A 54,348-nucleotide genomic window follows, 5' to 3' on the forward strand; every position below is an offset into this window, starting at 1 on the left:
CGAACGCCGCCGTGTAAGGCGCGATCACCAACGAGGCGCCGGTGAACGGCCGCACCGAGAACAGCGCGGGATCGACGAACGGATTCTGCGATCTGAGGCAATGCCAGGCGAACGCCGCAAGGCTGCTCACGGCTATGGCGAAGCCGATCACGATGCCGAGCGAGTTCCATCCCCAATCGTTCGCCTTCACGATCGCAAACGTCAGCGCGCCGATGCCGCAGGTCACGAGCAGGGCCGCCCAGAAGCTCGGGCGCGGCGCGTCGTGGCCTGGCACCTCGGGCAGGCGCAACCAGCCGACCACGATCGCGACCAGGCCGATCGGCACGTTGACGATGAAGATCCAGCGCCAGTCGAACGTCACCAGCACTCCGCCGACCAACGGTCCCAGCGCTGCCGCAAGGCCGCCGACCGCCGTCCAGGTACGCACCGCGCCGGCCCGCTGCTCCGCCGGAAAGGACGCCAGCAGCAGGCCGATCGACGTCGGCGTCATCAGCGCGGCACCTGCGGCCTGCGCGATCCGGGCAATGACCAGGAATTCGACGTTGCGCGCCAGCGCGCACGCCGCCGAAGCGGCGGTGAACAGCGCGACGCCGAGCAGGAAGCTCAGATTGCGGCTATGCCGTTCGGCGAGCCGCCCGAAGAAGACCAGCAGCGCGGCATAGGCGATCGCATAGCCGTTCAGGATCCAGGAGAGATCCTCTAGCGAGGCGTCGTGGTACTCCCGTGCGATGTTCGGCAGCCCGACATTGACGATGAAGAGGTCGAGATTGGCGAGGCAGATGCCGACCGAGACGATCGCGAGGACCATTCGCGGGGATGCCGTTGCCGCACGGCGCCGCGGCCGCTCGGCAGGGGCCACCGGCAGATCGATCGTCTCCGCATCCACTTCCGACATCACGCTCTCCGGATTATGTGCATATGCATCTATTGCAAGTAGGTGCATATGCATGTAATTGTCAAGCCTGCTTTGGAGGCAACAAGCGATGGCGGGGACCGAAACGACCAGGTGCAATCTCACGGCGTTCCGCAAGGCGACGCGGCGCGTGTCGCAGCTCTACGACGCGATTCTCGCGCCGTCGGGACTACGTGGCACGCAACGCGCAATTCTTGTCCGCATCGCCAGATCGGAATCGTTGGCGATGGGCGAGCTTGCCGCGGCAATGGTGCTCGACCGCACCGCCCTCACCCACAACCTCAAGCCGCTGCAGCGCGATGGCCTGGTCAGCGTCGTCACCGACAAGGACGACCGCCGCTCCCGCCGGGTGCGATTGACCAAACGCGGCGAGGCCGCGCTTGCGGAATCGCATGACGCCTGGCGACGGGCGCAGCAGCAGTTCGAGACCGCCTTTGGCGCGAAACAGGCGGCCGATCTGCGGCAAACGCTGGAGATGATCGCGGCACTCGACTTCGGCGAAGTGTCGCCGGCCGCGTAACGCACGTGCAAATGAAAGCGGCCCGGCGTTGTCGCCGGGCCGCTTAATGTCAGGCCATCGAGCTCGGTCGAGACCTCAGCTATAGATCTCGAACAGGCCGGCGCCGCCCTGGCCGCCGCCGATGCACATGGTCACGACGCCCCACTTGGCCTTGCGGCGGCGACCTTCCTGCAGCAGGTGGCCGGTGAGCCGGGCGCCGGTCATGCCGAAGGGATGGCCGATCGCGATCGAGCCGCCATTGACGTTGTACTTCTCGGGATCGATGCCGAGCTGGTCGCGCGAATACAGGCACTGGCTGGCGAAGGCTTCGTTGAGCTCCCAGAGATCGATGTCTTCGATCTTCAGGCCGTGACGCTTCAGCAGCTTCGGCACGGCGAACACCGGTCCGATGCCCATCTCGTCGGGCTCGCAGCCGGCCGAGGCCCAGGCCACGAAACGGCCCATCGGGTTGAGGCCGCGCTTCTCGGCATCCTTGGCTTCCATCAGCACCACGGCGGCGGCGCCGTCGGAGAGCTGGCTGGCATTGCCGGCGGTAACGTACTTGCCCGGGCCCTTGACCGGCTCGAGCTTGGCGAGACCTTCCAGCGTGGTTTCGGGACGGTTGCACTCGTCGCGATCAACGACGTAGTCGACGATCGACTCAGCCTTGGTCGCCTTGTCGACCACCTTCATCTGGGTCTTCATCGGGACGATTTCGTCCTTGAACTTGTTGGCCTGCTGGGCGGCGGCCATGCGGCGCTGCGACTCCAGCGAATACTCGTCCTGGTATTCGCGGCTGAGCTTGTAGCGCTCGGCGACGATGTCGGCGGTGTCGATCATCGCCATGAAGATGTCGGGCGCGGTCTTCAGCAGGTCGGGATCGATCGATTCCTTCGGCGTGCCGCCGCCGGGAATCGAGATGCTCTCGACGCCGCCGGCGACGATGCAATCGGAACCGTCGGAACGAATGCTGTTGGCGGCCATCGCGATGGTCTGCAGTCCCGACGAGCAGAAACGGTTCACCGAGACGCCGGCGGTCGACTTCGGCAGGCCGGCGAGCAGCGCCGCCTGGCGGCCGATGTTCGGCGCGCCGTGCGCGCAATTGCCGAGGTAACAATCCTCGACATACTCCTTGTCGACGCCGGCGCGTTCGACCGCGTGCTTGACGGCGTGCGCAGCCAGCGACATCGGCGCGGTGATGTTGAATCCGCCACGGCCGGACTTCGCCAGGCCAGTGCGCGCATAGGAAACGATTACGGCTTCACGCATTGTTTTCTCCCTCTGAGATCGCCGGATAGTGGCGCGTCTTGACGCCTTCGTACACCTAATTTCGACCGGTACAATAGCAATACCGGTGGCCGCCCAAGCACAAACGCCGCCTCCGGGACCGGAGACGGCGTTCTGTTCCGCAGATCGGAATATCTCGGCTTTCGATCAAATTCGTAGGGTGGGTTAGCCGAAGGCGTAACCCACCATTGCAGCGGCGAGAGACGTGGTGGGTTACGCTGCGCTAACCCACCCTACGACCTACGGCCTTGGTCTAGAACGTCAGCGCCTTGGCCTGCTTGACCTGCGGCAAGGCCTGCACCTTGGTGAGCAGATCCGCCGGCACCGTGCCGTCGACCTCGACCAGCGCGATCGCATCGCCGCCTTGCTTGACGCGGCCGAGATGGAAGGTCGCGATGTTGATCTTGGCATCGCCGAGCAGGCTCGCGAACGCGCCGATGAAGCCGGGCTTGTCCTCGTTGGTGACGTAGATCATCGACTTGCCGAACTCGGCGTCGACGCGGATGCCCTTGATGTCGACCAGCCGCGGCTTGCCGTCGGCATAGACGGTACCGGACACCGAACGCTGCTGCCGCTCGGTGGTGACGGTGACCGTGATCAGGCTCTCATAGTCGCTTTGGGCGGCGCGGACGATCTCGTCCACCACCATGCCGCGCTCTTTTGCCACCACGGGCGCCGAGACCACGTTGACCTCGCCCAGCATCGGACGCAGCAGGCCGGACAATACTGCCGAGGTGATCGCCTTGATCTTCATCTCGGCGACGTGGCCTTCATAGGTGATCTCGGTCTTGACGATGCCGCTCTCGGTGAGCTGGCCGGCGAACGAGCCGAGCTTTTCGGCGAGCTCGATGAACGGCTTCAGCTTCGGTGCCTCTTCGGCCGTGATCGAGGGGAAGTTGACCGCATTCGAGATCGCGCCCGAGAGCAAATAGTCCGACATCTGCTCGGCGACCTGCAGCGCGACGTTCTCCTGCGCCTCCGTGGTGGAGGCGCCGAGATGCGGGGTGCAGATCACGTTGGGATGGCCGAACAGCACGTTCGAGGTCGCCGGCTCCTCGACGAACACATCGAAGGCGGCGCCCGCGACGTGCTTGGAGTTCAGGGCATCGACCAGCGCCTGCTCGTCGACCAGGCCGCCGCGGGCGCAATTGATGATGCGCACGCCCTGCTTCATCTTGGCGATCGCCGCCGCGTCGATCAGGTTCTTGGTCTTCTCGGTCAGCGGGGTGTGCAGCGTGATGAAATCGGCGCGCTTGAACAGATCGTCGAGCTCGACCTTCTCGACGCCGATGTCCTTGGCACGCTCCGGCGACAGGAACGGATCGAACGCGATCACCTTCATGCGCAGGCCGAGCGCGCGGTCGGCGACGATCGAGCCGATATTGCCGCAGCCGACGACGCCGAGCGTCTTGGCGGTGATCTCGACGCCCATGAAGCGGTTCTTCTCCCACTTGCCGGCCTGGGTCGAGGCGTCGGCCTGCGGGATCTCGCGCGCCAGCGCCAGCATCAGGGTGATGGCGTGCTCGGCGGTCGTGATCGAATTGCCGAACGGCGTATTCATCACGATGATGCCCTTGGCGGTCGCGGCCGGGATCTCGACATTGTCGACGCCGATACCGGCGCGGCCGATCACCTTCAACCGGTTGGCCTTCTCGAGCAGCTTTGCGGTCGCCTTGGTCGCGGAGCGGATCGCAAGCCCGTCATAATTGCCGATGATCTCGGCGAGCTTTTCCTTGTCCTTGCCGAGATTGGGCTGGAAGTCGACCTCGACGCCGCGGTCTTTGAAGATCTGCACGGCGGCGGGAGACAGCGCGTCGGAAATGAGAACCTTGGGTTTTGACATGGGAACTGTTCCTGGGCCTTCCTCGAAGGAAGGATCGGCCATCAAGGACCGGAATGGGTGAAGTCTCGGAACGATCTCTTTCCCTCTCCCCGTTCTTACGGGGAGAGGGTTAGGGTGAGGGGCATGTATCCCCAGACATGGTGAGAGTTGAACTCGCGGTGAGTCCCCCTCACCCAGATCGCATCTCACGATGCGATCTGACCTCTCCCCGCACGCGGGGCGAGGTGAAGGAGAGCTACGCGGCCTTCGGCAGCGCGGCCTTGGTCTCGGCGAAGGCCCAGTCGATCCACTGCGTCAGCAGTTCGACGTCCTTGGCTTCAACAGTGGCACCGCACCAGATCCGCAAGCCGGCCGGCGCATCGCGGTAATAGGCGAAGTCGAAGCCGGCGTTCTCCTTCTCGACCAGCGCGACCAGCTTCTTGCAGAAGTCGGCCTGGACGTCAGCGGGAAGCGAGGTGATCGCGGGATCGGTGAACTTCAGGCACACCGAGGTGTTGGAACGGATCGACGCGTCCTTGGCCAGGAAATCGATCCACGGCGTCTTCGCCTTCCAGTCGGCGATCGCCCTGGTGTTGGCATCGGCACGCGCGATCAAGGCCTTCAGGCCGCCGATCGACTTCGCCCAATGCAGCGCGTCGAGATAATCCTCGACGCAGAGCATCGACGGCGTGTTGATGGTCTCGCCCTCGAAGATGCCCTGGTTGAGCTTGCCGCCCTTGGTCAGGCGGAAAATCTTCGGCAGCGGCCAGGCCGGCTTGTAGCTCTCGAGCCGTTCCACCGCGCGCGGGCTGAGGATCAGCATGCCGTGCGCCGCCTCGCCGCCGAGCGCCTTCTGCCAGGAGAAGGTGACGACATCGAGCTTGGCGAAGTCGAGCGGTTGCGCGAAGGCGGCCGAGGTGGCGTCGCAGATCGTCAGGCCTTCGCGGTCCGCGCGGATCCAGTCCGCGTTCGGCACGCGCACGCCCGAGGTGGTGCCGTTCCAGGTGAACACGACGTCGGAGTTCTGATCGACCTTGGAAAGATCGGGGATGTCACCGTAGGCCGCGTTGAGCTTGGTGACGTCCTTCAGCTTCAATTCCTTGACGATGTCGCTGACCCAGCCCTCGCCGAAGGATTCCCAGGCGAGCGTGGTAACGGGCCGGGCACCGAGCAGCGACCACAGCGCCATCTCGACCGCGCCGGTATCCGACGCCGGCACGATGCCGATCTTGTAATCGGCGGGCACCTCGAGCACTTCGCGCGTCAGTTCGATCGCGAGCTTGAGCTTGGCCTTGCCGACCTTCGCGCGATGCGAGCGGCCGAGGGCTGCGTCCTTGAGATTGTCGGGGTTCCAGCCGGGGCGCTTGGCACAGGGGCCGGAGGAAAAATGCGGCACGTGAGGCCGCGAAGCGGGCTTCGCTGCAGTCATAATCTACCCTTCCAGATAGCTGCCTCTCGGTGGGGAGAGGTTTCCCGCCGCCGGAGATAGTGGAAGGGCACCCAAACGTCAAGGAAGTTCGGACGTGTCGGGACGCTCGCCCGGATCACAGCCGATTGATGCGGCCTCCTCGATCGGCTGCATCGCCCCCTGATCGAGCAGATCGGCTGCCAGCGTTACCAGCTTAACCGCCTTGCGCCGGCTCGATATCTTCAAAATGCTCTTCTCGCCGGCCTGCACGATGTATTCGTTGCCGACCCGCACGATCGAATAGTCCGACATCTGAAATCCCCAAGCTGCCGCCGCGCCCCGTGGGAGACGCTGACATAGCCCAGTCGTTCCTCCCCGTAAAATCACGGAGATCGGCTTAGTTTATTGGTCCTTAACCCGATAGCGGAGCGAGAACCACCGCAGGCACGCAAGAGCTGAGCGTGCAACTCGATGCGCACATCTCAGAACCGAATCACCATGCCGAGATGACTGCGCGAAAATCCGAGCCGTTCATAGAAGCGCTGCGCATCGACGCGCGTGTGATGCGTCAGCAGCTCGACCAGCATGCAGCCTTTCGCGCGCGCTTCCGCCACCGCCCACTGCACCAGCTGCTCGCCGATGCCGCGGCCGCGACAATGGCTTGCGACGCGAACGTCCTCGAGCAATCCGCGCGAACTGCCCTGCGAGCTCAAGCCCGGCAGCACGGCGAGCTGCAGGCACCCGACGACGGTGCCGTCGCCGTCGACGGCGACGACGAGCTGCAGATTGGGATCGCGATCGACCCGCTCGAACGCCTGGTAGTAGCTTTGCGGCAGCGGATCCTCGATCCGCTCGCGCGGCCCGCCGAGCGGATCGTCCGCCAGCATGCCGATGATGACGGCAACATCGTCGCGGCGGGCGCGGCGAATGGTGACGGGTGAAGTCGTGGTCATCCGTTCGACCCGATGTCAGCGCGCCGGCGACAGGCCGAGCTCGCGCTCGACATCGGCGATCCAGCGGCAAATCGCGCCATAGCGCTCGAGCGCGAGGCCGCCTTCATGCGCGAGGCGCGTATAGGCGACGAGCGAGACGTCGGCGAGCGAGAACGCCTCGCCCACCAGGAAGCGCGCATCGGCAAGGCGCCGCTCCAGCTGATCGAGCGCGCCATGGCCGCGCTTCAACAGGTTCGGATCGATGTCCGAGACGGCCTTGCCGAGATACACGGTGTGAAAGCGGCAGACCGCCACATAGGGCTCGTGGCCGTTCTGCTCCCAGAACATCCAGGCATCCATCTGGGCCGCGCGATAGGGATCGGCCGGAATGAGCTCGCTGCCGCGCGCGAGGTAGCGGATGATGGCGTTGGATTGCGCCAGCGTCCTGCCGTCGTCGAGCTGCACGGTCGGCACCTGGCCCCAATCGTTCATCGCGAGGAATTCTGCGGTCCGGCTGCCGCCCTTCATGATGTCGATCTCGACCCATGTGTAGGGCAGCGACAGCCTGTCGCATACCCATTTCACCTTCAGGCAATTGCCCGAATTGGTGTCGCCGTAGATTTTCATCCGATCGCGCTCCCCGGCACGATGAAGGTTCATCGCGCTCGTGCGAGCGATATCGGATCAGCCGCGACTTGCGGAGTCAAGCCGAAGCGAAGGCAGGGCTAGAACTTGTAGCCGAGACCGACGCGCACCGTGTTGACGCTGGTGTCGACCACGGTGGTGTAGCGGGCGTATTCCCACTCGGCACGCATGAACAGCCCGGCCATCAGAGCGACATCGATGCCGAGGCCGCCGCTGTAACCGACCACCAGGTTGTTATGCCGGACGTCGGTCGCGCCGTTGACGAACGGCTGCGACCACGGGCCCAGCGCAGAGGTGGCGATGGAATCGTAGATGGTGACGGTGCGCGAGATGTTGGCATTACCGAACCCGACGCCGCCGAAGATGTAAGGCAGGAAGCAGCCGTAAGCATAGGCGGCGCGGCCGCGGAACGTGGCCATGTCGGTGATCTGGATCGACGCGGACGAATCGACGCGCACGTCGTGGAAGAAGCTGTCGGTCAGCGCCGCGCCGCTGATCAATTCCTTGCTCGCGGTCGAGGTGCCGCCATACGCGCCGTGCAAGTAGCTCACTTCGGCACCAACCACGACGTCGTCGAACTGCCAGTTGTAGCCGGCAAAGCCGCCGAACCCGGTCCCGTGTTGCGAGACCTTGCCGAGCCCGAGATTCCAATTCTGGACATCCATCTGCTGGATCACGTTGTGATCGAGCAGCGGCGTAAGCAGGTTGGTGTTGGAGCCACCGAAGTTCTCGGTCGACGTTCCGTAGCCGGCCTGGCCGCCGACATAGAAGCCGGCCCAGTTGGTGCTCGACCGCGTCAGCCCGTCGGTGAGACCGCCGCGCAGAACGGGAAGATCGGGAAGATCGGCGGCGTGCGCAGCCGTCACCGCCCCGAACATCATCGCCGCCAGCCACAACCTACGCATCGCAACGCTCCATCCACCACCGGACTACATGCTGATCATCGCCTGTTAACCTTAACCAATCGTTGTCGCGGGCCGCATTTCACACGCTGACGTCGTGAGCGCGCGACAAAGCAAAACGGCGCGGGATGATCCCGCGCCGTCTGCAATCGTTAACCGATGAAGGCTCTCGTTAACTCTTGGATCAACCCTTGCGGATCAGCGGCATTGCCGGCGGCGGGGGCGGCACGTCGCAGCAAGGCAGGTTGAAGCGGACGCCGAGCTTCACGTCCTGCGAGGTGATGTCGCGGAACTGGAAGGTCGAGACGCCTGTCGGGGTGCCGTCGAAGAAGTGGCCCTGGCCCTGACCGGCGGTGCCCATGTCGAGATAGCGATACGCCAGTTCGACCGTGAAGTTCTGGTTCACCCGGTAGGCGACACCGGCGTGCACGGCCCAGGCGAGGTTGGTCTTGGTCGCACCGTCGGCGATGTAGGAGCTGGAACCGACGCCGCCCGGGAAGGTGGCGTTGTCGGAGAAAGCCGACGTATGGATGCTCGCGGCACCGACACCGGCACCGATGAACGGGGTCAGGCACCACCAGGTTCCGAGATCGGCGTAGACGTTGACGAGGCCGACCCAGCTCGAATAGCCGCCGTGATAGGTGTCGCCGAGCGACGACGGCGGCGTTCCGGGGAAGGTGAAGAAGTCGGTGCCGTTGAAGCTGACCTTGGAGCGATACTCACCGGTGATGTCAGCACGGAACCAGCTGTTGAACTGGTAGCCGACGCCGACGCCGTAGATCATGCCGCCGTCGAAGCCGGTGCCATACTGATTGAAGGCGGTGCCTGCCGGCAGCGTGTCATAGAGATTGGTGTGCAGCTTGCCGGTGCTGTTGGCCATGCCGACGTCGCCGCGCAGATACCAGCCGCCGAAGTCCTGGACCGGCGGAGGGGCATACGCCATCGGAGGCGGCGCCGCGATGGGCATGTCGGCGGCAAACGCCACCGTGGACAACAGGGATGCCGCGCCCGCGGCAATCAGAGACTTAACGCTACGCATTGGCTTCGTCCTTTTGCCAAGTGAGGCGTCAAGAAAAGCCCCACGTCTGAAACTCACGTGCTGGACGATGGCAGCAAATACTTAAGCGGCACTTAACCCTAATTTTTAAGGTTGATTTTTTCTCACTGATTTTCGTGGCTGTTGCTTATGGGTTGATAAAAAGCGTGCGCGTGCGCCGCAAAACATGGCGAACGCGCCACAAGTGCTAACGATGTCTTGATGTGCAGGCGCCGTTCGCCGCGCACGCGCCGCTCGTGTTAGCGAATGCTTAATGCAACCGCCCCGCCCTCGCCGCGACAGAGGCTCAGCGAACGGCCTTCGGCATCTTGGGCAGGAACACCGCAAGCAGCCCGATCGCCGGCAGGAAGGCGCAGAGCTGGTAGACGAAGGCGATCGAGGTGTGGTCGGCAAGCTTGCCGAGCACGGCGGCGCCGAGGCCCCCGATGCCGAAGGCGACGCCGAAGAACACGCCGGAGATCATGCCGAAGCGATGCGGCATCAGCTCCTGCGCGAACACGATGATCGCCGATGTCGCCGACGAGATGATCAGGCCGATCACCACCGTCAGCACGGCGCTCGCGAACAGGCCGGCATAGGGCAGCGCCAGCGTGAACGGCAGCGCGCCGAGGATCGAGAACCAGATCACGTATTTGCGGCCGAAGCGATCGCCGAGCGGACCGCCGATGAACGCGCCGGCGGCGTTGGCGGCGAGGAAGATGAAGAGATAGAACTGCGCGCCCTGCGTCGACACGCCGAACCGGTCGATCAGATAGAAGATGTAGTAGCTCGACAGGCTCGAGACGTAGAGCTGCTTGGAGAACATCAGCGCGACGAGCACGACGAGCGCGATCATCACCCGCCGCTGGTCGGGATGATCGGGATGCCGCTCGATCACGGCAGCCTTCTTCGCCGCGACCTGCGGCTTGTACCAGACGCCGATGCGCCACAGGATCACGATGGCGAGGAACGCGATCGAGGAGAACCACGCGATCGAAGGCTGGCCGAACGGCACCACGATCAAGGCCGCGAGCACCGGCCCCATCGAAGTGCCGAAGCTGCCGCCGAGCTGGAACACCGATTGCGCGAAGCCGTAGCGTCCGCCCGAGGCCAGCCGCGCGATGCGCGACGATTCCGGGTGGAACACTGCGGAGCCGAGGCCGATCAGCGCGGCCGCGACGAGGATCATGCCGTAGCTGTGCGCCACGCTGAGCAGCAGCAGGCCGACGAAGGTCGAGCCCATGCCGATCGAGAGCGAGAACGGCTGCGCCTTCTTGTCGGTGAAATGCCCGACCAGCGGCTGCAGCAGCGATGCGGTGAACTGGAATGCCAGCGTGATCATGCCGATCTGCGCGAAGTCGAGCGCGTAGTTCTCCTTCAGGATCGGATAGACCGAGGCGATCAGCGACTGCATCGTGTCGTTGAGGAAGTGCGAGAAGCTGATGCCGGCGAGCACGACATAGGCCGGCCCGGCGGCGGCCGCCTTCGCGGCCAGCGCAGGCGTCAGCTCAGGCACCAGCACCGGCTCGCCCAGTGCCTCTTCGCTCACGACAGGCTTGTTCAATGCAGCATTCCCGGCAGCGGATTCGCAAAAATACCTCCGTGTCGTACGACGCGGAGGTGGTTGCGACCAGTTGCGTTAGCCGATGGCTGCGATGCGCGTGTTGGCCAGCGATGCTGAGACAGGTCTATCACCGTCATCCTGAGGTGGCCGCTTCTTCAGCGGCCCTGAAGGATGCGCGGCCACCAGCCAGGCCGATTCATCCTTCGAGGCTCGCGAAGTGCTCGCACCTCAGGATGACGGGATTGGCGCACAAGCTTTGGGAATCAACGCCCCTTACGCCGCCGCTTGCCCCAGTGCATGGACGATGGTGTCGACGACGTCCTCGACCAGGATGCGGTCGTCGCCCTCGCCCATGACGCGGATCACCGGCTCGGTGCCGGAGGGACGGATCAGCAAGCGGCCATGGCCGTTGAGGCGCTTCTCGCCGTCGGTGATCGCCGACTTCACCTCGGCATCGTCGAGCGGCTTGCCGCTGCGATAGCGGACATTCTTGAGGATCTGCGGCAGCGGTTCAAAGCGCCGGCAGACCTCCGAGACCGGGCGACGCAACTTCTGCACCACCGCCAGCACCTGCAGCGCGGCGACGAAACCGTCGCCGGTGGTGGCATAGTCGGACAGGATGATGTGGCCGGACTGCTCGCCGCCGAGATTGTAGCCGCCGCTCAGCATCTGCTCGAGCACGTAGCGGTCGCCGACCGGGGTGCGGATCAGCTGCACGCCATGGCCCTGCAGGAAGCGCTCCAGCCCGAGATTGGACATCACGGTGGCGACGATGCCGGGCTTCGAAAGCCGGCCGTCTTCCTTCCAGCTCTGCGCGATCACCGCGAGCAGCTGGTCGCCGTCGACGATGTGGCCGCGCTCGTCGACCAGGATGACGCGATCGGCGTCGCCATCGAGCGCGATGCCGATGTCGGCGCGCATCTCGCGCACCTTCTTCGACAGCGCCTCCGGCGAGGTCGAGCCGCATTCCTTGTTGATGTTGAAGCCGTCGGGTTCGACGCCCATCGCCACCACGTCGGCGCCGAGCTCCCAGAGCGCTTCCGGCACCACCTTGTAGGCGGCGCCGTTGGCGCAATCGATCACGACGCGCAGGCCGTCGAGCGAGAGCTCGCGCGGCAGCGTGCGCTTGGCGAATTCGATGTAGCGGTCGTGGACGCCGTCGATGCGGCGGGCGCGGCCGAGGCTCGCGCTCTGCGCCAGGCGGCGGTCGAGCGATTCGTCGAGCAGCTGCTCGATCTGCTTCTCGACGTCGTCGGACAGCTTGAAGCCCTGCGGGCCGAACAGCTTGATGCCGTTGTCCTCGAACAGATTGTGCGAGGCCGAGATCATGACGCCGAGATCGGCGCGCATCGACTTGGTCAGCATCGCGACCGCCGGCGTCGGCATCGGGCCGAGCAGCAGCACGTCCATGCCAACGGAGGTGAAGCCCGCGACCATGGCGTATTCGATCATGTAGCCGGAGAGCCGCGTGTCCTTGCCGATCACGACGCGATGGCGATGGTCGCCGCGCTGAAACACCAGGCCGGCAGCCTGACCCACCTTGAGCGCGAGCTCCGGCGTGATCAGCCCGTTGGCGCGGCCCCGAATCCCGTCGGTCCCGAAATATTTGCGGCTCATGTCACCCCCACACGGACCTCTCGACCACCCGACGAGAGAGTCCCGAACGCCCACCAGTCTAGCGTGCATCGGCCTTATAGACTGTCAGGCGCTAAAAGGACTTCAAAAAATATGATGAATCATTACCGCCATCGAACCCTTGGGTTCGAGCTTAAGGCACTGAAAAGTATATAATTATTGTCTCAAGCGCAAGCCGGACGAGGCCCGATGCCAGCTAATCCTGGCCGTTGCGCTTGACGTGCCGGTCGCCCTTGGTGGGCGCCGGCTGGGTCACGTTGACGGGGTCGGAGCCAGGAAAGGTTTCCTCCAACCCCTCCTCCAGCGCCTCATCGAGCCGGCGCTTTTCCGCACTGTCGTCTGCCTTCGGCTTGGAGCCTGATTGCGTCATCGTGCGCTCCTTTTCGTCCTCGATTTGGCACGCCGTCTAACCATGCTAGATGACGGCAAGATCGAACTCCTACAAGGCTTGCGACAACAAGAAGGGCCGGGAACCTCCATGAAGCACATTACCTGCATCGAAGATTTGCGCCAGCTGCACAAGCGCCGCGTGCCCCGGGCGTTTTTCGATTATGCGGATCGCGGCTCCTATACCGAGGACACGCTGCGCGCCAATTCCGCGGACCTGCAGCAGATCAAGTTCCGCCAGCGCATCCTGGTCGACGTTTCCAAGCGCAGCCTGGCGACCACGATCCTCGGCGAGCCGGCGGCGATGCCGCTGATTCTGGCGCCGGTCGGCCTGCTCGGCATGCAGCATGGCGACGGCGAGATCTACGCCTGCCGGGCGGCACAGGCGGCCGGCATCCCGTTCACCCAGAGCACGATGTCGATCTGCTCGATCGAGGACATTGCGGCATCGGTCGACAAGCCGTTCTGGTTCCAGCTCTACGTCATGAGGGATCGCGGCTTCATCAAGGCGCTGATCGAGCGCGCGATCGCGGCGAAGTGCTCGGCGCTGGTGCTGACCGTCGACCTCCAGGTGATCGGCCAGCGCCATCAGGACATCAAGAACGGCATGACGGTGCCGCCGGAATGGTCGCTGTCGAAGCTGATCGACTTCGCCACCAAGCCGGCCTGGGTCTCCGGCGTGCTGCAAGGCAAGCGCCGCACCTTCGGCAACATCGCTGGCCACGTGAAGGGCACCGAGGACCTGACCAAGCTGTCGGAATGGACGGCGTCGCAGTTCGACACCTCGCTGAACTGGAAGGACATCGACTGGATCCGCTCGATCTGGCCGGGCAAGCTGATCCTCAAGGGCATCCTCGACGTCGAGGACGCCGAGCTCGCCGCCAAGACCGGCGCGCAGGCGATCGTGGTCTCCAACCATGGCGGCCGGCAACTCGACGGCGCGCCGTCGTCGATCGAGGTGCTGCCGGAGATCGTCGACGAGGTCGGCGACAAGCTCGAGGTCATGTTCGACGGCGGCATCCGCACCGGCATGGACATCATGCGCGCGCTGGCGCTGGGCGCCAAGTCCTGCATGATCGGCCGCGCCTATGCCTACGGGCTGGGGGCGGGCGGTCAGGAGGGAGTCGCGAAAGCGCTCGATATTCTGGCGAAGGAGCTCACCACCACGATGGGCCTGTGCGGCGTCAACACGATCGCCGAGATCGACGACAAGGTGCTGGCCGTCTAGCTCTCCGCCGCTCGTTAAGCCGTCGTCCCGGCCTTCGCCGGGACGACGTGTTGAGAGAGTTTTGCTTCGCCTCACATCGGCGGCGTGATCCCGTCGCGGCCGACATTGACGCGGTTGGCTTCGAGCGTGCCGTCGTCCTTCTTCACCGCGCCGAAGATGATGATCTTGGCGCCCGCCTTCAGCTCGGACTTGTCGCCGGTGACGAAGGTGACGACCGGAGTGCCCGGCGGCACCACGACCTTCTTCTCGCCGTCCTTGTACTTCACCAGAATGTTCTGGCCGTCGGTGCCCTTCACCGTCTCGGCGACGGTGGCGTTGGTCATGGTCGAGTTGGCGCGCAGGTCCCAGGGACGAAAACCTTCGGCGGCGCCGCGCTGGTTCTCCGGGAAGATGTGAACCGCGATCGCCTTCTGCGTGCCGTCGGGTTCCGGCATCGCGGTGACGCCGATATAGGAGCCGGGCTTGATCTCCGCGAGATCGGTCTTGGCGACGCCGAACACCGCGACATTGTCCGTCGTGCGCACCTTCATGTCGGTGCCGTCGCGCGATTTGATCGACAGCATCGCTCCGTCGACCGCCTCGATGGTGCCGCGGATCCGCGTCATCGGCGGCTGCTGCGCGGAGGCGATCGAGGTCAAGGCAACGGCGAATAGCGCCGCGAACAGCAGTGATTTCGGCATGGAATGTCCCTCTCGGAGGTGTTGGCTGGCGGAGTCAGGAACACCGAAACGTCGAGGGTATTCCGTGCCTCTCGTCGGGAGATACGCGTTGGACGCGGCGTTTGTTACTCTTCGTCGTCCCGGGCAAGCGAAGCGCGGCCCGGGACGCATAACTACAGGGTCGCGTTGTTGATGCAGGCTGTGGCCTCAGCGAGTTCGATCACGCAAAGCGCTCGCTATGGGTCTCGGCCTTGGTCGGGACGACGTGTTGGGTGAGTTTCGCGGCAGCCGTCACATCGGCGGCGTGATGCCGTCGTGGCCGACGCTGACGCGGTTGGTCTCGAGCGAGCCGTCCGGCAGCTTCTTCATGAAGGCGATGATCTTGGCGCCGGCCTTGAGATCCGACTTGTCGCCGGGGACATAGGTCACGACAGGCGTGTCCGACGGCACCTCGACCTTCTTCTCGCCGTCCTTGTATTTGACCAGCAACGTATGGCCGTCATTGCCGACGACCGACTCCGCGACCGTCGCATTGGTCATGCTGCTGTTCGGCTTGAGATCGTAGGGCCGCGAGCCTTCGCCGGTGCCGCGCATGTTTTCCGGGAAGACATGCACCTCGACCGCCTTCGGCACGCCGTCGGAACCGGGCACGGTGGTGGTGCCGATGAAGGAACCGACCTTGATCTCCGACAACCCGATCTTGGTGAGGCCGAGCACGACCATGTTGCCGGCCATGTGCAGCTTGACCTCCTCGCCGCTGCGCGACTTCACCGCGAGCGTCTCGCCGTCGACGCCCTCGACGGTTCCGCGCACCCGCGTCGGTGTCGGCGGCTGCTGCGCCAGCGCGGCGAGCGTGGATGCCGTCACCATTGCGACGGCGATGAACGGACGGATGACGGCGGAACGGCGGGACGGCATGGCGGGAACTCCAGGCGAGGACAGAGGCTGACCTAGCACTGGACACCCGCGCTGTGATGCTATTCCGCGCCTCAAGTCTTTGTGAGATCGGCCTCGACCAGCGCGCGCAACTCCGCCGTCACCTGCGGGCGCTGCCCAAACCACAATTCGAAGCCGCGCACCGCCTGGTGCAGCAGCATGCCGAGCCCATCGGCGGTCTTCAGGGAGCGCGCCTCGGCCGCCGCGAGCAGCGGCGTCAATAGCGGCACATAGACAAGATCGGAAACGACTGCGTGCTGCGGCAGCAGCCCGACATCGACCGCGAGCGCCGGCTGGCCGTGCATGCCGAGCGACGTCGTGTTCACCAGCAGCCCCGCGCGCGGCAACAAATCATCGACCGCATTCCATGTCGCCGGCTGCACCTGGGAGCCGAACCGATCGGCGAGCGCGCGGGCGCGATCGATCGTGCGGTTGACCAGATGCACCCGCGCTATGCCGCGCTCGATCAGCCCGAACACGACCGCGCGCGCCGCGCCGCCGGCGCCGAGCACCAGCGCGTCCGTCGTCTTGTCCCAGCCCGGCGCGCAGGCATCGAGATTGTTGATGAAGCCCTCGACATCGGTGTTGGTCGAGCGCAATTCCCCGTCGGCAAACCACAGCGTGTTGGCGGCGCCGACGGTGCGGGCGCGCTCATCCGGCGTCGACAACGCCAGCGCCTGCTCCTTGTGCGGAATGGTGACATTGGCGCCGACGAAGCCGCGCAACGACAGGCGGAAGATGAAGTCCTTGAACTCGCCGGGCGGCACCGCCTCGATCACATAGCCGCCCTCGATGCCGAGCGTGCGCAGCCAGTAATGATGGATCAGCGGCGAGCGCGAATGCGCTGCCGGCCATCCGATCAGGCACGCGGCGCGGGTTTTGGTCGTCGATGTCATGCGCGGATCCTGCTTCGTCCCCCCCTGAAATCGAGCAAGCCGCGTCAAGTGTCAATGCATGGTCATCACGACGACATGATCACGATTAAATCTAGGATTGTGCGCTTGAAACAGGACCCCTCTTGGTAGATGATGCGGTCTTTCCAGCGCGTCCATTTTCAAACAGGAGTTTCCACGATGCCCAAAGAGTTCGGCCAAGGCATTTTCAGCGCATATCGGCAAGACGGCGTCCTGCATGTGGTCGCGACCGGCCAGAAGCCGACCCTGCAGACCAAGGTCACGATCGACCAATTGCCGTTCATGATCTTCCCGCCCGAATTCGCGCTCAACTTCGAAACCGACGGCATCACCAGCCCGATCGTCGTTCCCTTCGACATCGATCAGGCCATTCCGAGCTACCCGAAGACTGTCAAGTTCGTGATCATCGTCGACAAGAACGGAACCCACAAAATCGACATCGTTGACAAGCCGGACAGCGTCGGCAACGCGACGACAGATCCGACCGCGGCGAATTTCGTCGTGTATCAGCAGATCGGCACCGATCGCTACATGATCGCCAAGTCCGACGCGATCGTTCCGGCCATCTACTTCAAGGTGTTCGGCCCGGACACCTATGCCAAGTGCCAAGCCTATGTCGCCGCGCACACGAAACCGGTCGTTCCTGAGCTGGACATCGTTCCGGGATCGCTCGATGCATGGATCGATCGTATGCCCGGACCGGGGCCCGGCCCCAAGCTGATCGTGACGGTCGATGCGGTCGTCGAGGTCGATTGGACCGTCACCCTGGTGTCGGCCGTTCCGCAAGGCATCAATCCGCTCGACAAGCTGCTGAGGTTCGACATCGTGCTCCCCACCGGCCCCGTGCACAGCAATGCGATGATGAAGAAGTCATTCCGTTACGAGGAAACGCCGGCGCAGCAGAACTACACCGACGTGACGATCGAGAACGGCGGCAGTGGCGCGTCGACGAAGGTCAAGACCGTCAATTAGATTTCGACCGGTCGCAACGACCGCAGAGATCAACGTCAGCAATATTATGCAGGCTGGCTCCTTTGTGGAGTCAGCTTGTGCTGGATTCAGTCGATTTGTCTGGCCGTTGCGACGACGAGCAGACTGAGCGCGAATGCGATGGCCGCTGCGAACCAGATCGCAGCCAGGTTGATCCAGCGATAGGCGAGCGCCCCGAGCAGCGCACCGATCACCAGCGCCGCCCATAGCGACAGATTTGGCAGCCAGGCCCAGCGTGCGCCGCCGGTCAGTGCGGCCGCGGCGAACTGACCGACCTTGACCAGCGCCCCGGTCATATAGGTGAGGCCGAGGCCGGCGCCGCCATCGATCTGGAACACGGCATTCTCCAGACCCATCGCCAGCACGATCGCGGCAACCGCGAGGTTCGGCAGGCCGAATGCGTAGGCCAGCGCAGCTCCAGCGAGCAGCAACGCTTCGGCCAGCAGGATCAGCGGCTGGCGATGCGGGAGCCGGCTGAGCACGATCAGGCTGCCGGCCGCGGCGCCCCCGACAAACAGGACGATCAGCCCCAGCGCCTCCAGCGCATGCTCCCAATGCCCCTCGGCCAGGGTCACGCCAAGCCGCGTCGAGTTGCCGCTCATGAAGGAGACGAACAGGCCGCCGAGATGCAGATAGCCGATGCCGTCGACATAACCGGCCAACGCGCTCAGCGAGCAGGCCAGCGCCAGGTTACGGCGGGATTGAAGCATGATGTTCGAGAACCACTGCGCATCGAAAGCCGCAGTGTTCATGAAAGCGGTCGACTTGGAAAGGGATTGAAAGCGTAAAGCGTGATGGCAACCATCCCGTCATTCCGGGACGATGCCAAGCATCGAACCCGGAATGACGGTCGCATCATCACGCCGCGTCGCGGTGCGCGGCGATGATCTGGTCGGCGGCGCGGCCGGTCACTTCGGCCATGCGGTCGAACTGGCGGGTGAAGGTGCCGGCGCCGGCGGTGGCCGAGCGCAGCTCCACGATCAGGTCGCCGATCTCGGCTTCCGGCATCGTGGCGCGGACGCAGTCCCAGCCGCTCCAGCCGTCGCGGGTATCGAAGCCGAGGATCTGGCCGCGACGCGCCGACAGGATCGCGTTGATCTTGGCGGTGGCCTCCGTCGGACAGACGATCTCGACCAGGTGGATCGGCTCCAGCAGCACCGGCTGGCACTGCGGCAGCGCCTCGTTGATTCCCATCCTTGCGGCGGTGCGGAACGCGAGGTCGGAGGAATCGACGCTGTGATAGGAGCCGTCGGTCAGTGTGACGTCGACGTCGATGACCGGGAAGCCGAGCGGCCCACGTGCCAGCGCGTCGACGACGCCCTCCTCGACCGCGCCGATATAGTTGCGCGGCACCGCGCCGCCGACCACCTTCTCGTGGAATTCGAAGCCGGTCCCGCGCGGCTTCGGCTTGACGTCGAGCACGACGTCGCCGAACTGGCCGTGGCCGCCGGACTGCTTCTTGTGCCGGCCGCGCTGGGTGACGGCCTTGCGGATGGTCTCCTGGTAGCCGATCGCCGGCGGGTGCGATTTGACGCTGACGCCGTAGCGGTCCTTGAGCCGCTCCTGCGCGACGCGCAGATGCATCTCGCCCTGTCCCCACAGCACGGTGTCGTGGGTGCGCGGGTTCTGGATCATGGTCAGCGACGGATCCTCCTCGTTCAGCCGCAGCAGCGCCTGGCCGAGCTTGACGTCGTCCTTGCGGTCGGTCGCCGCTATCGAGATCGACAGTACCGGCGCCGCCGCATCGACCTTCGCCAGCGAAGCTGGCGCGGTCTTGCCGCTCGAGACGGTGTCGCCGGTCTTGATCGCATCGAGCTTGCCGAGCGCGACGCTGTCGCCGGCCTCCGCCGACGGACGCTTGCTGTCATGCGCGCCCGAGACCGCCAGGATGCCGGAGACGCGCCCGCTCTCGCCGGACGACGATTGCAGCGTCGCGCCGTCGTCGAGCTTGCCGGCGAGCAGGCGCGCGAACGACAGCTTGCCGCCGTGCTGCAGATGCACGGTCTTGAACACGTAAGCCAGCGCGTCCTTCGCCTGCTTCACGCCGAGCCGCTTCGCGGTCTCGGCGACGCCGGGCGCCTCATGGCGCAGCGCCTTCATCAGGCGCAGCACGCCGTGCTCGCGCCCGGCCGAGCCGAGCAGCACCGGACAGATCAGGCCGTCGCGCAATTCGCGCGCGAGATCGTCGAACACGGCATCGCGCGGCGGCTGGATGTCCTCCAGCAGCTGCTCCATCAGCGCGTCGTCATGGTCGGCGAGCTTCTCCAGCATCGAGAAGCGGGCTTCCTTCTCGCGATCGAGATTGCCGCCGGCGAGCTCGACCACCTCCGACGGCTTGTGCTCGCGATAGACGAAGGCGCGCTCCAGCGCGAGATCGACGAAACCTTCGATCAGATCGCCGTTCCAGATCGGGATCTGGCGCAGCACCAGCGGCACGCGCGAGGCCGGCTGCAAGGTGGCGAGCGTCTCGCGGATGCGCTTGTTGGCGCGATCGATCTTGTTCAGGAACAGGAAACGGGGAATGCCGAGCTCCTCGAGCTCGCGCAGGATGATCTGCAACTGCGGCAGCTTCTTCTCGTCCGCCTCGCAGACCACGACCGCGGCATCGACCGCCGGCAACGCGGCACGCATGTCGTGCGCGAACTCGACCGAGCCGGGACAATCGATGAAGGTGTAGCTGTCCCCCATGAAGCTGGTGCTGGCTGCGGTGAGGCCGACGCCCATCTTGTGCTGGCGTGCCTCGGGGCTGGCATCGCCGACGCAGGTTCCGGCATCGACGCTGCCGGCTGACTTGATGGCGCCCGTGCGCGCCAGGATCGCTTCCAGAAGTGTGGTTTTACCGCTTTGGAAAGGGCCCACCAGCGCGATGCACCGTGGACCTCGGGGACTTCTGACGTCTTGTCCCATTGCCGCCTCCTCGCTTTGGAGCTCGGCCCATGATTGGGTCGGCGACCTCGAATGCTCCGCCCGTCCGCAAGTTTTGGCAAGCGGGAAAAATCGCTGCGGTGCGGTGTCGCGGGGTGCGCGCTTATTCCTCTCCCCGTGCTTTGCGGAGAGATTCAAACTTGCGCAGGAGCGGCAGTCGATCGGGAAGTTAACGTCCCGGACGCAGCTCCAGGCTCTCGAGCCCCGCGGCGACATTGACGCCGACCTGGCCCTGCACGCTCAGTGGTTGCAGGGCGATGGTGTTGTCGGAACCGCCGATCAGCACATTGCCGCCGACGCCGACGCCGAGCGTCGCGCTGCCCTGCGCGCCGGCATAGTTGCCGGACAGCGCGCCTGGTCCGAGCTGCGCCACCGGGGCGTAGACGCCCCAGGCCAGCGCCGATTCCTGGGTGATGCCGAGATCGATGCCGACCTTGCGGATGGTCGCGATATAGCGGTCCTCAGGCAGGCCTTCGGCGCGCAGCACGCAGCCGAGATTGGTCACGGATCCGACGATGAAGCCGATGCTGGCGCCGCCGCGGCACTCCAAGACACCGACCTGGACGCGCTGCATCGGCTGCTGCGCATTGGCGCCGGACATCGAAGTCACGAGCGAGACCGAAAGCGAGACCATGGCGGCAGCGGCGAGGAGGATGAAGCGACGCATGTTGGGAAATCTCCGGCTGAAAAGCGTGATGCGGGCAGAGAACGGGCCGCGCCCCACGGGGCCCGCGCCTGCTATGCCACAACATCGAACTTTCAGCCAGAATTTGACGGGTTCGACCTCCGATTGTTGCCGGATGTGGCGGCGTTGCTATACACGCTGCCGTCGCGCAGAGGCGGTCGAGCAATCAACGACAAAAAAGAGGCCCGCTTTCGCAGGCCTCTCCGATCAGCATCCTGATCCGCTTAGTGGTGGTGGTGATGACGGCGGTGATAGTGCCGGCGCGGACCGCCGTAGCGGACCGGCTCGAGGTCGATGCCGGCGATGCCGGCCGCGACGTTGAGGCCGGTCTGGCCCTGCACGCTGATCGGCTGCAGCGCGTAGGCGTTGTTCGGGCCGCCGAACAGGAAGTTGCCGCCGGCACCGAGGCCGACCGATGCGTTGACGCCGACGCCGCCGTAGCTGCCGGCGAGCGCGCCGCGCGGAAGCGTCGTGGTCGGCGCGGTCACGGCCCAGGCGAGCTGCGACTGCGCGGTGAAGCCGAGGTCGACGCCGATCCGCTTCACGGTCGCGACATAGGGCTCGGGCCGGCGGCCGCCGCTCTGGAACACGCATTCAAGCTGGGTGACGGAGCCGACGACGAAGCCGACATTCTGTCCGCCCTGGCATTGCAGGACGCCAGCCTGAACCTGCGGCGTCGCGTTGGCGGTGGCGATCGGCGCCAGCAGCGCGAGCGTGGCGAGGGTGAGGGTCGAAAGTCGCATTTGGGTCTGTCTCCGCAGGTGAACTGAAATTGCGCGGCGGACACAAGTGAAGCGTCGTGTCCAAAACAAGGCAGCGCGCAAAGACGCCCTAAAAACTTCCCGCGTGTGGCATCGATGCCCACGCGCATCGTGAACGAGATGAGAAGGATGTGATTTGACTTGCCGATTTTACCGGCGCGCACGATCTCAAACACAAACAGAAACGTTCCCGCACAGAGTGCGGGAACGTTTTCTTCGAGCGAAACCGATGAGCGCAGATCGTTAGCGCAGATTGCCGCAGAAGCGCTGGATGCGCTTGCAGGCGTCTTCGAGATCCGAGGTCTTGGTGGCGTAGGAGATGCGGAATGCCGGTCCGAGCCCGAACGCCGAGCCCTGCACCACCGCGACGCCTTCGCTCTCCAAGAGCTCGGTGACGAAGTCCTCGTCGTTGGTGAGAACCTTGCCCGACGGCGCCGTCTTGCCGATCGTCCCGGCGCAGGACGGATAGACGTAGAACGCGCCCTCGGGGCGCGGACATTCGATGCCGCTGGCCTGGTTGAGCATCGAGACCACGAGGTCGCGGCGCTCCTTGAACACCTTGTTGTTGGCCGCGATGAAGTCCTGCGGTCCGTTGAGCGCCTCGACCGAGGCCCACTGCGCGATCGACGACGGATTCGAGGTCGACTGCGACTGGATCGTCTGCATCGCCTTGATCAGCTGCGCCGGGCCGCCGGCATAGCCGATGCGCCAGCCGGTCATGCAATAGGCTTTCGAGACGCCGTTCACGGTCAGCGTGCGATCGTAGAGGCTGGGCTCGATCTGCGCCGCGGTGGTGAAAACGAAGTCGTCATAGACCAGATGCTCGTACATGTCGTCGGTCATCACCCAGACATGCGGATGCTTGACCAGCACGTCGGTGAGCGCCTTCAGCTCGCTCCTGGTGTAGGCCGAGCCGGTCGGGTTCGACGGCGAGCACAGGATCACCCATTTGGTCTTCGGCGTGATCGCCCTCTCCAAATCCTCGGGACGCATCTTGAACCCGGTCGACGCCGGGCAGATCACCGGCACCGGTTCGCCGCCGGCGAGTGCCACCATCTCGGGATAGCTGACCCAGTACGGCGCCGGGATGATCACCTCGTCGCCCGGATTGATGGTGGCCATCAGCGCGTTGTAGAGCACCTGCTTGCCGCCGGTGCCGACGATGATCTGGTTCGGCTTGTAGGACAGGCCATTCTCGCGCGAGAACTTGTTGATGATGGCTTCCTTCAATTCCGGAATGCCGCCGACATCGGTGTACTTGGTCTTGCCGGCCTCGATGGCGCGGATCGCCGCGAGCTTGATGTTGGCGGGCGTATCGAAGTCGGGCTCGCCGGCGCCGAGACCGATGACGTTGCGGCCCGCGGCTTTCAGCGCGCGTGCTTTGTCCGTGACCGCGATCGTCGCGGACGGCTTCACACGGTCGAGCGCAGCGGACAGGAAGGCCATCATCATCTCCTGATCATCTCTTGGCAAACGTCGTGAGCCCTTGGCCACGACTTGATTTGAATGGGATCGATGCACCCTAGGCCTGTCGCCGCGGCATCGCAAGAAGCTTGGCGGCAAGATGCGAAAACTTTCGCTGAAACACCGAGACACGCGCAATTTTCCGCAAGTTCCGAGCCCGAATGACTCATATCCGGCAAGCTCGATTTCCGCTGGCCCAAAGCGAATTGCTCCGAGGACAATCGGTGTCGCGCGGCGCCTGCTGCGCGCCTCTCGGAACGGTCCACGGCATGCCATCTGCGGACAGCGTGACCCACCTCGACCACGTTAACGCTTGCCCTCCGCGTCGGGCCTGCACCGTGCAGACGTCGCGCAAGCGTGATCCGAGTTGTCCGGCCGTGTAAATGGAATCATTCTGCACGCGTGCAGTGCGGTAGACGTTTCGACTTTTTCCACGATCGAGGGCTTGCGACGCACCTGCATCGGCATCATTGTTTAGCGGCGTTGCGGTGTGACAGGCCGCGCAGTTTTGAAGCGTACCGTCTCCTGATCGAGTGAACCCCGACGCACCGAGTGAACCCCGACGCAATGTACAAGCTCTATTCGATGCAGCGCTCCGGCAACAGCTACAAGGTCCGGCTCGCGCTCGCGCTCCTGAACACGCCGTACCAGGCGATCGAGATCGACATCCTGCGCGGCGAGAGCCGCACCCCGGACTTCCTGGCCAAGAACCCGAGCGGCCAGGTGCCGCTGCTCGAGGTCGCCGACGGCCGCTATCTCGCCGAGTCCAACGCCATCCTCTGGTACGTCGCGATCGGTACGCCGCTAGCGCCGGAGTCGCGGATCGAGCGCGCCGAGGCGTTGCAGTGGATGTTCTTCGAGCAGCACGCGCTGGAGCCGAACATCGGCGCCGCCTATTTCTGGTTGTCGCTGGTTCGAGGCGGCCGCGATCTGCAGACGCACGCGCTGGAGGATTGGATGGAGCGCGGCTATGCCGCGCTGCAGGTGATGGAGAATCACCTCAAAGACCATGCCTACTTCGCCGCCGAGCAGTTCACGGTCGCCGACATCGCGCTCTACGGCTACACCCACGTCGCCGACCGCTGCGACTTCGACCTCGCGACCTTCCCGTCGGTCCGCGCCTGGCTGAAACGGGTCGAGCAGACCCCCGGCTTCGTCGCCATGGATTGGCAGCCGGCTCCCGAGATCGGGCCTGAGCCGCGCCTCGCGGCCGGGGTCTGAACAGCGGGGATAGCGGGAAAACTGCTTAAATAGCGGGCAAAACCCTGACCGGCGTCATGTTTCTGCCGTTTTCTGGGGACCCAGCCGCCGCAATCTTGCCTGCGACGATCAGCAGATTCGTGCGGATGTCGCGAGTGATTCGCTCGCGGCCCGAGGGATTTAGACCCATGACGCGGTTGCCCGGCACGACCGGCTTCCAGGGCCGCCCTGCCCCAGTGGCATCGTCGCGGCTGACGAACGCGATCGCCGCATCGCTCGCGATCGGCGCGCTGGCACTCTGCCTCGTCGTCATGCTCACGCTGCTGTCGAGCGGCATCACGATGGCAACGCCGATACCGACATGATCCGCCACTTCCTGACAGCACATTGACGCGCGAAAGGCGCGGTAAGAGACGGCGCGACCCCCATGTTGAAGACACCAGTCGGACTAGTGACGATGACCTTGACGGTCGCGATCCTGCTCGCGGCATCGCTCCTGATCGTGACCGGCACGCAGGGCGAAGACCGCGCCAATCCGATGCGCGTGATGACGCCCATCGGGAGATAGGATAGCCCGCGCTATCACCATTTGTGGAAGATGAAGAACGCGCCGGCGGCGATGAAGGCAAAGCCCAGTGCGTGATTCCAGCCGAGCGGCTCTTTCAGATACAACACCGAGAAGCCGGCGAACACGACCAGCGTGATCACCTCCTGCATGGTCTTGAGCTGGGCTGCCGAATACACCGCGCTGCCCCAGCGATTGGCCGGCACTGCCAGCCAGTATTCGAAGAAGGCGATTCCCCAGCTCACCATGATCACGATGGGCAGCGGATGATCCTTGAACTTGAGATGACCGTACCAGGCGAAGGTCATGAAGACGTTGGAGCCAAGCAGCATCAGGATCGGCAGCAGTGACGGCGAAATGGCGGGCATCGATGTCCTCTTGAATTGCGGCACGCGGTAACCCGCTTGCCCGGAACCGGGTTCCCTGCCCGTCTCATATCATTTGATTTGAAGGCGATGAAAGTCTGTTCGGCCCAGGCAAGTGCCGCTTAACGGTCGGGACGGAAATGCCGGTCCTGTTGCAGCCCTGTCGTCAACCTGCGGCCCTATTGTTCGTTGGACAGACAATGAGAACGAACATGCGGTTCGACTGGCGCGCAATTTTCGGTCCGGCCCTGGCGGCGCTCGCAGCCGCCGGAAGCGGCATGATCAGGTGGATGTCGCAACAGAAATCGCGCGACGCCTGCGCCGCCGAACAGCAGCATCACGCGACCGCAGCGCGGCTTGCCGCCGCGCTCGACCAGGTCGATATCGGCATCGTGCTGCTCGACACGGATACCCGCGCCGAATTCATCAACCGCGCCTTCCGCGATTATTTCGCGCTCTCCGACGCGCAAGCCGCGAGCAAACCGCCCTTCATTGCGCTGATGTATCATGGCCGCGACACCGGCGCCTACGAGCTGCCGGAAGACGAGCTCGCCGCCTTCATCGCCAATCGCATGGCGATGGTGCGCGCCGGCGATGCCACGCCGATCAACATCAACCTTGCCGACGGCCAGGTGCTGCGCTTCGCCTGCACGGCGCTGCCCGACGGCGGCCGCATGCTGAGCTACACGCCGGTGACCGATCTGGTGCGGCACGGCGATGATCCGGCCAAGGCCGACTTCTATCGCGCGCAGCGCGCCGGCCGCGAGCGCCACCTGGCGCGGCTGATGCGCGCCGCCGAGTGAGGCGCAGCATTGCTTCGCACGATTGATCCTGCGTGACGGCGACGATAGAACGTTGCCGAGCGTTCGCCCACAACGCAGGATTGATCATGTCCGACGACGTCACCATCCGCTTCGTCACAAGGCAGGACTACGCGCAGTGGCTTCCGCTGTGGGACGGCTACAACGCGTTCTACGGACGTTCGGGACCGACGGCGCTCGCGCCCGAGATCACCGCGATGACGTGGGCGCGCTTCTTCGATGCGTATGAGCCGGTGCACGCGCTGGTCGCCGACGCCGGCGGCACGCTGCTCGGGCTGACGCACTATCTGTTGCATCGCTCGACCACCGCGATCGAGCCGACCTGCTATCTGCAAGACCTCTTCACCAGCGCAGCCGCGCGTGGCAAGGGCGTCGGCCGCGCGTTGATCAACGGCGTCTACGCCCAGGCGAAGCTCGCCGGCTCGCCGCGGGTCTACTGGCAGACCCACGAGACCAATCACACCGCGATGCAGCTTTATGACAAGGTCGCGGAGAAGCCGGGCTTCGTGATCTATCGCAAGATCTTCTGAGCACACCGCAGAACCGCTGGCCTCCCTGTGGATTGCATCCAGGTGTCACCGGCGCGTTACAAAGCCCGGCTAGGCTTTTGCTTGCGTAAGATCAGGCCCCCCGTCTCGGATCTCGCGCCACGAGCGGTCCCCGTCAGTCGCCGCGTCTGACCGGGACCGCTTTTTTCTTGCACGCTTTTTTGCAGCATCGCCATGCGCCTGTCCCGGCGGAGCGGAACCCTGTCCGCCCCGGCACGCGCGTCACAATGAGGAGATGGCGGTGATCGACCGGAACACGAGAGGATAGTTATCGCGCGGCCTAACCACGGACGTCGTCCCGGCGAAGGCCGGGACCCATAACCACAAATGTATGTTGTTATGCCGTGCTGCGGCCCCGGCGTCTTCCAACAATCAAGAACGGTGGCTATGGGTCCCGGCCTTCGCCGGGACGACACTGTGGGTGTGGCCCGCGCTTACACCACCAGCCCCTTGATCGGTTTCACCGGCGCGCTGTCGGGGAACACCGCATCCGCCAGCGCGCGCTCGCCGATGCCGAACTGGTCGTGCAGCACGCCCTTGATCACGGCGCGCAGATCCGTCGTCGGGGCGAGATCGCGGGCCTGGTAGAGATTGGCTACCTTCAGGCCCGGCCAATCGGTGATCATGCGGCCGCCGCTCACCGCGCCGCCGGCGAGCAGTGCGATGGTGCCGGTGCCGTGGTCGGTGCCTTCGGTGCCGTTGATGCGCGCGGTGCGGCCGAACTCGGTGGCGACCACGATCACGGTGTCTCGCCAGCGTGGCCCAAGGCCGCTTTCGAACTCGGCGAGCGCGCCGTCGAGCCCGCCGAGCAACTGCGCGAGGCGCCCGACCGGGCCGCCCTCATTGGCGTGAGTGTCCCAGCCGTCGAAGGCGAGCGCGCCGATCCGCGGGCCGTCATCGGCCGCCATCAGTTTCGCAGCGCCTCGCGCCACGAGCCGCATCGCGGCCGCAGCGCCGCCGCCCGGCTTCGGCCGCATCGCTTCGCCCTGCGCCTGCTTCTCGAGCTGCAGGCCCTGCGTCAACGCGCCGGCCAATGCGGGATCGCGGTGCTGGTAGAGATCGAGCAGCCGCGTCCCGGTGTCGTCGGCGGCCTGCGGCAGCGTCACCGGCGCCCAGCCGACGGTCGGCGCTGTGCCGCGCAGCACCAGCGGCGTGGTCGGGCCGACCGCGAGCGCGCTCATCACCCGCTCGCCCCTGGGCAACGCCTCCAGCGCCCGGTTGAGCCAGCCCGACTGCACGCGGCCCGGGCCGGGAAAGCCGCTCTCCAGCACGTCCTGCCCGTCGAAATGCGAACGGTCGCGATAGGCGGTTGCGACGGCATGCACCACCGCGGCCTGCTTGGCGCGATACATCCGCGCAAATTCCGGCATCGCCGGATGCAGACCGAAGAAGGAATCGAGCATCACCGCAGCGTTCGGCCCATCGGACCGCAGCGCGATCGCGCCATGGAGTGCGGCATAGTCGGGATCGCCAATCGGCGCGACGGTGGCGAGGCCATCGAGCGCGCCGCGCAGGATGATGACAACGAAGCGCGGATCGCGGCCGTCCGCCGCGCGAGCCAATCTCGGCAAATACGCCCACGCCGCAAACGACGCGCCGCCGAGCAGCAGCGCGCGCCGCGACGTCGCCTGCATCACCAAGCCCTCAGAGCATGCCATCGTCATCTCCTCTGGAATTCCGGCGACATCAGCAGCAGCGCCAGCGCCTGCTGGCGCGATTCCGCGCGCTCGATGGTGCGCCGCGTCTCGGGCGAGGCCGCATCGGCCGCGACGAGCTCCAGCAGGTCGCGCGGATCGAACCGGTCGGCGAGCTGGGAGGCGACCTGCGCCGAGATATCGAGCCTGAGCTTCATGCCCTCGGGCGCGGCCCACGCCGCATTGGTATCGGGAAAGCCGTTCGGCCCGGCCGGCGTCCAGAGCGGCTGGCCGAGCACATTGAGGCCGCCGAGATAGCGGCCCGGATCCTCCGGGTTGCGCGCCAGCAGGCGACCGGATGCGATCAGGAATTCGTAGGGCGAGCGCATCTTGGTCAGCGGCGCCTGCCAGGCCTCGTTGGATCCGACCAGCGCTGTGGCCAGCGCTTTCAGATCGCCATCGGTCCCGGTGAAGACATCCTGCAGCTTCGCCGCCACGGCCGGCGGCGGATCATCCGCAACGAAGTGGCGGGCGAATTTTGTAGCGATGAATTTGGCGGTCGACGGATGCCGCGCAATGTCAGCGAGCACCGCCTCGCCCTGCGCGATGCCGCCGGGCTGATAGGTCTTGCCCAGCACCTGCTGCGGCCCCGGCTGATGCGCATTGGCATTGAACACAAAGCTGCCGGGCGCGCCGAGCTGGCCCTGGCGGCCGGCAAAGGTCCAGCCCGTGATGACGCGCGCGAACGAGGTGACGTCGTCCTGGGTGTAGCCGCCGCCGACGCCGAGCGTGTGCAGCTCCATGATCTCGCGCGCGAGATTTTCGTTGAGGCCGCGGTGGCGGTTGATGCCGGCGCGTGAATCCGGACCGAGCGATTGCTGGTTGTCGAGGAAGAACAGCATCGCCGGATGCTGCTCGACCGCCTTCAGCATGTCGGCGAAGCGGCCGAGCACATGCGGACGGATCGCCTCGCGCTCGAACGAGCCGGCCCACATCCGCGCCAGCGCGCCCTTGTTGGCGGAGATGCAGAAGTGGTTGGACCAGAACACCACGAGACGCTCGACGAAGCCGCAATCGGCGACCACGCCGCGCTGCAGCCGTGCCAAGGCCTCGGCGCGAAACGTCTTCTGGATGATGTTGGGCGGCTCGGCCGGCGGCTCGGGCGGATTGATCGACGGCTGCATGGCCGCCGGCGCCATTGCGTTGACGGTGTCGGCCATTTGACCTTGCGCCTGCATCGCCGCATCCTTGCCGGCAATCTCCTTGGCGGCGGAGGAGAGCGACAGGTTGCGCCGCATCGGCTGCCTGGCATCCGGGGCCGGCGGCGTCTCGCTCGTGGCGGGTTGCGCCGCTTTGGCGGCGTCACGCGCCTGCCGGATCTCGAACTGATAGTCGAACACCTGCTTGCCGAGCTCGGGCGTCGAGAGCAGGCCGGGCATTTCCAGCAGCGCGCCGTTCGGATGCGCCAGTTCCGCAAGCACGAAGCCGCGCGGATCGGATGCCGCGTTGATGAAGTCTCCGGCCGCGCCGCCGCGGGCACCGAAGCCGAAACGATTGAGAGCCACCAGTGCTGCTTGCGAATCGCGAGCCATGTTAGTGTCCTGGTCAGCGTCCCAAGGTAGCGTCCCAAGAGTTCCCTTGATCGCGGGTCCCCTGTATATGGATCGCGCGCCATCATAGCGCGGTTCGCGATGAACCCGAGATTAACTCGCGCATTAAATCGCGGTTAGGAATCCGCCCAACATCATGAACGACGCCTCTGAGAAATTCCCCACGCGACGGCTCGCCTGCGCGACATGCGGTGCCGAATTCTCCTGCTCGCCGACGGGGCCGTGCTGGTGTTCCGACGAGAGCTTTCGCGTGCCGATGCCGAGCGATGGCGGCGACTGCCTGTGTCCCGCCTGCTTGCGGAAACTCGCGGAACAACACGTAGGCGTGAGCGCGACGTGAGCGAACGCTGGATCGTCGACGCCGTCCTGCTCGACATGGACGGCACGCTGCTCGACACCGAGCGGGTGTATTTCGATAGCCTGGTCGCGGCGCTCGATTCATGCGGCTACGGCGATGATGCCGCCGCGCTCTGCCACGCCATGATCGGGCTGCCGGGACCGGTCTGCGAAGCGATACTGCGCGAACGCTACGGCGCGGCCTTTCCGCTTGCCGATGTGAACCGCACCTTCGTCGCCACCCGCGATCGCATGTTCGCAGCCGCCCTGCCGCTGAAGACAGGCACGCTTGCCCTGCTCGACGGCCTCGCTGATGCCGGGTGCCCGATGGCGATCGTGACCTCGTCATCCCGCCGCACTGCCGAGCGCCATCTTGCGCTCGCCGGCATCCGCGACCGCTTCGACACATTGCTCACGCTGGATGACGTCACGCATGGCAAGCCCGATCCGGAGCTCTACCTCAAGGCCGCCGCACGCCTCGGCGTGAGGCCGCAAGCTTGCATCGCCGTGGAAGACTCCAACCATGGCGTCGCCGCGGCGCACGCTGCGGGCACCATCACGTTGATGGTGCCCGACATCGCGCAGCCGACCGCGGAGACGCGCGGAAGATGCGCCGCGGTGCTACCGGATCTGAATGCGGTGCTGCGGCTGCTTCAGGAGCGCGGCGCATTGGCGCGCCGCGCGCTGTAGCGCGCAGGGTGGGCAAGGAGCGCAGCGACGTGCCCACCATCCGCGACGTGCTCGTGATGGTGGGCACGCGGAGCCTATGACGGAAACTACCGCACCACCGCCGCGGTCTGCCCGAACAGCAGCTTGCGCTCCTCCTCGGTCCGGATCGCGGGCTGGCCGAAATTCGGGTTGACCTCTTTTGCCTTGGCGTAGGCGCGCTCGGTGGCGGGGCGCTTGCCGATGGTCTCCAGCCAGCGCTTCAGATGCGGGAAGTCGTCGATCTCCTGGCCCTGGTTCTTGTACGGCACGACCCAGGGATAGCTCGCCATGTCGGCGATCGAATAGTCGCCGGCGATGAATTGGCGATCCGACAGGCGCTTGTTGAGCACGCCGTAGAGCCGGTTGGTCTCGTTGACATAGCGGTCGATCGCGTAAGGCAGTTTCTCCACCGCGTAGTTGCGGAAATGGTGGTTCTGGCCCGCCATCGGCCCGAGCCCGCCCATCTGCCAGAAGGTCCACTGGATCGCGTCGTAGCGGCCGTAGAGATCGGCAGGCAGGAACCGGCCGGTCTTCTCGGCGAGGTAGAGCAGGATCGCGCCGGACTCGAAGACGTGTAACGGCTTGCCGCCGCCCTTCGGCGCGTGATCCGTGATCGCCGGCATGCGGTTGTTCGGCGCGATCTGCAAAAAGTCCGGCTTGAACTGGTCGCCCTTGCCGATGTTGATCGGGAAGACCTTGTAGTCGAGCCCGGTCTCCTCGAGGAACATCGTGATCTTGTGGCCGTTCGGCGTGCTCCAGTAGTAAAGATCGATCATGGGGGACGGTCCTGGATTGAGGCGTGCACCGGCGTGCGCCGCGAAAGAAGATGCGATTGCATGAACTTGCGCGCAACCCGCCGCTGAGTCAATGACGGCATCATGACCGCGCGCGAATGTGATGAGCGGCCGCGCCATTGAGCCGCGACGGGATTGGACCTAAGCTCGGCGCATTATCTGCATCATCATTTTTCGGCGGGGCTTCCATGACGAACGACTTGGCACGGCGTGATTTCCTGAAAGGTTCGGCCGCGATCGCGGGCGCTGCCGCGGCGGGCGCGTTCTCCTGCGTCGAGATCGCGAGTGCCGCCCCGATCGAGGTACCGACGGTCGACAAACTCTCGATCCGCGTTCTCGTGGATTCCAGCTTCGACCAGTTCTTCAGGCCGAAGCAGGCCAACGGCGTCTCGATCGCGGCACCGCCGCGCAGTGCCGACTACCAGCGCTCGCTGCACAATGAATGGGGCCTGTCGCTGTGGCTGGAGTCGGAGGCCAAGGGCGCGCAGCGCACGCTGATGCTCGACTATGGCTACACGCCCGACGTGCTGCTCAACAACATGGCGCTGATCGGCGTCGACCCGGCGAAGCTCGACGCGCTGATCGTCAGCCACGGGCATTACGATCATTTCGGCGGCCTCAACGGCTTCCTCGACAAATTCCGTGAGAAACTGCCGGCCGACGTCAAGCTCTATGCCGGCGGCGAAGACAATTTCTGCCATCGCGTCAGCGCGACGGCGACCAAAGGCCAGTTCACCGATTTCGGCACGCTCGACCGCCGCCAGCTCGCCGCCCAACGCGTCACCACGGTGCTGTGCGAGACGCCGACCGTGATCGCGGGCCACGCCTTCACCACCGGCAAGATCACCCGCCGCAGCATGGAGCGCATCCTGCCGCAGACCTGGGTCGAGTTCGGCATCAAGGACGGGCTCGGCTGCAACACCAGCCACTATCTGCCGGCCGAGCTGGACGGCAAGATCGTCCCCGACGAGCACATCCACGAGCACGCGACCTGCTTCAACGTGCGCGACATGGGCCTCGTCGTGATCTCGTCCTGCGGCCATGTCGGCATCGTCAATTCGGTCAAGCAGGCCCAGGAGGTCTCCGGCATCCAGAAGGTGCACGCCATCGTCGGCGGCTTCCATCTCGGGCCGGCACCGAAGGACTACCTCGCCGAGGTCGTCGCCGAGATCAAGAAGCTCGACCCTGACGTGCTGATCCCGATGCACTGCTCCGGGCTCAACTTCGTGCAGGAGGCGACCGCGCAGATGGGCGACAAGGTGCTGGTCACGACGACCGGCAGCCGCCTCTCCTTCGGCATATGAGGCTGCGTGCCATCGCATGCGCCGGCGTCGGAATGTGGCTGACGCTGGCAACGGCGTTCGCCACCGAGGCGCCCGCGCAGTCGACGCGGTCGGCCGCCGAGACCATGGACATCCTGATGTGGAACAGGGAGCCGGTCGGCGGCCCGTTCGCGCTCATCGACCAGGCCGGCCATCAGCGCACCGACCGGGATTTCCGCGGCAAGCTGATGCTGGTCTATTTCGGCTTCACCTACTGCCCCGACGTCTGCCCGACCGATCTGCAGGCGATCGGCCTTGCACTCGACAAGCTCGGCCGCGACGGCGACGACGTGCAGCCGATCTTCATCACGGTCGATCCGGAGCGCGACACCGCGCAGCATCTCGCCGAATATGTGCCGATGTTCCACAAGCGGCTGATCGGTCTCACCGGCAGCGCCGCAGCGATCCAAAACGTTGCCGACGCCTACAAGGTGTATTACGCCCGCGTCCCGCTGAAGGACGCGGACTACACCGTCGATCACACCGCCTACATCTACCTGATGGATCGCGACGGCAATTATCTCGGCTTCTTTCCGCCGGGCACCTCCGCGGATCGCATGGTGGAGATCATCCGGCCGAGGCTCGCGGCACCGGCGCACTAGCACAATTCAATGCATGCGCCCGTGCGCACGCAAGAACGTCTCACCGCTTTCCGTCACCGTCACCCGCAGCCCTTCGACCGAAGGCCGACGCGCGACGTAGCCGCGGTCGACCGCGTCTTCCCAGATCGTCAGCCGCGGGCACGACGTGCGCCAGGTCTCGATCACCTCGGCATAAGGCCGCGGCTGCCGCGCGATCCACTCCACGAGATCGAGCACCAGGGCGTCGGTCGTCTCTGCCATCGCATGTCTCCCTCAACGTCCCGAGCATGATCTTGCGGATGCGCCAATATTCCCGCGCCTGGCTCTCGTTCCCGCCTCTTGATTTCTCCCCCCGCTTGGCCTCTCCGCACAAATCGAGTTATCTTGCCCTTGCATCAGTTTTCCTGAGGGTCCGGCATGCGGCGGCTGCTCTTTCTCAACGGCATCAAGGCGTTCGAAGCGGCGGCGCGGACCGGCAGCTTTGCGGGCGCGGGCGGCGAGCTGAACGTCTCGGCGGCCGCGATCAGCCGGATGGTGCATCTGCTGGAAGAGCGGCTCGGCGTGGCGCTGTTCGAGCGCAAGGCCAACCGTCTGGTCACCACACCGGCCGGCCGGGCCTATCAGAGCGGGCTGACGCCGATCTTCGACGCACTGGCGAGCCTGACCGCGCAGGTCACGGCGTCGGTGAGCACGCGCGTGCTGACGGTCGGCGTCGGACCGACGTTCGCGATGAAGTGGATGATCCCGCATCTCGCCGAGTTCCGCAAAGCCGAGCCCGACATCGAGGTGCGGATCACCACCGGCGGCATGCAGGTGCCGTTCGCCGACGACTGGAGCTGCGGCATCCAGCTCGGCAGCGGCGAATGGCCGGGCCTCGTCGCCGAGCCGCTGTTCGCCGCCGATCTGTTGCCGGTGTGCACGGCGCGGCTCGCCAATGCCGTCAAGCGCCCCGCCGACCTCAAGGGCCCGAGCCTGATCCGCGTCGCGCATTCGCCGGACGACTGGCCGTCCTGGCTGAAGGCCGCCGGCGTGCCGCGGCTGACCGCGCGCGGACCGGAATTCCAGTTCTATGGCCAGGCGCTGCAAGCCGCCGTCGACGGGCTCGGCATTGCGATGGGCATCCGGCCTTATATCGACGACGACCTCGCCGCCGGCCGCCTGGTGGCGCCGTTTGCCCTCAGCGTGCCGAAGGGGATGCGCTGGTATCTCGTCTACCGCCGCTTCCAGACCGAGCAGCGCGACTTCGCCGCGTTCCGCCGCTGGATCATCCGCGCCGCGGCCGCGCCCGCCGCGCCGCGCAAGGGCGCGCGCAGCGTCATCTGATACCGCCAGCTGCGCAATTGACGGGGAACCCGCGGTTCCACTGCTCCCCGCACAAATAAACCCCGAGCCCTGTGAACTGGTTCACATTTGGCGCCGCGCGTGCGTGCTTCGATTGAGAAGGGAATCCCGAGGTCGCGATGATTTACGGCGGTTTTGAAATCAAGTCGTTCGAAGTGGGGAAGGGGCAATGGCACGCCAGGGTTCAACGGATCGATCAAAAGCCGGTCGTCATCGATGGCATGCCGTTTCCGACGCTCGAAATCGGCTTTGCGTGGTCCGATCGGGATGCGGCGATCTCCGACGCGACGAAGCTTATCGACCGGCTGCACCCGCGCAATGGTATGACGGCGGCGGTCGGAGCGTCGGCGTGACCGGCAACACCCTGGTCGCCGTGGTCCCGCAATGCGAGCCCGATCCGGTCTGGCCCGCGCAGGTGCGGACCAACTGCCCGGATTGCGCCGCCAGCCTCGACCTGCTCCGCGTCATTCCCGGGCGCGCCGCCGAATACTGGACCATGCGCTGCGGCGGCTGCGGCGGGATCCATATGGACATTGTGGACCGCCCGCGCGCCTGACATTGCGTCCCGCTCCGCCCTGCTGACACCCTGCTGTCAGCAGCCTCGCTTGCGCGGACATCCGCGCGCCCTTTGCTCTTTTCTCGTTGCCGGACTCGCCCCATATTCCGGCCATGGCGAAGACACCAAGCACTCCGAAAAAGCCCGGCAAAACCCCGAAATCCAAGGCACCAAATTCCAGGGCGTCGAGGCCCGACGTCCAACCGATCGGGCCTGCGCTCGCTGAACTGCTCAATCCCGCGATCAATCGCGGCGACGCCGGCATGGGCTCCGGCACCGGCTTGCAGCCGCCGCCGGACAATTCCTGGGACCGCCGCGCCGGCGGCGAGGCTGCCGCGCATCGCGCGCGGGCCTCGACGCGGGAGACCGGCCAGGACGTCGCCAAGCGTGACGCCGCCGGCCTCGAGGAGGCACCGCAGGCCAATTACGGCACCTCGGCCACCATCCCCATCCTCGATCCCGAGCTGGCACGGCAGCTTGGCCTGCCGACTGCCGAGGACGATGACGAGGCCCTCGCGCGCCCGCCGCGCAGCAAGATGGAGGCGCTCGGCGTCAAGGCCACCGCCGACGCGCTGGAGAATTTGATCCGCGACGGCCGCCCCGAGTTCCGCAAGGACGACGGCTCGATGCGGGTGTGGACCCCGCACCGGCCGTCGCGCCCGGAAAAGTCCGAAGGCGGCGTGCGCTTCGAGATCAAATCGGCCTATGAGCCGAAGGGCGACCAGCCGACCGCGATCGCCGACCTGGTCGAAGGCATCGCGCGCAACGACCGGACCCAGGTGCTGCTCGGGGTCACCGGCTCGGGCAAGACCTACACCATGGCGAAAGTGATCGAGGCGACGCAGCGCCCGGCGCTGATCCTGGCGCCGAACAAGACGCTGGCCGCGCAGCTCTATGGCGAGTTCAAGAGCTTCTTTCCGGACAACGCGGTCGAGTACTTCGTCTCGTATTACGACTACTACCAGCCCGAGGCCTACGTCCCGCGCACGGACACCTATATCGAGAAGGATTCCTCGATCAACGAGCAGATCGACCGCATGCGCCACTCGGCGACGCGCGCGCTGCTCGAGCGCGACGACGTCATCATCGTAGCCTCGGTGTCCTGCATCTACGGTATCGGCTCGGTCGAGACCTACACCGCGATGACCTTCGCGCTGAAGAAGGGCGAGCGCATCGACCAGCGGCAGTTGATCGCCGACCTCGTCGCACTCCAGTACAAGCGCACCCAGGCCGACTTCACCCGCGGCACTTTCCGCGTCCGCGGCGATGTCATCGACATCTTCCCCGCGCACTATGAGGACCGCGCCTGGCGCGTGAACCTGTTCGGCGACACCATCGAGACCATCGAGGAGTTCGATCCGCTCACCGGCCACAAGCAGGACGAGCTCGAATTCATCAAGATGTACGCCAACTCGCACTATGTGACGCCGCGCCCGACGCTGGTGCAGGCGATCAAGTCGATCAAATCCGAATTGAAGATGCGGCTCGACCAGCTCAACGACCAGGGCCGCCTGCTGGAGGCGCAGCGGCTGGAGCAGCGCACCACCTTCGACCTCGAGATGATGGAGGCGACCGGAAGCTGCGCCGGCATCGAGAACTATTCGCGCTACCTGACCGGCCGCCGCCCCGGCGAGCCGCCGCCGACGCTGTTCGAATACGTCCCCGACAATGCGCTGGTTTTCGCCGACGAGAGCCACGTCACCGTGCCGCAGATCGGCGGCATGTTCCGCGGCGACTTCCGCCGCAAGGCGACTCTTGCTGAATACGGCTTCCGCCTGCCCTCCTGCATGGACAACCGCCCGCTCCGCTTCGAGGAATGGGACATGATGCGGCCGCAGACGGTGGCGGTATCGGCGACGCCGAGCGGCTGGGAGATCAACGAGGCCGGCGGCGTGTTCGTCGAGCAGGTGATCCGCCCGACCGGGCTGATCGACCCGCCGGTCGACATCCGTCCCGCACGCACGCAGGTCGACGACCTCGTCGGCGAAGTGCGCGCCACCGCGCAAGCCGGCTATCGCAGCCTGATCACGGTGCTGACCAAGCGCATGGCGGAGGACCTGACCGAATACCTGCACGAGCAGGGCATCCGCGTCCGCTACATGCATTCCGATATCGACACCATCGAGCGCATCGAGATCATCCGGGATCTCCGCCTCGGCGCGTTCGACGCGCTGGTCGGCATCAATCTGCTGCGCGAGGGCCTCGACATTCCCGAATGCGCGCTGGTCGCGATCCTCGACGCCGACAAGGAAGGCTTTCTGCGCAGCGAGACCTCGCTGATCCAGACCATCGGCCGCGCCGCGCGCAATGTCGACGGCAAGGTGATCCTCTATGCCGATAGCATGACCGGCTCGATGGAGCGCGCGATGGCCGAGACCACGCGCCGCCGCGAGAAGCAGGTCGAATACAACGAGGCCAACGGCATCACGCCGGAGAGCGTCAAGAAGTCGATCGGCGACATCCTCAACTCGGTCTACGAACGCGACCACGTGCTGGTCGAGATCGGCGACGGCGGCATGGCCGACGATGTGATCTCGATCGGCCACAATTTCGAGGCGGTGCTGAGCGATCTCGAAACAAGGATGCGCGAGGCGGCCGCCGATCTAAACTTCGAGGAAGCCGCAAGACTGCGCGACGAGGTCAAGCGCCTGCGTGCCACCGAGATGGCCGTGGTCGACGACCCCACCGCCAAGCAGCGCAATGTGCAGAAGCAAGCCGGCGCCTATGCCGGCACCCGAAAATACGGCGACGCCGCCAACCTCCCGGTCAGCGCGCTGAAGAACAAGTCCGCCCAGACCTCGCTCAAGGCCGGCCGCGGCGGCAAGTCCGGCTCACGAATCCACAAGCCCGATCTCGACGAGATGCACGGCCCGGAGTCGCTGCCCTTCCGCCCGGACGGCGCGCTGCCGGCCAAGCCGTTCGGCACGACCAGTAGGATCATCCAGCCGACGGATTCGCGGCAGTCCGGGCCGGAATTCGGGCCGTCGCCGCGGAGCAGCGGCGGAGCGCCGGGGAAGCGAGGTGGGTGGAAGAAAAGGTAGCACCTAGCGAACCGGGGCCCCTTCCGACTAATCTAAAAGGGGGCCCGCCATGATTAACCTCTTCATCGCCAATACGGATAATTCCTGGTTCGACTTCCTCGCGGCGGAAAGTCGCTTGGCCGAGGTCAACTTTTGGTGGCCCGGGGAGACGAGTTTCAAGGCGCTACAGCGGGGCGAACTTCTCGTGTTTCGCTTGAAGAGCCCGCGCAACAAAATCGGCGGGTTTGGGGTCTTCAGCGACCACTGTTCCCTTCCGATCCAGATGGCTTGGGAGACATTCGGTCGGGCAAACGGGGTTTCATCTTTGGAGGGCTTGCGCAGCGCTATCGCTCGGCTGCGAACCAATGTAGCCATCGTTCCATCTACGGATATTGGCTCAACAGTGTTAGTTGAGCCAGTCTTTCTTCCCGAACATCTTTGGCTCGACCTTCCAGAATCGTGGTCGTCGAGTATTCAACGAGGAAAGCGCTATTCGACAGAGAGTGCCGATGGCTTGCGTCTGTGGGATCGCCTTCTGGAGGCGGCGAGATTGAGTACCGCGACCAATGTGGCTGGATTCCAGTCTCATGAGCAGGCCCGTTTCGGAACCCCAACTCTCATTGCACCGCGTCTGGGACAAGGCGCCTTCCGGGTTGCAGTGACTGAAGCATATGGCAGACAATGCGCGATAACTGATGGCAAGGTGCTCCCTGCCTTGGATGCCGCGCACATTAAGCCATACTCAGAAGGCGGGCATCACGCAAAATCAAATGGCATCCTATTGCGGAAGGATATCCATTCGGTTTTCGACGCCGGGTACGTGACGATCAAGGACGATCTGACCTTCTCGGTAAGCAAGAAGGTGAAAGAGGTCTTCAACAACGGAGAAGAATACCTGCGTTTGCATGGTCGTTCCGTTCGCCCACCCGAGCGCAAGGCGGATTGGCCAGACTTGGAGCTACTTCGTTGGCACAACAAAGACCGCTACCTGGGTTAGCGACTGCGGCCTCTCGCGGGCAATGGCTTATCACCGACCTCCATTCGTTAGACACGATCGACGACAATGAAACTCGGCTTCGAAGAATCACAAACGTCTTACACAAGTGGCTCGCAAAGCGCTCGCGCATGGACGGAGGCCTGGGTGAAGGCATGGGCCTACTGCCCGCATTGCGGCAGTGCGAAGATGTCGCAATTCGCGAACAATAGCCCGCTCGCCGACTTCCTCTGCGCATCGTGCAGCGAGGAGTTTGAGCTCAAAAGCCAGAAAGGCAAATTTGGCCCGAAGGTGGCGGATGGCGCCTACAAGACCAAATGTGAACGGCTGGCCGCCAGCAACAATCCGAACCTTCTCCTGATGAACTACGACCGTACGACGCTCTCTGTCGTCAATCTGCTGATCGTGCCAAAGCATTTCTTCGTCCGCGACATCATCGAAGAGCGAAAACCGCTCAAGGCGACGGCCCGCCGCGCCGGATGGATCGGGTCCAACATCCTGCTCGGAAAGGTCCCGGAGTCCGGTAAAATCCATATCGTTCAGAACGGCGTCATTCGAAACAAGGAGCTGGTCCTTGCCGATTGGCAAAAGACTCTGTTTCTTAGAGCGGAGTCGCTGGAGTCTCGCGGTTGGCTTCTCGACGTGATGAGGTGCGTGGAGTCACTCGGCAAGCCTGAATTCACTCTGGAGGAGGTGTATGCTTTCGAGCGACATCTTGGCGATCTCTATCCTGGCAACCAGAATGTCCGGCCTAAGATACGCCAGCAGCTTCAGTATTTGCGTGATCGTGGGTTTATCGAGTTCCTATCGCGAGGAAATTATCGCCTGAAGCCTTAAGAGGTTGGCATGGCTTGGTTTCTCAATTTTTACCGATGCGAGCACTGTGAGAAGCGATGGACCGACGAGTGGTCCTGCACGTGTGACGATGAGTGTCCGCGTTGTGGCGCGCGCGACATGACGCCCTTCAAGAGCGAGGACTTGACCGAACTGATCGAGCGGCACGGCGACGAATTTGTCGTGCTGCGTTCTCCGGAGTCGGCAGAAGATGATCCGAGGTATCGCGAGCTCGGCCGATTTCCGACTTACGCAAAGGCGGAAGAGTTTCTTGCTTCCACGGAGTTTGACTAGGCTGGCGGCTGCGGCGCGAGAACGCCTGGGCTCGCAGGACGCCGCTTCTGCGGCGTCCTGCATCCCGACGAAATCACCGCAACTCACGCAGCTATTCCCTGAAAGTAATATTTCCGATTGGCGCCATCATACGCCCCAGCCCGCATGCAGCAGACCTTGAAACCTACGTCCGGAGCCGCACGGGCACAGATCGTTGCGGCCGAGCTTTTCGCTCAGCTCGACGTCGCCATGGACGATGCGATGCCCGCGCTTGACATGGGTTTCTGAAGGGAAGGATTTCCGCCGCTTACGCGTGATGCTGAAAGCTGGGGAGGTTTTCGAGATCGCGATCGTTGCGCATGATGCCCTCCATTGGTTTGCGATCACGGCCAATTGCCGCGGCGCTCATCTAGCACAGGAGCGTTCGCGAGGGAACGCTCACGTCACGTCGAAGGCCGGATGATAGCTGACGTCTCCGCACGGCGACGTGCCATTGACCACGAGCCGCTGGAAGTACGGGCTCGGCCTGCCGCCATAGGTCAGTGCGGGATCGCTCACAAAGCCGAACTGGCCGTAGTAGGCGGGATCGCCGAGCACGACACAGCCGGCGGCATTCAATGCCACAAGCCGAGCCAAGCCTTCGCCGATCAGCGCGCGGCCGATGCCCTGGCGCTGCGTCTCCGGCACGACTGACACCGGGCCGAGGCCGTACCAATTCCCGACAGAGTGATCGATCTGCACCATCGAAAAGGCAACGTGGCCGACGCTAGTGCCGTCGTCGGAGATCGCCACCAGCGAGATCGTCAGCGCGCCGGCCGCGCGCAGCGCTTCGACGATGCGCGGCTCGGCGCCGCTGCTGTGAGGCGCTGTCGCGAAGGCGGCCGCCACGATCCGGCGGATCGCGGCGGCGTCTTCGTTGCGTTCGTCTCTGATCTGCATGCCGCAGTTAGGACACCGCTGCGACCGATGGCAAGAGGCTCACCCCAGACTTGCCGCCACCACTGCCAGCAGCGACATCATGATCACCGTCGTCATGAGCTGTAGCGAGACGCGCGGCCTGGACCGCCATTGCGCGATCTTGTCGGAGACCGAGAGGCTGGCGTCGTAGAACAGCGGCTCGTGGCCGTTCTGCATGCGGGGAAACCACGCTGCGAGCTTGGGTGCGATCAGCGCGTAGATGATGGAGGCGATCGCGACGAAGATGGCGGCGCCGCCGCGCTCGGTGACGATCTCGCGGGCGCCCATCACCTTCAGGATCAGCACCGCGGAGGCGAAGGTGGGCAGGCCCTGGAAGACGGCGCTCAACGCAAAGCCTTCGAGCCGGTTCTGCGCGGATGATTTCGGTGCAGCGACGGCGTTCATGGCGGTGGTCCTCTCTGGGCGACGCGACCAGTCTGTCGCGCCGGGCCCGAGGTTGCCGTGACGCGCGTCACACCGTGCGTCGCCGGGACGCGGATCGTTCATCGATCGCCGCGCAGGACCTCCGGTCCGTGGCAAATTCGACACGACGGGCAACTCACCAAAACCCAGCAAAACCTGTCAACCGGTCGCTCCGAAAATATTTCGGTTTATCGGCAGTCAATTTTGATGTATAGATTTGCCCGTCCCGCCCGACCAGAGGGGCGTGCGCACGTCACGAACGCGCGGCGGGATGCGGTGGACGGCTTGCTTGCGCGGACGAGCGCACGGCAAGGCGGACGGCGAAATCGTGCAGGCCTGACGCCCTAGTGGCAGGTGTCCCTCGCAAGATGCGCAAGCATCTTCGCGAGGCGGTGACAAGAAAGCCCAGTCTCACCGGGGAGAGCACGTATAAGCCGTAACCCATCGCGCAGGGAAAGCCGGATGTTTCCGGTTACACCTGTGGTCCTACCCCGGTGCTACCTTTATTGCACCGGGCCCATGGGTGCGATCGGCACCCGGCTTTCCCTGCGCCCTCTGATCGCAGAGCGGCGAAAACGAAGAGCAAGACTCGGGCAGGTCATGTCGCGAGAATGCGAAGTTGCGTCCAACATGCTGCTGTCGTCGCCCAAATGCGCAGGTGATGACATCGAACGGGCTGTTTGACAGGTGAATTGGATTTTCCTGATGTCGTCCCGGCGAAGGCCGGGACCCATCACCACCGAAGTCGATTGTTGCGCGACGATGGAATGACGAGTCCCGATCACAACTCCGGCTGCAGAGTATGGGTCCCGGCCTTCGCCGGGACGACAGCGGAGTGTGCGGCACCCGCAGCGCCCTACCCCGACCGCCGATTGCTGGTGTTCTGGGTCAGATTGCCGTGCGCGGCCTGTTCGCGGATGTTGTGCTTTTCGTCGTCGCGGTGGCCCTTGGTGGTGTCGAGCGGGACGCCGGGCGCGCTGCCGGGGCCCTTGTGGCTCTGGTTGTCGTCGGGGACGGGCTGGATGTTTTTGGTCTGAGGTTTCGTCATCAAGGTCTCCGTTGCGCAACGAGACAACGCCGCGCGAGCGCGCGGCGTTCCGGGACCGTGACTTCACAATCGATGCGGCGTTACAGCTTGCCCTGATCGCCGTGCTGATCCTGTTGCTGCTGCTGGCGCGCCTGCTGCTTGGCGTGGTGGCGGCCGTAGAGGCAGCCGGCGGCGGCGCCGAGCATGCCGTGATGGCCGGCATAATGGCCGGCGACGCCGCCGACGATCGCGCCCTTGACGCAGCCCTTGGCATCGGCGGGCGACGCCGCGGCAAGGGCCGTGACGGCAATGGCGGCAGCAAGAACGATTGATTTCATGATGTGGCTCCGTTGCGAGGTTGCCGGATCAACGGCGAAGCCACCCCGCCGGTTCCCATCGCGTGAACCGGAAAACCGCTGCGCGCGTCACACGTCCATGCTCTAACCGCGATCGCATTACAGACGAGGCTTTTCATGCCGCATCGATCCACTCTCCTGGTCGCGCTGGCGATCTGCGCCGCCGCGTTCTCCGCAGCGACACCCGCCCGCGCACAAGACAGCGACCGCGCGCTGCTTGCGACCTTCTGCGCCGCGGCCAACGTCAAGGGATCAGCCTGTTCGCGCGCAAGATCCTACCCGAACGCCGCCGGCCGCGCCTGCAACGTCAAGCTGACCAGGGAGCGTTACGCGGGGCGCTTCCTTGGCCCAGGCAATACGCTGCTTGCCGTCAACTATGAGAGCGAGTGCGAGGCGCACGTCAACGATTTCGGCGGCGTCGCGCTGTTCGAGCAGCGCAGTGGAGCGTACCGGTTCGTCCGCTTCCTGCCGGGCGTGCAGGGCCACGATTGCGTCGTGCTGCCGAAGGACGCCGGCCAGGACATGCTGATCTGCACGGTCGGTCACATGGGCCAGGGCGCGCTCGAAAGCGCGGTGGCGCGCATGGCGTTCACGAACAAGCCCGGCAAGGGCGTCGCGATCGCGCCCGACTTCCTGGTCAGGGCCGAGGACGATGTCGGCGCTTTCGGCGCCAATGTCGTCAACTGCAACGAGGGACCGAAATATTTCGGCCTCTCCAACCTCACCGCGGGGCCGCGTCCGAACACGGTGGCGGTCGACATCGACCTTGCCGACGACGAGACGATCCGCACCGCCTGCGGGAAGGGCTTTCCGAAGCTGGACGAGCTGTATCACGAGCTGCAATCCGGCGAGGCCTTTGTTCCGGAGGGCTACGGAAAGAAGCAGCGGTTCACGATCGATCTCGTGACGCGCAAGGTCGCGCCATCGCAGTAGCGCCGACCGCAACACTCGACCCACGATGCACGCAATGGTTGCCGAACCGAACCGCCCTCTCGCGCGTCCAACTATTGGTTGATTGTGGAACGGTTCCGTCCACAATGCGCAATCGGGAAGCAGAATCGGCGGAGTCGTCAATGGGCGAGGATCTCAACCGGCAGCGCGTGCTGAACTTCCTCGACGTCTATTATGCCGGCGGCATCGAGGGCGCGCTCGACCGCTGCAGCGACGACGTCACCTTCCTCGCCAATGCGCCGATCGACATCCTGCCGCATATGGGCCAGCACCGCGGCAAGGCCGCGCTGCGCCAGATGTGGACCACGATCCACGAGCGCTATTCCGACATGCGCTACGAGGCGCCGATCCTGGTGGCCGAGGGCGACAGGGTCGCGGCGCAACTGCGCGTGTTCTTCCGCAAGCGCAACAATGCGCGCGTGGTGCAGTTCGACGTCGCGGTGTTCTACAGCTTTCGCGACGGCAAGATCACCGAGATCCGCGAGATCATCGACACCTTCGACCTGGTGCAGCAGGTGCTGGAACGCGACGTCGCCACCCTGCTGACCGGCCGCGCCGAGGCTTAGGTCACTCCCCCTCCCCGCACGCGGGGCGCAGCAATCAGCCCCCGCGAATCCGCACGCCGACATTGAACCTCGCCGGCCCGGCGCCGACCTATCTACCGGGCTTGTTGCGGAATGTCGGGGCTGAACCGTCATGAAAATCGCGTTGCTGGCTCTGCTGGGCCTCGCCTTGGGCGCGCTCGGCGGCGCTGCGCTCGGCATCGGCGCCGGGCTCGGATGGATCTCGTTCTTCAAGACCACCGCGATCGATAGCGGCACGCTGGTGTTCTTCACCTTCATGCCGCTGGGTGCTGCGATCGGCGGCATCGGCGGCGCGCTGCTGTTCGCCGTGGTCGCGATCCGCGACGCCGAAATCGTGATCGAGCGCCAGCCGGCGCGACAGCGCGAGCGCTGAAGGGCAGGAAAGCTGCGGCTGGTGAGTAAGGCGAGCACGCTGGTCAGGCTCCCTCCCCCCTTGCGGGCTACGGGAGCCCCGAAAGTGATTCCCCGGAGTTTGTGAATGTGATTCAAGGCCTTTCGACCTGTTTGGACGAGAGGCCTGCGATGTCTTTTGGCGATGTTCGGGTTGCGGAGCGGGCTGATTGGCTGATCGAGCGGGTGGCGACGGCGGGGACGCTGGTGCTACGCAAATTGGGGGAGACGCGCGCGGGCGAGAAGGCCGTGCATCGGTTTCTGTCTTCGCCCCATGTTTCGGTCGATCGGATTGTGGAAACGTTGGCCGGGCGGACTGCGGTTCAATGCGCCGGTCGCCGCATTCTGGCTGTCCAGGACACGACCGAGATCAATTTTGGCGGTCGTGACAAGAAGCGGCGGGGCTTCGGACCTGCCGGCGATGGCCAAACCCCTGGCTTCTTCATCCATCCAGTGATTGCCGTCGATATCGAAAGCGAAGCCGTGGTCGGTCTTGTCGATGCGGCGATCTGGACGCGGTCTGCGGATCGCGTCACGTCGCGCCGCAATCGCGCGATCGAGGATAAGGAATCGGCGCGTTGGCTGTTGGGCTGTCAGGCCACGGCAAGCGTGCTGTCCGATGCCGCCGAGGTGACAATGGTGGCCGATCGCGAAAGCGACATTTACCTGCTGTTTGCCCGCAAACCGGAGCGGCTCGATCTGATCGTGCGCGCCGGTCAGGATCGATCTTTGCTCGGTGGGGGAACGCTCTTTGGGGCGCTTGCCAGTGCTGAAGTGCTGAGCAGAAGCGAGGTCCGCGTGGCGCCGCGCGGGCCTGGTGACAAAGGGCGCGTCGCGACCGTCGAACTCCGCGCGGGCTCGGTGCACATCGCCCGCTCACAAAGTCTGGGGCAATCCGAGGCGGCCGGCAGCGTCGAACTCACCTTGGTGGAAGCACGAGAGGTCGATGCGCCGTCAGGCAAGACGCCGTTGTTGTGGCGCCTACTCACGACCCGCACCGTCACTTGTGCGACCGAGGCTGAACACGTCGTCCGCCTCTATCGCTTGCGCTGGCGCATCGAACAAGTCTTCCGCGCCCTCAAGAGCGACGGCTTGGCCCTCGACGACAGCCAAGTCGTCGACGCCGAGCGGATGTTTAATCTGACCGCCATCGCGCTCGCTGGCGCGATTCGGACGATCCAGCTTGTCGATGCCAGAGACGGCAGCCTCCGCCCGGCAACCGATGTCATTGACGAAAGCTTCGCCGTCGCGCTCGAGCACCTGTCAAAAAAGCTCGAGGGCAAAACGCTACGGCAGAAAAACCCGCATCCTATCGGCTCGCTTGCCTTCGTCTCATGGATCGCGGCCCGTCTCGGCGGATGGAATTGCTACTACAAGCCTCCAGGACCAAAGACCATGCGCGACGGCTGGAACCGCCTTGCCGCAACACTCGACGGCTATGCCCTTGCTACACAGTCACAAAATCCGGGAATCCCCTAGCCCCTTGCGGGGGAGGGTTGGGGAGAGGGGTGGCCCCGGGCGAGATGAGTCTCGCTCTCGCAATCTCAGCCGCGTGGCGCTGGAGAGAGTCCCCGTGTGGACCCCTCTCCCCGCCCTCCCCCGCAAGGGGGGAGGGAGCCCGACTGGAGTACTCACCTAACAAGACCGGGCGAATCTCCCTGCCCGACAAGTGACCTGGTTCACACTCCGAAGGAATCCCCTGCAATTGTGCATTGCAAAATTGTCATTTGCGTTTTGGGCGATCCGGTCTATCTGAGGCCGCAATAGCGATGTGCAGCAACCTGGCACGGCGTCGGCGCTGACGCCCATGCCGGCCGTTTGCTTTGAAAATCCAGCTTCAGGACCACCACCAAAATGACAGAGCACAGCCTCTGGCGTTTTTCGCGCGCGTTGCATCGCGCGATCAACGAACGCCAGCTTTCAGACGTCGAGCCGCTGCTCGACGACGAGGTCGAATGGGCGATCTACGGGCCGATCGACCTGTTTTCGTTTTTCGGCGCGCGCCGCGGCAAAGCGGCGGTGCTCGAGGTGATCAAGCAGATCGCCGAGAATGTGCGGGTGCACCGCTTCGATCGTGAATCGATCATGCTGGGCACGGACTCCGCGGCCTCGATGATCCGCTACTCGCTGACGGCGCTCGACTCCAACAAGCCGATCTCGCTGCGGATTGCGCATTTCGCGCAGTTCAGGGACGGCCGGCTGACGAGCTTCCGCGTGCTGGTCGATACGTTCGACCTGGTCGAGCAGACCGTCGGCTATCCGATCCATCTGCCGCGCATGGCGGGCTGAACTTTCGCACGGTCCACGCGTTATCACGCGTTCGTCATGCCCGGGCCTTGCTCCGGCATCTGCGCCCGTTTTGCCAGCCCCGAACGGGCCGCGGCCGGGAAATTGCGCGAGGGCATTCGCGCGGTGCCCGGGCATGACGATCCCCTGCACACGATCTCTTGTCGGTCCCTTGCGTTCGCGGCCCCATTGCCACAATTTCGCACCACGGCATCAGCATGTTGCCGGCTTGGAATTTGCGGGCTGGGAATGACTTCGACATCAGGATTTGGCTGGGCAAGGCTGCTTGGCCGGACAAGGCTGCCGGTGCTGGCGGCCGGCTTTGGCTTGGCCGTCTATTTGGGCTCGGCGCTCGCCGCTTCCGCACAGACGCCGCCCGCCCAAGACAAGGTCGAGCAAGATAAGGCCGAGAAGCCCGACGAAGCGGCCGAGGAGGCCGCGCCGGACGCAGAGGCCCCGGCCGCCGAGGCCCCGGCGGCGGATGCCAATGCTGACATCATGAAGGACATCGACGAGAGCAAGCTCGACTGGAGCCAGCTCGACACCGATTCCACCTCGCTGCCGACACTGGCGCCGAGGCGCAGCGCGAAGCCCGCCAATACCGCGAACGGCGATCCGGCCTGGTCGACCAACACCAACGCCAACGGCACCTCGGCAGTATCGGTCAAGCAATCGCTCTCGCCGTTCCTCGACACTCGGATCGGCGCCGACATGACGGTCGCCAGGCAAGGCACGATGACGACGTCGGAGCAGATGTCGGAGCGGCTCGCCAATGGCGGCAGCCTGCCGCAATCCGGCGGCTCGGCCTGGGCCACGATCTCGGCCCCCGGCGTGGCTTCGGTGTGGGACAAGACCTCGGTCGAGGCCCGTGTCGATCCCGGCGCCGAGCAGAGCAAGCTCGGGACCTCGCTGAGCAAGCAGGTGCCGCTGTCGGACGATTATTCGCTGACCCTGAAGAACGGCTATACCGTCACCGAGCAGGGCACGGTGATGCCGGTGCCCGGCGTCATCAATCGCGCCACGCGCAGCTACGACACCGAGCAGTCGGCGAGCCTGTCGGTCAACGACACCGGCACCAGCATCACTGCGGGCCAGACCTCGAGCTTCGACGACAAATGGCTGCGCCGGGTCGGCGCCGAGCAGAAGCTGCTCGATGGCGTCACCGTCTCCGGCTCGGTCGGCGAGACCGCGCAGGGCACATTGAACAAGAGCATCTCGGCCGGCTTCAAGCGCTCATGGTGAACGGTTCGTTAGCCTTGTCGCGCTAAAGATCAGGCATTGCCGCAACTTGGCCCAGATGCGGTCAAATTCGGCGGGACTGATGGTTCCGCAACTTCATCAATTCGTCGTGCGGGGGACAGCCGCGCTTCGCTTCGCGAACAAGGGGAAAGCCGATGAACGCCACCAACCGTACCGAAGACGCCGAGCCGACGACGCCCGAGGTCGACAGCAACCTCGCTGCGGTCTCGGAGGTCGAAGCCGGCATCCGCGACTTCGTGCGCAACGACATCGCCTATCTGCGCCGCCCGGTCGCGAGCCAAGAGGCTGCGAGCGCGACCGCGCCGGTCGAGCCGAACACCGACGCCACCGTCAACAACGTCAACTCGCTGATCCAGCGCGTCGCCGGCACCTCGCTCGCCGAGATCGAGAAGCTGATCGGCGAGCTCGAGAGCCTGCGCGACCTGCTGCATGCCGAGGGCCAACGCGTCCAGCGCGAGATCTCCGGCTATGCCCAGCTCAGCCAGGCCGCGATGAAGTCGACCCGCATGATCGCCGACAACGTCTCGCAGTGGAAGCGCGCCGCCGACGGCCTGCGCAACAGCTGATCCGGGCTGTCACAAACCTGACGTCAAACGAAGCCGCCGCCTTCCCGATCGGGAGGCGGCGGTTTTGTTTTGTGAGTCCGTTGCCCAGACAACTTGCAGAATTTGATTTGAACTTTAAATGCGCAGCCCGCGACCAATGGCAGCCGTCATCACGCGGCGACCTTACGCGGTATTTGGGGCTGGGCAGGACTTCATGCAGAGCATTCGACCTGACAAGACCGATCCCATTCCGCTGCGCCGGCCGCAGGCGAGCGTCGGCACCATCATGATCCGGTTCGTCGGGCTGCTCGCGGCCGCAACCGTGGTGCTGGTGCTGATCTGGACCAGGTAGCTAAAAAATAAACGCGACGAGGATGACCTCATCGCGCCCAAAAAGAAAACTCGGTCCGGACGCAGCAAGCTGCGTCGATGGTTACTGCACGCTGAACTAGCGATCGATGCTCGCGGTGGTCTCGAGCGAATAATTGCCGTCGGCGAAGCCCTTCACGACCATTCCGGTCGCCAGCATCACCACCAGCGTCACTGTTGCGAAGATCACGCCGACCAGTTTCAGCGCGCTGCGATCTGCCATGGTCATCCCCTGACGTTCTTGCCCTTAATCCATAGGCAGGGACAAAGGTTCAAAATGCGTTAGCAAAAATTCAGTTCCAGGCAACGCACAACCGCAGGGGTCGGCAGCAGGAATCTGCTAACCATGGCCTTCCTGCAACAGATCAGATGCCCGCGGGCAACATCAGGAACCGGGATTGCGCCGCGGCACGAAGGCGGTGGCCAGGAACGAGAACACCACCTCGTCGCGCTGGTTCACGCCGGTGTTACGCGCCTGCAAAATGCCCCATTCGGGACGGCTCGACGAGGTGCGCTTGGTCTCGACCTCGTTGGTGAAGCTGATGGTGTCGCCTGAAAGCACCGGGCGGATCCAGCGCAATTCGCGAAACCCCGGCGACGGGCCCCAGACCGCGACCAGTTCGCCGCGCGCGGCTTCCTCCGCGGAACGCAGCTTGCCGTCGGCAACGAGCAGCTTCATGCAGACGGCCGCGACATGCCAGCCCGACGCGGCGAGCCCGCCGAACAGCGAGTTGCGCCCTTCCTCTTCAGAAAGATGAAAACGCTGCGGATCGAACTGCGCCGCGAAGCGCTTGATGTCTTCGGCGGTGAAGGTGAACGACCCGAACGCACGCCGCGCGCCGATCTCGATGTCCTCAAAGAACGCCATGCTGGAAGATTCCTGTTTTGGGCATGATCTTCTCGGAAAATCGCTTCACACTTTTCCGGATCATGCCCCGGCTCCATCGCGACGGCTGACGATGATCGGCGATTCCATCTCGCACAGCACCTCGCCCTTGGCATTGCGGATGGTACCCTTGAAGGTGACGATCCCGGTCGCCGGGCGGCTCTTCGAGACGCGGGCTTCGACCACGTCGACATCCAGCGTCAAATCGTCGCCCGGCCGTAGCGGCGCCATCCAGCGCATCTCGTTGACCCCGGGCGAACCGAGCGAGGCGGTGCGGCCGATGAAGCCGTCGAACAGCATCCGCATCATCAGCGAGCCGAGATGCCAGCCCGAACCGGACAGGCCCCTGAGCATGGATTTCTGCGCCGCCGCCTCGTCGAGATGCATCGGCTGCGGGTCGAATTCGGCGGCAAAGGCGATGATCTCCTCGCGCGTCACGTGGCGCGGGCCGAACGTCCCGAAGCGGCCGGGCTTGAAGTCTTCAAAGGTCAGCTGGGTCATGGATGAAGATAGTAGCCGGAAGGGAGCCCGATTGTGGCCGTTATTTGCCGCAATCACAACCTCGGCCGCTCGCATGGCTCGCCCGCGGCTTGCCCGGCGGGCGGATCAAGGTTAGCCCTTGGCCGCAGGGACAGGGTTTAAAACGAATCATTCGTTCGGCTTGCCGGGGAGAAGCATCGATGTTCGATTTCCAGGACCTCTTCCAGTGGGACAGGTTTATCACGCCCACGATCATCAAGACGTTCTACTGGCTCGTGATCGGCGTCATCGTGCTGTTCGGGATATCCGGCATCCTGTCCGCGCTCTCCGCCATGGCGATCAGCCCGTTCGTCGGCTTCATCCTGCTGCTGGCATCGATCGCCAGCGTCATCGTCGGCATCGTGTTCTCGCGCATCGTCGCCGAGTTCATCCTGATCGTCTTCCGCATCAACGAGCATCTCGGCGCGATCCGCGACCAGGGCAACATGCGCTGAAGCCGGCTCCGTGCCCGCCCCGGCTCCGGGTTAAGAGCCGGTGAATGCAACGCGGCCAAGTCGAGCGACGGCGCGAGCCGGACCTTAGCGTTTTGAGTGTAGGGCTGGCCCCTCAAGAAAATTTGGGGGAAACCAATGAACACCGTCATCCAGCACGACCCGCGCTATCCGAGCAGCCGGACCGCCCAACGCGTCAACGACGTGTTGATCGTGTCGTCGTTTGCGTTCTGGGCCACCGTCATCGCCTTCGTGCCGGTCATGGCCTATCATCTGCTCGCCGCCTGAGTGGTTAATCCGCGGTAGCACCCGTGGTCAAATGCAAGCGAAATTGCGGCCGGGATCTTAAAACCGGTCGCGTATCGTCTTCGCTGCCAAGAACAAAAACAACGCGGGGGCGTCGTGAAGTCGGACGTGCGTATTGCCGTGGGGTCCGGTCCTGCCAAACCGGGCTTTACGACTGAAGATATTTTGTGGGCTGTCGGCATCTGGTCTGTGATCCTGACCCTGGCGCCGGTGATTATTTTCTACATGCTGATGGTGGCGTAAGGCCACCACATCGTCATTGCCAGCCAACGGGTCGCGCGAAAGAGCGCCCGATGACAGGCTCCGCGAAGCAATCCATCGATCCGCGTTCGTGGAACGATGGATTGCTTCGCACGCGATGACGCGCGCACAAAAAACGCGCGGCAGCCGCGCGTTCTTCACCTCGGGCAAAGGCGGCGTGATTACGCCGCCTGCTTGTGCATCGCGCCGGAGGCCGACGCCGTGCCGCGGATCGCCTTGATCGAGCGTTCGATCGCGGCCCACAACCGATTGATCTCGGCGGCGGCGCGGCCTTCCGAAGAGTATTCACGCGCACCTTCACCCTGCCCGAGCGCCATCAGGAGATCGGCACGGTTGGTGATCTGGCCGCTCCACACCGGAGCACGGAACTTGGCCAGCGCTTCACGCGCGATCGCAACGATCGGGCTTTCGGCGTTGTCGCGCTGTGCCGGTGCGCCGTTGATCACGACCGCATAGGGCTTGCGCATCGAACGGCAGGTCTGGATGGTTTCCTGCACTGCGTTGACGTCGAACACGCCGGGCCGCGCCGGAATGATCACCATCGTCGCGTTCTTGATGGAATCGTCGACCACGGACGAGAGGTTCGGCGGCGTGTCGATGAACACCCACTCGATGCCGTCACGCTTGGCCTGCGCGATGATGCCGCTGACGGAGTTGACCGCCGTCTTGATCGGCGGTTCGTTGGTGCCACGCAATTTGTGCCAGAGAGTCAACGAGCCCTGCGGATCGGCGTCGATCAGCAGACAGGGCTTCGTTGCCTTGTGCACTTGCGCGGCAAGGTGAGCAGCCAGGGTACTTTTTCCCGAGCCCCCCTTACGCGAAGCGAAAACAATAACGTTCATACCTTGGCCTCCTCATTGACCCCAGGCGGCGAAAATGAATCAGCGCGTTGATTCGCGAAAGAAAAAAATCTTGCAATTCGCAAAGTAGCCAAGATTAGCGGTGCATTCTGGCTTTTGAGTCACACTCTGCACACGACACAACCGCAAATGGAAGCAGCGGCGGCGCGGTGTTCGCTGTGAAACGCAACGCGCGCTTCATGCGAGAAGCCGAGTCAAAACAACACGCTGCTGCGCGATCTCAAAGTATCGGACAAGTGCGCGCGATGCGGCGCTAGCGTTTTTCGGCAGCCTTGGCGCGCTCGCGCGCCGCCCATTTGCGTTCGATCCAGCCGAGCAATTGCGCGGTGGGTTTCTGCAGCAATGGCACATCCTGCGCGAACAAAAGGAGTCCGAGCGGCAGCATCCAGAGCCCGAGCACCGGCAGGAACGAGAAAATGCCGCCGAGGATGAGCAGGATCGCGAGCGGAATCCGCACATAGCGCGACGACGGCCTGCGCAGCCAGGCGACGAAGCGCGCCGGCCGCGGCGGAAGTTTTGCCTCGAACCAGGCGAAGTGCCGATCGATGTCCTGCTTGTAAAAGTCGCTCACGCGTCGTCTCCATCCGTGCGCGCAATGCGAAACCGAATTCGCAACAAGCGCACACCGGGCAGATGATGCTGCGTGACAGCGTCACAAGGCGTCAGTCTGTCGCGCATGGCGGCCTTGAAATGACCGCCAGATGAACCAACGCGCAGGCGTCGCGGAGGTCAGCGCCGCCACGCCGGCTCGTCGCCCCTTGATCCCGCGCTAGAGCATTTTCGGTTCTGATTGAATCAGAACCGAAGCTCTAGCTTTTTGTT

General features: G+C 64.6%; 63 protein-coding genes and 1 pseudogene (1 of these 64 cut by a window edge). 29 read left to right on the top strand and 35 right to left on the bottom strand.

Features of this window, described 5'->3' with window-relative positions; genetic code table 11:
• On the bottom strand, positions 1–895 hold the 5' portion of the coding sequence (locus IC762_RS29065) for an MFS transporter (RefSeq protein ID WP_195785593.1). The gene continues 539 nt to the left of window position 1, outside the view; only the first 895 of its 1,434 coding nucleotides appear in the window; the start codon lies at positions 893–895; its stop codon lies beyond the left edge, outside the window.
• Positions 896–983: 88 nt separating this feature from the next.
• Between IC762_RS29065 and IC762_RS29070 the strand changes: the two genes are divergently transcribed.
• Positions 984–1,433: a MarR family winged helix-turn-helix transcriptional regulator gene (locus IC762_RS29070; protein ID WP_195785594.1), complete on the top strand. Its 450-nt coding sequence runs from the start codon at positions 984–986 to the stop codon at positions 1,431–1,433.
• A 75-nt stretch (positions 1,434–1,508) separates the two neighbouring features.
• Here IC762_RS29070 and IC762_RS29075 read toward each other — a convergent pair whose 3' ends face one another.
• The 11 genes from IC762_RS29075 to IC762_RS29120 form a co-directional block, all read right to left on the bottom strand.
• Positions 1,509–2,681, bottom strand: coding sequence for a thiolase family protein (locus IC762_RS29075; RefSeq protein ID WP_195785595.1), 1,173 nt, complete (start codon positions 2,679–2,681; stop codon positions 1,509–1,511).
• Between the two features lie 271 nt (positions 2,682–2,952).
• Positions 2,953–4,542 (bottom strand): phosphoglycerate dehydrogenase, encoded by a 1,590-nt coding sequence (gene serA / locus IC762_RS29080; protein WP_195785596.1) that lies wholly within the window; start codon positions 4,540–4,542, stop codon positions 2,953–2,955.
• A gap of 235 nt (positions 4,543–4,777) precedes the next feature.
• Positions 4,778–5,950, bottom strand: coding sequence for a phosphoserine transaminase (locus tag IC762_RS29085; protein ID WP_195785597.1), 1,173 nt, complete (start codon positions 5,948–5,950; stop codon positions 4,778–4,780).
• Positions 5,951–6,028: 78 nt separating this feature from the next.
• Positions 6,029–6,241, bottom strand: coding sequence for a hypothetical protein (locus IC762_RS29090; RefSeq protein WP_195785598.1), 213 nt, complete (start codon positions 6,239–6,241; stop codon positions 6,029–6,031).
• 170 nt (positions 6,242–6,411) lie between these two features.
• Positions 6,412–6,882: a GNAT family N-acetyltransferase gene (locus tag IC762_RS35385; protein WP_246801280.1), complete on the bottom strand. Its 471-nt coding sequence runs from the start codon at positions 6,880–6,882 to the stop codon at positions 6,412–6,414.
• 15 nt (positions 6,883–6,897) lie between these two features.
• A complete protein-coding gene (locus tag IC762_RS35390; RefSeq protein WP_246801281.1) occupies positions 6,898–7,488 on the bottom strand; it encodes a glutathione S-transferase family protein in 591 nt (196 codons plus the stop codon).
• 98 nt (positions 7,489–7,586) lie between these two features.
• Positions 7,587–8,411, bottom strand: coding sequence for an outer membrane protein (locus IC762_RS29100; RefSeq protein WP_195785599.1), 825 nt, complete (start codon positions 8,409–8,411; stop codon positions 7,587–7,589).
• A gap of 181 nt (positions 8,412–8,592) precedes the next feature.
• Positions 8,593–9,447, bottom strand: coding sequence for an outer membrane protein (locus tag IC762_RS29105; RefSeq protein WP_195785600.1), 855 nt, complete (start codon positions 9,445–9,447; stop codon positions 8,593–8,595).
• A gap of 304 nt (positions 9,448–9,751) precedes the next feature.
• Positions 9,752–11,008, bottom strand: coding sequence for an MFS transporter (locus IC762_RS29110; RefSeq protein WP_195785601.1), 1,257 nt, complete (start codon positions 11,006–11,008; stop codon positions 9,752–9,754).
• A 273-nt stretch (positions 11,009–11,281) separates the two neighbouring features.
• On the bottom strand, positions 11,282–12,625 hold the full coding sequence (gene glmM / locus IC762_RS29115) for a phosphoglucosamine mutase (protein WP_195785602.1): 1,344 nt from the start codon (positions 12,623–12,625) through the stop codon (positions 11,282–11,284).
• Positions 12,626–12,839: 214 nt separating this feature from the next.
• Positions 12,840–13,013, bottom strand: a complete 174-nt coding sequence (locus IC762_RS29120) for a hypothetical protein (protein ID WP_195785603.1) — start codon at positions 13,011–13,013, stop codon at positions 12,840–12,842.
• A 108-nt stretch (positions 13,014–13,121) separates the two neighbouring features.
• Here IC762_RS29120 and IC762_RS29125 point away from each other — a divergent pair, with 108 nt between their 5' ends.
• Positions 13,122–14,258 carry an alpha-hydroxy acid oxidase gene (locus IC762_RS29125; protein ID WP_195785604.1) on the top strand — a complete coding sequence of 379 codons (1,137 nt, stop codon included), beginning with the start codon at positions 13,122–13,124 and terminating at the stop codon, positions 14,256–14,258.
• Positions 14,259–14,329: 71 nt separating this feature from the next.
• On the opposite strand, the gene IC762_RS29130 is transcribed toward IC762_RS29125, so the two are convergent.
• The 3 genes from IC762_RS29130 to IC762_RS29140 form a co-directional block, all read right to left on the bottom strand.
• Positions 14,330–14,938 carry a hypothetical protein gene (locus IC762_RS29130; RefSeq protein WP_195785605.1) on the bottom strand — a complete coding sequence of 203 codons (609 nt, stop codon included), beginning with the start codon at positions 14,936–14,938 and terminating at the stop codon, positions 14,330–14,332.
• A gap of 270 nt (positions 14,939–15,208) precedes the next feature.
• Positions 15,209–15,787, bottom strand: coding sequence for a hypothetical protein (locus IC762_RS29135; RefSeq protein ID WP_433995926.1), 579 nt, complete (start codon positions 15,785–15,787; stop codon positions 15,209–15,211).
• A 119-nt stretch (positions 15,788–15,906) separates the two neighbouring features.
• The gene (locus IC762_RS29140) at positions 15,907–16,749 is read right to left on the bottom strand and encodes a shikimate dehydrogenase (RefSeq protein ID WP_195785607.1); all 843 of its coding nucleotides are present in this window, start codon (positions 16,747–16,749) and stop codon (positions 15,907–15,909) included.
• A 177-nt stretch (positions 16,750–16,926) separates the two neighbouring features.
• Here IC762_RS29140 and IC762_RS29145 point away from each other — a divergent pair, with 177 nt between their 5' ends.
• Positions 16,927–17,739 carry a hypothetical protein gene (locus tag IC762_RS29145; protein ID WP_195785608.1) on the top strand — a complete coding sequence of 271 codons (813 nt, stop codon included), beginning with the start codon at positions 16,927–16,929 and terminating at the stop codon, positions 17,737–17,739.
• An 86-nt stretch (positions 17,740–17,825) separates the two neighbouring features.
• Here the strand turns inward: IC762_RS29145 and IC762_RS29150 are convergent, their stop codons facing one another.
• The 5 genes from IC762_RS29150 to IC762_RS29170 form a co-directional block, all read right to left on the bottom strand.
• Positions 17,826–18,467: a YoaK family protein gene (locus IC762_RS29150; protein WP_195790329.1), complete on the bottom strand. Its 642-nt coding sequence runs from the start codon at positions 18,465–18,467 to the stop codon at positions 17,826–17,828.
• A gap of 148 nt (positions 18,468–18,615) precedes the next feature.
• The gene (locus IC762_RS29155; protein WP_195785609.1) at positions 18,616–20,664 is read right to left on the bottom strand and encodes an elongation factor G; all 2,049 of its coding nucleotides are present in this window, start codon (positions 20,662–20,664) and stop codon (positions 18,616–18,618) included.
• A 187-nt stretch (positions 20,665–20,851) separates the two neighbouring features.
• A complete protein-coding gene (locus tag IC762_RS29160; protein WP_195785610.1) occupies positions 20,852–21,349 on the bottom strand; it encodes a DUF992 domain-containing protein in 498 nt (165 codons plus the stop codon).
• 242 nt (positions 21,350–21,591) lie between these two features.
• Complete coding sequence (locus IC762_RS29165; RefSeq protein ID WP_195785611.1) at positions 21,592–22,110, bottom strand: DUF992 domain-containing protein; 519 nt, start codon at positions 22,108–22,110, stop codon at positions 21,592–21,594.
• Positions 22,111–22,371: 261 nt separating this feature from the next.
• Complete coding sequence (locus IC762_RS29170; RefSeq protein ID WP_195785612.1) at positions 22,372–23,574, bottom strand: pyridoxal phosphate-dependent aminotransferase; 1,203 nt, start codon at positions 23,572–23,574, stop codon at positions 22,372–22,374.
• Positions 23,575–24,159: 585 nt separating this feature from the next.
• Here IC762_RS29170 and IC762_RS29175 point away from each other — a divergent pair.
• The 3 genes from IC762_RS29175 to IC762_RS29185 all read left to right on the top strand — a co-directional run bounded on the left by IC762_RS29175 (position 24,160) and on the right by IC762_RS29185 (position 25,360).
• Positions 24,160–24,813 carry a glutathione S-transferase family protein gene (locus IC762_RS29175; RefSeq protein WP_195790330.1) on the top strand — a complete coding sequence of 218 codons (654 nt, stop codon included), beginning with the start codon at positions 24,160–24,162 and terminating at the stop codon, positions 24,811–24,813.
• A gap of 167 nt (positions 24,814–24,980) precedes the next feature.
• Entirely contained in the window at positions 24,981–25,157 is a 177-nt protein-coding gene (locus IC762_RS29180; RefSeq protein ID WP_195785613.1) for a hypothetical protein, read from the top strand.
• A gap of 62 nt (positions 25,158–25,219) precedes the next feature.
• Entirely contained in the window at positions 25,220–25,360 is a 141-nt protein-coding gene (locus IC762_RS29185; protein ID WP_195785614.1) for a hypothetical protein, read from the top strand.
• A gap of 14 nt (positions 25,361–25,374) precedes the next feature.
• Here the strand turns inward: IC762_RS29185 and IC762_RS29190 are convergent, their stop codons facing one another.
• Positions 25,375–25,725, bottom strand: coding sequence for a DMT family protein (locus IC762_RS29190; protein WP_195785615.1), 351 nt, complete (start codon positions 25,723–25,725; stop codon positions 25,375–25,377).
• A gap of 245 nt (positions 25,726–25,970) precedes the next feature.
• Between IC762_RS29190 and IC762_RS29195 the strand changes: the two are divergent.
• Both IC762_RS29195 and IC762_RS29200 read left to right on the top strand, forming a co-directional pair.
• Positions 25,971–26,525 (top strand): annotated as a pseudogene (locus IC762_RS29195) (PAS-domain containing protein); the annotation flags it as partial.
• Between the two features lie 86 nt (positions 26,526–26,611).
• The gene (locus tag IC762_RS29200) at positions 26,612–27,073 is read left to right on the top strand and encodes a GNAT family N-acetyltransferase (protein WP_195785616.1); all 462 of its coding nucleotides are present in this window, start codon (positions 26,612–26,614) and stop codon (positions 27,071–27,073) included.
• Between the two features lie 452 nt (positions 27,074–27,525).
• Here IC762_RS29200 and IC762_RS29205 read toward each other — a convergent pair whose 3' ends face one another.
• Together IC762_RS29205 and IC762_RS29210 are read right to left on the bottom strand one after the other, a co-directional pair.
• Entirely contained in the window at positions 27,526–28,755 is a 1,230-nt protein-coding gene (locus tag IC762_RS29205) for a DUF1501 domain-containing protein (protein ID WP_195785617.1), read from the bottom strand.
• Positions 28,752–30,317, bottom strand: coding sequence for a DUF1800 domain-containing protein (locus IC762_RS29210; protein ID WP_195785618.1), 1,566 nt, complete (start codon positions 30,315–30,317; stop codon positions 28,752–28,754). The genes IC762_RS29205 and IC762_RS29210 overlap by 4 nt, the downstream gene beginning before the upstream one ends.
• Before the next feature lie 354 nt (positions 30,318–30,671).
• Here IC762_RS29210 and IC762_RS29215 point away from each other — a divergent pair, with 354 nt between their 5' ends.
• The gene (locus IC762_RS29215) at positions 30,672–31,361 is read left to right on the top strand and encodes an HAD family hydrolase (RefSeq protein ID WP_195785619.1); all 690 of its coding nucleotides are present in this window, start codon (positions 30,672–30,674) and stop codon (positions 31,359–31,361) included.
• An 86-nt stretch (positions 31,362–31,447) separates the two neighbouring features.
• Here IC762_RS29215 and IC762_RS29220 read toward each other — a convergent pair whose 3' ends face one another.
• On the bottom strand, positions 31,448–32,155 hold the full coding sequence (locus IC762_RS29220) for a glutathione binding-like protein (RefSeq protein WP_195785620.1): 708 nt from the start codon (positions 32,153–32,155) through the stop codon (positions 31,448–31,450).
• Between the two features lie 206 nt (positions 32,156–32,361).
• Between IC762_RS29220 and IC762_RS29225 the strand changes: the two genes are divergently transcribed.
• On the top strand, positions 32,362–33,477 hold the full coding sequence (locus tag IC762_RS29225; RefSeq protein WP_195785621.1) for an MBL fold metallo-hydrolase: 1,116 nt from the start codon (positions 32,362–32,364) through the stop codon (positions 33,475–33,477).
• Between the two features lie 32 nt (positions 33,478–33,509).
• Positions 33,510–34,097 carry an SCO family protein gene (locus IC762_RS29230; protein ID WP_246801283.1) on the top strand — a complete coding sequence of 196 codons (588 nt, stop codon included), beginning with the start codon at positions 33,510–33,512 and terminating at the stop codon, positions 34,095–34,097.
• A gap of 6 nt (positions 34,098–34,103) precedes the next feature.
• Here the strand turns inward: IC762_RS29230 and IC762_RS29235 are convergent, their stop codons facing one another.
• Positions 34,104–34,337: a hypothetical protein gene (locus IC762_RS29235; RefSeq protein ID WP_195785623.1), complete on the bottom strand. Its 234-nt coding sequence runs from the start codon at positions 34,335–34,337 to the stop codon at positions 34,104–34,106.
• A 156-nt stretch (positions 34,338–34,493) separates the two neighbouring features.
• Between IC762_RS29235 and IC762_RS29240 the strand changes: the two genes are divergently transcribed.
• From IC762_RS29240 to IC762_RS35400, 7 genes are all read left to right on the top strand, one after another.
• Positions 34,494–35,399 carry a LysR substrate-binding domain-containing protein gene (locus IC762_RS29240; protein WP_195785624.1) on the top strand — a complete coding sequence of 302 codons (906 nt, stop codon included), beginning with the start codon at positions 34,494–34,496 and terminating at the stop codon, positions 35,397–35,399.
• Positions 35,400–35,536: 137 nt separating this feature from the next.
• Positions 35,537–35,770, top strand: a complete 234-nt coding sequence (locus IC762_RS29245; protein WP_195785625.1) for a hypothetical protein — start codon at positions 35,537–35,539, stop codon at positions 35,768–35,770.
• Entirely contained in the window at positions 35,767–35,973 is a 207-nt protein-coding gene (locus IC762_RS29250) for a hypothetical protein (protein ID WP_433995855.1), read from the top strand. Before IC762_RS29245 ends, IC762_RS29250 begins: the two co-directional genes overlap by 4 nt.
• A 113-nt stretch (positions 35,974–36,086) precedes the next feature.
• Positions 36,087–39,014 carry an excinuclease ABC subunit UvrB gene (gene uvrB, locus IC762_RS29255; RefSeq protein ID WP_195785626.1) on the top strand — a complete coding sequence of 976 codons (2,928 nt, stop codon included), beginning with the start codon at positions 36,087–36,089 and terminating at the stop codon, positions 39,012–39,014.
• Between the two features lie 49 nt (positions 39,015–39,063).
• The gene (locus tag IC762_RS29260; RefSeq protein WP_195785627.1) at positions 39,064–39,990 is read left to right on the top strand and encodes an HNH endonuclease; all 927 of its coding nucleotides are present in this window, start codon (positions 39,064–39,066) and stop codon (positions 39,988–39,990) included.
• 66 nt (positions 39,991–40,056) lie between these two features.
• Entirely contained in the window at positions 40,057–40,824 is a 768-nt protein-coding gene (locus IC762_RS29265) for a DpnI domain-containing protein (RefSeq protein WP_195785628.1), read from the top strand.
• A 141-nt stretch (positions 40,825–40,965) separates the two neighbouring features.
• A complete protein-coding gene (locus tag IC762_RS35400; protein WP_246801284.1) occupies positions 40,966–41,115 on the top strand; it encodes a hypothetical protein in 150 nt (49 codons plus the stop codon).
• Positions 41,116–41,241: 126 nt separating this feature from the next.
• On the opposite strand, the gene IC762_RS35695 is transcribed toward IC762_RS35400, so the two are convergent.
• The 5 genes from IC762_RS35695 to IC762_RS29295 all read right to left on the bottom strand — a co-directional run bounded on the left by IC762_RS35695 (position 41,242) and on the right by IC762_RS29295 (position 43,839).
• On the bottom strand, positions 41,242–41,481 hold the full coding sequence (locus tag IC762_RS35695) for an SEC-C metal-binding domain-containing protein (RefSeq protein WP_349629758.1): 240 nt from the start codon (positions 41,479–41,481) through the stop codon (positions 41,242–41,244).
• Positions 41,482–41,532: 51 nt separating this feature from the next.
• Entirely contained in the window at positions 41,533–42,033 is a 501-nt protein-coding gene (locus IC762_RS29280; RefSeq protein ID WP_195785630.1) for a GNAT family N-acetyltransferase, read from the bottom strand.
• A gap of 39 nt (positions 42,034–42,072) precedes the next feature.
• On the bottom strand, positions 42,073–42,456 hold the full coding sequence (locus IC762_RS29285) for a hypothetical protein (RefSeq protein ID WP_195785631.1): 384 nt from the start codon (positions 42,454–42,456) through the stop codon (positions 42,073–42,075).
• 874 nt (positions 42,457–43,330) lie between these two features.
• Positions 43,331–43,522 (bottom strand): hypothetical protein, encoded by a 192-nt coding sequence (locus IC762_RS29290; protein WP_246801285.1) that lies wholly within the window; start codon positions 43,520–43,522, stop codon positions 43,331–43,333.
• 80 nt (positions 43,523–43,602) lie between these two features.
• The gene (locus IC762_RS29295) at positions 43,603–43,839 is read right to left on the bottom strand and encodes a hypothetical protein (RefSeq protein WP_195785633.1); all 237 of its coding nucleotides are present in this window, start codon (positions 43,837–43,839) and stop codon (positions 43,603–43,605) included.
• Between the two features lie 135 nt (positions 43,840–43,974).
• Between IC762_RS29295 and IC762_RS29300 the strand changes: the two genes are divergently transcribed.
• The 8 genes from IC762_RS29300 (at position 43,975) to IC762_RS29335 (ending at position 50,225) form a co-directional block, all read left to right on the top strand.
• On the top strand, positions 43,975–44,790 hold the full coding sequence (locus IC762_RS29300; protein WP_195785634.1) for a hypothetical protein: 816 nt from the start codon (positions 43,975–43,977) through the stop codon (positions 44,788–44,790).
• Positions 44,791–44,930: 140 nt separating this feature from the next.
• Positions 44,931–45,374, top strand: a complete 444-nt coding sequence (locus IC762_RS29305; protein WP_195785635.1) for a nuclear transport factor 2 family protein — start codon at positions 44,931–44,933, stop codon at positions 45,372–45,374.
• A 130-nt stretch (positions 45,375–45,504) separates the two neighbouring features.
• Complete coding sequence (locus IC762_RS29310; RefSeq protein ID WP_195785636.1) at positions 45,505–45,765, top strand: hypothetical protein; 261 nt, start codon at positions 45,505–45,507, stop codon at positions 45,763–45,765.
• Positions 45,766–45,968: 203 nt separating this feature from the next.
• Entirely contained in the window at positions 45,969–47,261 is a 1,293-nt protein-coding gene (locus tag IC762_RS29315; RefSeq protein ID WP_210338395.1) for an IS4 family transposase, read from the top strand.
• A gap of 375 nt (positions 47,262–47,636) precedes the next feature.
• Positions 47,637–48,071 carry a nuclear transport factor 2 family protein gene (locus IC762_RS29320; RefSeq protein WP_195785637.1) on the top strand — a complete coding sequence of 145 codons (435 nt, stop codon included), beginning with the start codon at positions 47,637–47,639 and terminating at the stop codon, positions 48,069–48,071.
• A 246-nt stretch (positions 48,072–48,317) separates the two neighbouring features.
• On the top strand, positions 48,318–49,310 hold the full coding sequence (locus tag IC762_RS29325; RefSeq protein ID WP_195785638.1) for a hypothetical protein: 993 nt from the start codon (positions 48,318–48,320) through the stop codon (positions 49,308–49,310).
• Positions 49,311–49,462: 152 nt separating this feature from the next.
• Positions 49,463–49,894 (top strand): hypothetical protein, encoded by a 432-nt coding sequence (locus tag IC762_RS29330; RefSeq protein ID WP_195785639.1) that lies wholly within the window; start codon positions 49,463–49,465, stop codon positions 49,892–49,894.
• A 193-nt stretch (positions 49,895–50,087) separates the two neighbouring features.
• Positions 50,088–50,225, top strand: a complete 138-nt coding sequence (locus IC762_RS29335; protein ID WP_195785640.1) for a hypothetical protein — start codon at positions 50,088–50,090, stop codon at positions 50,223–50,225.
• A gap of 96 nt (positions 50,226–50,321) precedes the next feature.
• Here the strand turns inward: IC762_RS29335 and IC762_RS29340 are convergent, their stop codons facing one another.
• The 3 genes from IC762_RS29340 to IC762_RS29350 all read right to left on the bottom strand — a co-directional run bounded on the left by IC762_RS29340 (position 50,322) and on the right by IC762_RS29350 (position 51,629).
• Complete coding sequence (locus IC762_RS29340) at positions 50,322–50,465, bottom strand: hypothetical protein (RefSeq protein WP_195785641.1); 144 nt, start codon at positions 50,463–50,465, stop codon at positions 50,322–50,324.
• A gap of 162 nt (positions 50,466–50,627) precedes the next feature.
• Positions 50,628–51,110 carry a MaoC family dehydratase gene (locus IC762_RS29345; protein ID WP_195785642.1) on the bottom strand — a complete coding sequence of 161 codons (483 nt, stop codon included), beginning with the start codon at positions 51,108–51,110 and terminating at the stop codon, positions 50,628–50,630.
• A gap of 60 nt (positions 51,111–51,170) precedes the next feature.
• Positions 51,171–51,629: a MaoC family dehydratase gene (locus tag IC762_RS29350; RefSeq protein ID WP_195790333.1), complete on the bottom strand. Its 459-nt coding sequence runs from the start codon at positions 51,627–51,629 to the stop codon at positions 51,171–51,173.
• A 179-nt stretch (positions 51,630–51,808) separates the two neighbouring features.
• Here IC762_RS29350 and IC762_RS29355 point away from each other — a divergent pair, with 179 nt between their 5' ends.
• The 3 genes from IC762_RS29355 (at position 51,809) to IC762_RS35630 (ending at position 52,648) form a co-directional block, all read left to right on the top strand.
• Positions 51,809–52,102 (top strand): DUF4282 domain-containing protein, encoded by a 294-nt coding sequence (locus IC762_RS29355; RefSeq protein WP_195785643.1) that lies wholly within the window; start codon positions 51,809–51,811, stop codon positions 52,100–52,102.
• A gap of 135 nt (positions 52,103–52,237) precedes the next feature.
• On the top strand, positions 52,238–52,387 hold the full coding sequence (locus tag IC762_RS29360) for a hypothetical protein (RefSeq protein WP_195785644.1): 150 nt from the start codon (positions 52,238–52,240) through the stop codon (positions 52,385–52,387).
• Between the two features lie 126 nt (positions 52,388–52,513).
• Positions 52,514–52,648, top strand: a complete 135-nt coding sequence (locus IC762_RS35630; protein ID WP_283816293.1) for a hypothetical protein — start codon at positions 52,514–52,516, stop codon at positions 52,646–52,648.
• A gap of 179 nt (positions 52,649–52,827) precedes the next feature.
• Here IC762_RS35630 and IC762_RS29365 read toward each other — a convergent pair whose 3' ends face one another.
• Both IC762_RS29365 and IC762_RS29370 read right to left on the bottom strand, forming a co-directional pair.
• Positions 52,828–53,508 carry a ParA family protein gene (locus IC762_RS29365; RefSeq protein ID WP_195785645.1) on the bottom strand — a complete coding sequence of 227 codons (681 nt, stop codon included), beginning with the start codon at positions 53,506–53,508 and terminating at the stop codon, positions 52,828–52,830.
• Between the two features lie 271 nt (positions 53,509–53,779).
• Positions 53,780–54,097 carry a hypothetical protein gene (locus tag IC762_RS29370; protein ID WP_195785646.1) on the bottom strand — a complete coding sequence of 106 codons (318 nt, stop codon included), beginning with the start codon at positions 54,095–54,097 and terminating at the stop codon, positions 53,780–53,782.
• Positions 54,098–54,348: the final 251 nt, after the last annotated feature.

Source organism: Bradyrhizobium genosp. L (assembly GCF_015624485.1).
GTDB lineage: Bacteria > Pseudomonadota > Alphaproteobacteria > Rhizobiales > Xanthobacteraceae > Bradyrhizobium.

Coding starts and splice junctions, on each gene's coding strand:
- IC762_RS29365 (WP_195785645.1), bottom strand. CDS start 53,508: ATGAACGTTATTGTTTTCGCTTCGCGTAAGGGGGGCTCGGGAAAAAGT.
- IC762_RS29145 (WP_195785608.1), top strand. CDS start 16,927: ATGCCCAAAGAGTTCGGCCAAGGCATTTTCAGCGCATATCGGCAAGAC.
- serA (WP_195785596.1), bottom strand. CDS start 4,542: ATGTCAAAACCCAAGGTTCTCATTTCCGACGCGCTGTCTCCCGCCGCC.
- IC762_RS29350 (WP_195790333.1), bottom strand. CDS start 51,629: ATGACCCAGCTGACCTTTGAAGACTTCAAGCCCGGCCGCTTCGGGACG.
- IC762_RS29085 (WP_195785597.1), bottom strand. CDS start 5,950: ATGACTGCAGCGAAGCCCGCTTCGCGGCCTCACGTGCCGCATTTTTCC.
- IC762_RS29205 (WP_195785617.1), bottom strand. CDS start 28,755: ATGACGATGGCATGCTCTGAGGGCTTGGTGATGCAGGCGACGTCGCGG.
- IC762_RS29175 (WP_195790330.1), top strand. CDS start 24,160: ATGTACAAGCTCTATTCGATGCAGCGCTCCGGCAACAGCTACAAGGTC.
- IC762_RS29360 (WP_195785644.1), top strand. CDS start 52,238: ATGAACACCGTCATCCAGCACGACCCGCGCTATCCGAGCAGCCGGACC.
- glmM (WP_195785602.1), bottom strand. CDS start 12,625: ATGAGCCGCAAATATTTCGGGACCGACGGGATTCGGGGCCGCGCCAAC.
- IC762_RS29130 (WP_195785605.1), bottom strand. CDS start 14,938: ATGCCGAAATCACTGCTGTTCGCGGCGCTATTCGCCGTTGCCTTGACC.
- IC762_RS29070 (WP_195785594.1), top strand. CDS start 984: ATGGCGGGGACCGAAACGACCAGGTGCAATCTCACGGCGTTCCGCAAG.
- IC762_RS29305 (WP_195785635.1), top strand. CDS start 44,931: ATGGGCGAGGATCTCAACCGGCAGCGCGTGCTGAACTTCCTCGACGTC.
- IC762_RS29220 (WP_195785620.1), bottom strand. CDS start 32,155: ATGATCGATCTTTACTACTGGAGCACGCCGAACGGCCACAAGATCACG.
- IC762_RS29075 (WP_195785595.1), bottom strand. CDS start 2,681: ATGCGTGAAGCCGTAATCGTTTCCTATGCGCGCACTGGCCTGGCGAAG.
- IC762_RS35385 (WP_246801280.1), bottom strand. CDS start 6,882: ATGACCACGACTTCACCCGTCACCATTCGCCGCGCCCGCCGCGACGAT.
- IC762_RS29330 (WP_195785639.1), top strand. CDS start 49,463: ATGAACGCCACCAACCGTACCGAAGACGCCGAGCCGACGACGCCCGAG.
- IC762_RS29100 (WP_195785599.1), bottom strand. CDS start 8,411: ATGCGTAGGTTGTGGCTGGCGGCGATGATGTTCGGGGCGGTGACGGCT.
- IC762_RS29340 (WP_195785641.1), bottom strand. CDS start 50,465: ATGGCAGATCGCAGCGCGCTGAAACTGGTCGGCGTGATCTTCGCAACA.
- IC762_RS29230 (WP_246801283.1), top strand. CDS start 33,510: ATGTGGCTGACGCTGGCAACGGCGTTCGCCACCGAGGCGCCCGCGCAG.
- IC762_RS29240 (WP_195785624.1), top strand. CDS start 34,494: ATGCGGCGGCTGCTCTTTCTCAACGGCATCAAGGCGTTCGAAGCGGCG.
- IC762_RS29355 (WP_195785643.1), top strand. CDS start 51,809: ATGTTCGATTTCCAGGACCTCTTCCAGTGGGACAGGTTTATCACGCCC.
- IC762_RS35390 (WP_246801281.1), bottom strand. CDS start 7,488: ATGAAAATCTACGGCGACACCAATTCGGGCAATTGCCTGAAGGTGAAA.
- IC762_RS29210 (WP_195785618.1), bottom strand. CDS start 30,317: ATGGCTCGCGATTCGCAAGCAGCACTGGTGGCTCTCAATCGTTTCGGC.
- IC762_RS29180 (WP_195785613.1), top strand. CDS start 24,981: ATGACGCGGTTGCCCGGCACGACCGGCTTCCAGGGCCGCCCTGCCCCA.
- IC762_RS29185 (WP_195785614.1), top strand. CDS start 25,220: ATGTTGAAGACACCAGTCGGACTAGTGACGATGACCTTGACGGTCGCG.
- IC762_RS29280 (WP_195785630.1), bottom strand. CDS start 42,033: ATGCAGATCAGAGACGAACGCAACGAAGACGCCGCCGCGATCCGCCGG.
- IC762_RS29335 (WP_195785640.1), top strand. CDS start 50,088: ATGCAGAGCATTCGACCTGACAAGACCGATCCCATTCCGCTGCGCCGG.
- IC762_RS29260 (WP_195785627.1), top strand. CDS start 39,064: ATGATTAACCTCTTCATCGCCAATACGGATAATTCCTGGTTCGACTTC.
- IC762_RS29190 (WP_195785615.1), bottom strand. CDS start 25,725: ATGCCCGCCATTTCGCCGTCACTGCTGCCGATCCTGATGCTGCTTGGC.
- IC762_RS29295 (WP_195785633.1), bottom strand. CDS start 43,839: ATGAAATCAATCGTTCTTGCTGCCGCCATTGCCGTCACGGCCCTTGCC.
- IC762_RS29105 (WP_195785600.1), bottom strand. CDS start 9,447: ATGCGTAGCGTTAAGTCTCTGATTGCCGCGGGCGCGGCATCCCTGTTG.
- IC762_RS29225 (WP_195785621.1), top strand. CDS start 32,362: ATGACGAACGACTTGGCACGGCGTGATTTCCTGAAAGGTTCGGCCGCG.
- IC762_RS29170 (WP_195785612.1), bottom strand. CDS start 23,574: ATGGCCTTCCTGTCCGCTGCGCTCGACCGTGTGAAGCCGTCCGCGACG.
- IC762_RS29135 (WP_433995926.1), bottom strand. CDS start 15,787: ATGGTGACGGCATCCACGCTCGCCGCGCTGGCGCAGCAGCCGCCGACA.
- IC762_RS29125 (WP_195785604.1), top strand. CDS start 13,122: ATGAAGCACATTACCTGCATCGAAGATTTGCGCCAGCTGCACAAGCGC.
- IC762_RS29245 (WP_195785625.1), top strand. CDS start 35,537: ATGATTTACGGCGGTTTTGAAATCAAGTCGTTCGAAGTGGGGAAGGGG.
- IC762_RS29300 (WP_195785634.1), top strand. CDS start 43,975: ATGCCGCATCGATCCACTCTCCTGGTCGCGCTGGCGATCTGCGCCGCC.
- IC762_RS29345 (WP_195785642.1), bottom strand. CDS start 51,110: ATGGCGTTCTTTGAGGACATCGAGATCGGCGCGCGGCGTGCGTTCGGG.
- IC762_RS29285 (WP_195785631.1), bottom strand. CDS start 42,456: ATGAACGCCGTCGCTGCACCGAAATCATCCGCGCAGAACCGGCTCGAA.
- uvrB (WP_195785626.1), top strand. CDS start 36,087: ATGGCGAAGACACCAAGCACTCCGAAAAAGCCCGGCAAAACCCCGAAA.
- IC762_RS29140 (WP_195785607.1), bottom strand. CDS start 16,749: ATGACATCGACGACCAAAACCCGCGCCGCGTGCCTGATCGGATGGCCG.
- IC762_RS29325 (WP_195785638.1), top strand. CDS start 48,318: ATGACTTCGACATCAGGATTTGGCTGGGCAAGGCTGCTTGGCCGGACA.
- IC762_RS29160 (WP_195785610.1), bottom strand. CDS start 21,349: ATGCGTCGCTTCATCCTCCTCGCCGCTGCCGCCATGGTCTCGCTTTCG.
- IC762_RS29265 (WP_195785628.1), top strand. CDS start 40,057: ATGAAACTCGGCTTCGAAGAATCACAAACGTCTTACACAAGTGGCTCG.
- IC762_RS29165 (WP_195785611.1), bottom strand. CDS start 22,110: ATGCGACTTTCGACCCTCACCCTCGCCACGCTCGCGCTGCTGGCGCCG.
- IC762_RS29235 (WP_195785623.1), bottom strand. CDS start 34,337: ATGGCAGAGACGACCGACGCCCTGGTGCTCGATCTCGTGGAGTGGATC.
- IC762_RS29320 (WP_195785637.1), top strand. CDS start 47,637: ATGACAGAGCACAGCCTCTGGCGTTTTTCGCGCGCGTTGCATCGCGCG.
- IC762_RS29090 (WP_195785598.1), bottom strand. CDS start 6,241: ATGTCGGACTATTCGATCGTGCGGGTCGGCAACGAATACATCGTGCAG.
- IC762_RS29310 (WP_195785636.1), top strand. CDS start 45,505: ATGAAAATCGCGTTGCTGGCTCTGCTGGGCCTCGCCTTGGGCGCGCTC.
- IC762_RS29200 (WP_195785616.1), top strand. CDS start 26,612: ATGTCCGACGACGTCACCATCCGCTTCGTCACAAGGCAGGACTACGCG.
- IC762_RS29120 (WP_195785603.1), bottom strand. CDS start 13,013: ATGACGCAATCAGGCTCCAAGCCGAAGGCAGACGACAGTGCGGAAAAG.
- IC762_RS29290 (WP_246801285.1), bottom strand. CDS start 43,522: ATGACGAAACCTCAGACCAAAAACATCCAGCCCGTCCCCGACGACAAC.
- IC762_RS29150 (WP_195790329.1), bottom strand. CDS start 18,467: ATGCTTCAATCCCGCCGTAACCTGGCGCTGGCCTGCTCGCTGAGCGCG.
- IC762_RS29155 (WP_195785609.1), bottom strand. CDS start 20,664: ATGGGACAAGACGTCAGAAGTCCCCGAGGTCCACGGTGCATCGCGCTG.